Here is a 57,671-nt window from a genome sequence, read left to right on the forward strand (position 1 = left end):
GGGCGCACCCCGCTGGGGCCGTGCCGAGGTCGCGCTGACCATCGACAACAGCGACGGCGCGCTGCCGATCGAGTACAGCGAAGTCACCATCTCCCGGACCATGTTCCGCAACGGCGGCAGTGAGTACGCCATCAACGGGGCGACCTGTCGACTCCTCGACATCCAGGAAGCTGCTCTCGGACTCCGGCATCGGCCGGGAGATGCACGTCATCGTCGGTCAGGGCCAGCTCGACTCGGTGCTGCACGCGGACCCGATGGGCCGCCGGGCCTTCATCGAGGAGGCGGCCGGCGTCCTCAAGCACCGCAAGCGCAAGGAGAAGGCGCTCCGCAAGCTGGACGCCATGCAGGCCAATCTGACCAGGGTTCAGGACCTGGTCAACGAGCTGCGGCGGCAGCTGAAGCCGCTGGGACGGCAGGCCCAGATCGCCCGCCGCGCGCCGCGACCATCCAGGCCGATCTGCGCGACGCCCGACTGCGGCTGCTCGCCGACGACCTGGTGACGCTGCGTCGCGCGGTCGAGGAGGAGGTCGCCGACGAGATGGCGCTGCGGCTGCGCCGGTCCGGGGTCGAGCAGGAGCTGACCGCGCTGCAGCAGCGCGAGGCGGTGCTGGAGGCGCAGGTCGCCCAACTCGGGCCGAGGGTGGAACAGGCGGGCACGACCTGGTTCGCGCTGTCCTCGCTGGCCGAGCGGGTCCGCGGCACGATCGGCCTCGCCGAGGCCAGGGTCCGGCACGCGCAGAACCCGGGCACGGAGGAGCGGCGGGGCCGCGACCCGGAGGAGATGGAGCGCGAGGCCGCCCGGATCCGCGAGGAGGAGGCCGAGCTCAAGGAGGCCCTCGAGGAGGCGCAGTACGCCCTCGCCGAGACCGTGGAGCTGCGGGCCGAGCTGGAGCAGCGGCTCGCCGCCGAGGAGCAGGCGCTGCGGGCCGCCGCCCGGGCGCTCGCCGACCGGAGGGAGGGATTGGCCCGGCTCCAGGGCAAGGTCGCGGCGGCGCGTTCCCGCGCAGTGGGGGCGGGCGAGGAGATCGGACGGCTCGCGGAGGCACGGGACGGCGCACGGGAGCGCGCGGCGGCCGCGACCGAGGAGTACGAGCTGCTCAAGGAGCAGGTCGACGGGCTCGAAGCGGGCGACGAGCAGGCCGAGGCGCAGCTCCGCGAGGTACGGGCGGAGCTGGCCGGCGCCGAGGAGGCGCAGTCCCGGGCCCGCGAGGAACTGGCCGCAGTGGAACGGGAACGGGCCGGCCTCACCGCCCGCCGGGAGGCGCTGGCGCTGGGGCTGCGCCGCAAGGACGGCACCGGCGCGGTGCTCGCGGCGGGGGAGGACGGCAGCCTCGGCGGGGTGCTGGGGCCTGCGGCCTCGCTGCTCCGGGTCCGCCCCGGCGCGGAGGCGGCTGTCGCCGCTGCGCTCGGCCACGCGGCCGACGCGGTCGCGGTCGCCGACCTCCCCACCGCCGTCGCCGCCCTCCACCTCCTCCGCAGCACCGACGCGGGCCGCGCGGGCCTCCTGATCACCCCAGCGGAGCCCGCCGCGGCGGGCAAGGGCCCAGCCGCACCACCGCACGCCGCAGGCGCCTCCGGCGAAGCTGCGCACAACACCGCCGCGGCAGCCGACGCGCCGCGCTCCGCCGCAGGCGCGCAGCCCCTCGCCTCCGCCGCCGCGCAGCCCGCCTCCGCAGGCACCCCCGCCCCCGCAGGCGCGCAGCCCGCCGCCGCCCCCGGCACCCCCGCAACGGACGTGGTGGACGGGCCGGCCGGGCTGGTGGGGGTGGTGCGGGGCCTGCTGGAGGGATACGTGCTGGTGGGGACGTTGGCCGAGGCTCAGGCGCTGGTCGCAGACCATCCCTCGCTGATCGCGGTCACCGCTGACGGCGACCTGCTCGGCTGCGGGTTCGGCTATGGCGGGTCCGCCGCCGCGCCGAGCCTGTTGGAGACCCAGGCGGCCGTGGACGAGGCGACCACCGCGCTGGAAGCGCTGGTCGGACGGCGGGAAGGGCTGGCCGCAGGCCTGGAGCAGGCCACCGCGCGGCGCAAGGAGCTGGCCGTGACCGCCGAGGCGCTGAGCGCGAAACGCCGGGCCGCCGACAAGGAGAAGTCCGCCGTGGCCCAGCAGCTCGGCCGCCTCGGCGGCCAGGCCCGTGGCGCGACCGGCGAGGCCGACCGGCTCACCGCCGCCGCGGCCAAGGCGGAAGCGGCACAGCAGCAGGCCGAGGCCGACCTCGCCGAGCTCTCCGAACGCCTGCTCACCGCCGAGGAGATCCCCGCCGACGAGGAGCCGGACACCGGCGTCCGGGACCGGCTGAACGAGGAGGCCGCCCGCTCCCGGCAGACCGAGATGGAGGCACGGCTCTCGGTCCGCACCCATGAGGAGCGGGTCCGGGGGCTGGCCGGGCGCGCGGACTCGTTGGACCGGGGCGCCCGCGCCGAGCGCGAGGCCAGGGCCCGCGCCGCGGTCCGGCAGCAGCGGCTGCGGCAGGAGGCGCAGGTGGCCTCCGCCGTCGTCGACGGCAGTCGGCAGCTGCTGGCCTTTGTCGACTCCTCGCTGCAGGCCGCCGCCGCCGAGAAGCTGCAGGCGGAGCAGGACCGTGCGGTCCGGGAGGCCGAACTGACCCGTGAACGCGGACGCAACCGCGAGCTGAAGGCCGAGTTGGACCAGCTGACCGACTCGGTGCACCGGGACGAGGTGCTCCGCGCCGAGAAGCGGCTGCGGATCGAGCAGTTGGAGGCCAGGGCACTGGAGGAGCACGGGATCGAGGCGGACGGGCTGCTCGCCGAGTACGGTCCGGACCAGCTGGTCCCGCCGTCGCTCCCGGCCGAGGGGGAGGAGGCGGAGGCAGACCACCGTCCCTACGACCGCGCCGAGCAGGAGAAGCGGCTGCGGGCCGCCGAGAAGGCCTACACCCAGCTCGGCAAGGTCAACCCGCTGGCGCTGGAGGAGTTCGCGGCGCTGGAGGAGCGGCACCAGTTCCTCAGCGAGCAGTTGGAGGACCTCAAGAACACCCGCCGCGATCTGCTGACCGTGGTCAAGGACGTGGACGAGCGGGTGGAGCAGGTGTTCACCGCCGCGTACCACGACACCGCCGCCCAGTTCGAGGGCGTCTTCTCCCGGCTGTTCCCGGGCGGCGAGGGCCGGCTGGTGCTGACCGACCCGGACAACATGCTGACCACCGGCATCGACGTGGAGGCCAGGCCACCGGGCAAGAAGGTGAAGCGGCTGTCGCTGCTCTCGGGTGGTGAGCGCTCACTCACCGCGGTTGCCCTGCTGGTGTCCATCTTCAAGGCCCGCCCCAGCCCCTTCTACGTCATGGACGAGGTCGAGGCGGCCCTGGACGAGACCAACCTGCGGCGGCTGATCGGGATCATGGAGGAGCTGCGGGACAGCTCCCAGCTGATTGTGATCACCCATCAGAAACTCACCATGGAGTGCGCCGACGCGCTCTACGGCGTCTCCATGCGCGGGGACGGCATCTCCCAGGTGATCAGCCAGCGGCTGCGCGACGAACCCCGCCGCCCCCGCGCCGCATCCTGCCCGCCCAACCCACCGGCCCCACCGACCCGACCCCGCCCACCGAGCCCCCGCCCACCGACCCGCCCGCTCAGCCCTCCAGCGCATAGGCCGTCGCCTGGATGCCGTACAACTCGGCATAGCGGCCGTTCAGCGCCAGCAGCTCGCCGTGGCTGCCGGACTCCACCAGCCGCCCCTGGTGCAGCACCAGGATCAGATCCGCGCCGGTCACCGTCGAGAAGCGGTGCGAGACGATCACGGTCACCGCGCCGGTGCGGGCCGCGAGTTCGCCGGCCCTGGCCATGTAGCGCTCGAAGATGGCCTGCTCGCTGACCGCGTCCAGGGAGGCCGTGGGCTCGTCCAGGACGAAGAGCAGCGGGTCGGGGCGCATCGAGGCGCGGGCCAGGGCGGCGCGCTGCCACTGGCCCTCGGACAGCTCCACCCCGCCCAGCTCGCGTCCCAGTTGGGTGTCCAGGCCGTCCGGGAGCCCGGCCACGATGCCCTCGGCATCGGCCGCCCGGACCGCGGCGGCGATTCGCTCGCGGTCGTCCAGGTGCTCTACGTCGCCCAGGCCCACGGTGTCGGCGAAGGTCGTCTTGAACCGGCCGAAGTCCTGGAAGGCGGCGCTGGAACGGGCCCGCCAGGCGCCGGTGTCGAGATCTGCCAGCGGGACGCCGTCCACCAGCACCGAGCCGCTGTCCTGCTGGTAGAACTTCGCCAGCAGCTTCACCAGGGTGGTCTTGCCGGAGCCGTACTCGCCGACCACCGCGACCACGGATCCGGCCGGGAGCCTGGCGCTGAACCGGTCCAGGGCGGGCCGGTCGGTGCCGGGGTAGGTGTAGCTGACGTCGGTGAAGACGATGCCGTCCCGCAGTACCGCCGGAGGAGCCGCGCGGCCGGCGCTGCGGGCCCGGGCCTCGGCCGCGTAGTCGCGCAGCCACAGATAGGGCTCGATCACCTGGGCCGAACCCGCCGTCTGCGCCGTCGCGCTGACCACCGTCTGCAGGCTGTCCCGGACGGTCGCCGCCACCGTCACGGTGAGCACCAGATCGCCGACCGAGCCCTGCCCGTGCGCGGTCAGATAGGCCACCAGGGCCAGCGCGCCGACGAACCCGGCCGAGAACAGGGTCCAGCCGCCCATCTTCCACACCGCCGCGCGGGCCCTGGCCCCGGCCCTGAGCGCGACGGCCCGGTCCCACTCCGCCGCCTGGCGCTCGATCAGCTCCTCGGTGAAGCCGGTGGTGAGCACCTCCTTGGCGCTGGCCGGCTGCACCGCGAGGTCCAGCAGGTGCTGCTGCAGCCGGTAGCCCTCGGTCGAGGCGGTCTCCACCGCCCGGACGATGCGCTGTCCCCGGTGGTCCGCCCAGGTCAGCCCGGCGGCGAGGGGCAGCAGCAGAAGCAGCCAGGGGCTGACCGTCCCCAGCAGCACCAGCGTCAGCGCCAGCCGGAGCACCCCGGCCGCGGTCATCAGCGCGCCCCACGGCGACTGCGCCAGCTGGCTGGTGGAGGCACGGACCAGGGCGACCCGGTCCAGGTAGTCGCTGCGCTCCAGATGCTCCATCCCTTCGAGCGCGGCGATCTCGTGCAGCACCTGCGGTTCGAGCACCAGCCGTCCCAGCCGGTCGGCGGTGGTGCTGACCAGCTGCACGCTGAGCTCCTCGAGCACCGAGTTCGCCGCGTACGCGAGACCCGCGCCCGCCGCGCAGGCCACGGCCGTCCCCACCGCGCCCTGCACGGTGGCGTCCACCGCGGCCCGCAGGGTCAGCCCGGTCGCGGCCACCACCAGCACCGATGCCGCGATCGCGACCAGCGAGGCAGCGGTGAGGCCGGGCAGCCGCCGCCGGCACAGCCGCAGCAATTCACGCCACAGCGCCGGATACCGCAGCGCCCTCCGCAAGGCCTGAGAAGCCGTCCGGCTCATTCCGACACCCCCGCCGCGGCGAAGCGCTCCGCCTGGATCGTGAACAGACCGGCGTAGCCGGCGTCCAGCGCCATCAACTCGTCATGGGTGCCGGACTCACTGATCCTGCCCTGCTCCAGCAGCACGATCCGGTCCGCCTGACGCACCGTCGAAAGCCGGTGCGAGATCAGCACCACACTGGTCCGGCCCCGGTGCTCGGCCAGCCGCCGGAACACCTCGAACTCGGTGCGGACGTCCAGGTGCGCCGTGGGCTCGTCCAGCACCAGCAGTTGCGCCCCGGTACGCACGGCGTACAGGGCGCGGGTCAGCACCAACTGCTGCCACTGGCCGCCGGACAGGTCCACTCCGCCGGTGCGGGAGCGGGCCAGCGGGGTGTCCCAGCCGTCCGGCAGCCGTTCCAGCACCGGGGTGAACCCCGCGTCGGCAGCCGCCGCGTCCAGCATCGCGCGGTCGGGGCGACGCAGCGACACATTCTCCGCGGCGGTGAGCTGGTAGCGGACGAAGTCCTGGAACACCACTGAGATCCGGGAGCGCCAGGACGCGGTGTCCGCCGAGGTCAGCGCCGTTCCGTCGACGGTGATCCGCCCGGAGGTCGGTTGGTACAGCCCGGAGAGCAGCTTGATCAGCGTGGACTTGCCCGCGCCGTTGAGGCCCACCACGGCCAGCAGTTCGCCGGGGCGGATCTCCAGGTCCAGGCCGTCCAGCACGGTGCGGTCGGTGCCGGGGTAGCGGAAGCCCACCTGTTCGAAGCGCACCGAGGGCGGCCGGTCCTGTGCGACAACAGCGGCAGGGCCCGCAGCGACCGCCCGCGGCTGCCCCAGTACCGCGCTGACCTGATCGAAGGCCCGTACCGCGTTCATCGCGCCGGTCATCTGCAGCAGCGAGCGGCTCGACCCCAGCGCCTGGTACAGCGCGTATCCGGCGGCCAGGACCGCGGTCTGCAGGGCGACCGAGGTGTGGCCGTGCACCGCGCTCAGGGTGACCGCGACATACGTGGGCACCAGACCGGCCGAGACCAGCAGCAGCGGGATCCAGTCGGTGCGGAACATCCGCACCAGGCTCGACCACAGCGGTTCATTGGCCACGTCGATATGGTGGTCGAGGCGCCGCACCAGCCAGTCGGCGAGCCCGAAGACCCGGATGTCCTTCCCCTCGCTGGGCGACACCACCGCCTTCCGCCAGACGTCGGCGTGCAGTTCCTCCTTGTCGGCGAAGCGCCAGGCGTCGTTCATCTCCTGACCGGTGCGGTAGTGCCGGTAGCCGCAGCCGGCCGCGGTCAGCACCAGCAGCGGCAGCGGCCACCAGGCGTAGCGGGCCAGCACCAGACCCGCCGCCAGGGCTCCCACCAGCTGCGAAGCCTGCCGCATCGCCGCCAGGGCGCCGACCCCGACGGTACGGTCCGGGCCGTGGTCGGGGTCGCTGATCGCGCCCCGCAGCAGCGCCTGCACCTCGGGGGTCTCCAGACCGCCCACGGTCGGCCCGGCCAGGGCGAGCCGGGCGATCCGGGTGCGCTGCGCCCCGTCGACCCGCCAGCGCACCAGGTACTCCAGCGGCGCGGTCGCCGACTGGGCCAGGTAGCCGAGCAGCAGCACCGCCGCGAACAGGGCCAGCGGCAGCACCGCGGCGGCGAACACCCGGGTCCCCGCCGTCCCGTCCAACCGGCTCACCAGCAGGCCCAGGACCGCGGCGGTCGCCGCCGGGGCGACCGCCGTCAGCAGTTGCGCCAGCGCCAGCGAGACGACCGCGGGAGCCCCGGCCCCACTCAGCGAGCGCAGCAGCAGAATCCGGTGGTGCAGTGTGCGACGCGGGGATCCGAGCATGTGGGAGATGATGCCCGATCCCCACCCACTGGTTCCATGGATTTGTCCGTCCACGATCCAGAGGCCTCAGCCGCGTCCAATCAGTGACAAAAACTCCCCGGTTCCGCCTGCTTCTCCCGTACTCGCACACCCGTCCCTGATACTGGGAGGCGTCATGGAATACATCATCATTGCCGTAGTCATCGCAGTCGCACTCATCGGAGTGGCCACCGGTCTTGTCGTCACCGGAAAGCGCCGCAAGGAGCTGCCGCCGCCGCAGTCAGCCCCGCCACAGGTCACGCCCCCGGCGACCAAGCCGGCGGCCGAGCCCACGGCCGAGCCGTCGGTCGAACCGGAGGCCGAGGCGCCGGTCGCCGAGCCGTCCGCCCTGGACGTCCCCGAGCCCACCGCGGGACGCCTGGTCCGGCTCCGCTCGCGGCTGTCGCGTTCGCAGAACTCCATGGGCAAGGGCCTGCTCGCGCTGCTCTCCCGGGACCACCTCGACGAGGACACCTGGGAGGAGATCGAGGAGGTCCTGCTGGTCGCGGACGTCGGCGTCGTGCCGACCCAGGAGCTGGTGGAGCGGCTGCGCTCCCGGGTGAAGGTGCTGGGCACGCGCTCCCCGGAGGAGCTGCGCACCCTGCTCCGCGAGGAGCTGACCACGCTGGTCGACCCGACCATGGACCGCACCCTGCACACCGCGAAGCACACCGAGGAGGAGCCGCCGCGGCCCGCCGTGGTGCTGGTGGTCGGCGTCAACGGCGTCGGCAAGACCACCACCAGCGGCAAGCTGGCCCGGGTGCTGGTGGCCGACGGCCGGACCGTGCTGCTCGGCGCGGCCGACACCTTCCGCGCCGCCGCCGCCGACCAGCTGCAGACCTGGGGCGAGCGGGTCGGCGCCCGTACCGTCCGCGGCCCCGAGGGCGGCGACCCGGCGTCGGTGGCCTTCGACGCGGTCAAGCAGGGCATCGCCGAGGGCGCGGACACCGTGCTGGTGGACACCGCCGGGCGGCTGCACACCAAGACCGGCCTGATGGACGAGCTGGGCAAGGTCAAGCGGGTGGTCGAGAAGCACGGCCCGGTGGACGAGGTGCTGCTGGTCCTGGACGCCACCACCGGCCAGAACGGCCTGGTGCAGGCGAAGGTCTTCGCCGAGGTGGTGGACATCACCGGGATCGTGCTGACCAAGCTGGACGGCACCGCCAAGGGCGGCATCGTGGTCGCGGTGCAGCGTCAGCTGGGCGTCCCGGTGAAGCTGATCGGCCTGGGCGAGGGCGCGGACGACCTGGCGCCGTTCGACCCGGCGGCCTTCGTGGACGCGCTCATCGGCTGAGCGGCCCGGTCACGCACCGAGGAGCCGCCGCCCCCGGACCGGGGACGGCGGCTCCTTTCTCTGCCCTCTGCACAAGGAGGTCAGTGCCGGCCGACCAGCTCGGCCACGCCGCGGTGGCAGGCGTAGGCCAGGGGCCCCAGCAGCAGCCGGGCCTCCGGCGGCTGGGCCGCGGTCTCCGGGGTGGGGCGGCGCAGCCAGCGGGTCAGCGGCGTGGGCGGCGCGGGGACGGACGAGCCCGCGCCGTGGCAGGTGAGGTCGAGGTGGGCGTCGTCCCAGCCGGTCTTGTAGAGCAGGTCCGGCAGTGTCTCGGCGGTGTGCGGGGCGACCAGGAACAGGGCCCGGCCGCCGGGCCCGGCCAGCACCGGGCCCGGCCTGACCCCGATCCGTTCCAGCCGTACCAGCGCCTGGCAGCCGACCGCCTCCGGCACGTCGAGCACGTCGAAGCCCAGCCCGGTCACCAGCCGCAGCTCCGGGCCGGCCAGGTCCACGGTCCAGCCCCAGCGCTGGGTGTACTCGTCGGCCGACCGCGCTGATCGTTGCCGACCCCGGGTGGCGCGGGCACGACCGCGCGGGCCGGGCGACCGGCCGCTGAAGATCGGGTTGCCGAACAGGATGTCCAAGTCCACTCACCACCAACCGAAATCGAGTACCGATAGTTACGCCGTGGAGCGCGGCAAGGCGCGCAGTAGTTTTGTCGGGCGCGTGGTTGACCTCTCCGCGCCCCCTGATCTGATGGGAATTCCGGAACCCGTTGCCGGGACGTTGTGCATGGGGGAAGGTCTTATCCAGATCCAGTGAAGCGCGCTCAACAAGACTCACGTTCACTCGCAGGGGTGGCGAAGGGTGGCGTTTCCGGGGGCGGACTCCCTCGGACGGCCCAAAGCACGCTACGTTCGGTCGGCAGGCTGGCGAGTTGACGCCCTGGCGGATATGCCGGGGGCAACCGTCCTGCAGGCAGCGATCTCTGACGGACCGAAAGATCGGCACGATCGATCTGCAGGACCGCGGTGCGGCAGACGATCACCACGCAGGAGTAGGACAAGCTCGGGATGGGGGCGTTCCGGTGGGCGAGAAGCAACCCAACGAGCAACTGACGGCCTGGTTCGTCAGAAGCGGTTGGTCCAAGGGCGAGTTGGCACGCCAGGTGAACCGGCGGGCCCGGCAGATCGGTGCCAGCCACATCAGTACGGACACCTCACGGGTGCGCCGCTGGCTGGACGGCGAGAGCCCGCGCGAGCCGATTCCGAAGATCCTCTCCGACCTGCTGTCGGAGCGCTTCGGCTCCCTGGTCACGATCGAGGACCTCGGTCTCAAGGCCGTGCCCAACCTCGCGCCGGGGTCGGGCGTCGACCTGCCCTGGAACGGCAGCCAGACCGTCCAGCTGATCTCGGACTACTCCCGCAGCGACCTGATGCTCAACCGGCGGGGCTTCCTCGGCACCTCGCTCGCGCTGACCGCCGGGTCCGCCCTGATCGAGCCGATGCAGCGCTGGCTCGCCCCGGCCCCCGGCGGAATGCCGACCCCGGCCCTGGCCGCGGTCCGCGGCGGCCGGCCGCCCACCGGCCGGATCTCCGGGCCCGAGCTGTCCCTGCTCGAGTCCACCGTGCGGATGTTCCGCCAGTGGGACGCCCAGAACGGCGGCGGTCTGCGCCGCAAGGCCGTGGTGGGCCAGCTGCACGAGGTCTGCGACCTGCTGCAGGAGACCTATCCGGCCGACGTCACCAGGCGGCTGTTCCAGACCACCGCGCAGCTGGCGCACCTGGCCGGCTGGATGTCCTACGACATAGGGATGCACCCCAGCGCGCAGAAGTACTACGTGCTGGCGCTGCACGCCGCCAAGGAGGCCGGGGACCGGCCCTTCGGTGCGCTGATCCTCGCCGACATGTGCCGGCAGATGATCCACCTGAACCGCAGCAACGACGCCCTGGAGCTGGTGCACCTGGCCCAGTACGGCAGCCGGGACACCGCCACCGCCAGGACCGCCTCGCTGATGCACGCGCTGGAGGCCCGCGCCTACGCCAACCTCGGCGAGGTCAACAAGTGCTACCGGGCGGCCCGGCTGGCCGAGGACTCGTTCCAGGACATCACCGTTCCGCTGGACCAGGAGCCGGACTGGATCACCTTCTTCTCCGAGGCCGAGCTCAACGCCGAGAACGCCCACTCCTACCGCGATCTGAGCTACCACGCGGGCCGCAGCGAGGTGTACGCGCTGCAGGCGCAGCCGGTGATGGAGCGGGCGGTGGAGCTGTTCGCCCAGGATCCGGACCACCAGCGCTCCTACGCGCTCAACCTGATCGGCATGGCCAGCGTCCACCTGCTGCAGAAGCAGCCGGAGGAGGCGGCGGCGTCCGCCCAGCAGGCCGTGGACATCGCGATCAGGATCCGCTCGGAACGGGTCAACACCCGGGTCAGGAAGACCACCGCCGCGGCGATGGGCGAGTTCCGCGACGTGGGCGAGGTGGTCCGACTGCGCGAGCGGGTCGACCAGGAGCTCCCCGAGTACACCAAGAACCAGGCGGTCTGAATCACCGCACCCGCCCAGCGACAGCCCAAACAGCGACTTTCGGCCATCGGCGGCAGCCGCTTCCCCCACTCCGACCGCGGAAACCCTCCACACTCGGCTCCCCCATGCCAGGTCTGCGGGACAGTTTCCGCGGTCGGTCACTGTTCGCGGCATTCGGTATCGCTTCGGTATCGCAGGGCGTCAGGGTAGCGATACGTATGCGCTCCGGTTCCAGTGTTCACCAGCGCGTAACACTGCTGTCAGCTTCGTCACGGGCGCGAAACACGGTCAGGCATCGGCCGAAACCGCCCTCCGTCAATCTCCTCATCAATAGCTGACGCCTCCGGGGGCACGGGACGGATACCCGGAGGACGGAGCAGCTCAACACTCGAGGAGACGCCGAATGCCTAGCGGCTTCAGCGGCGGGGACACCGCTTTTGTACTCATAAGCGCGGCACTGGTCATGTTGATGACGCCGGGCCTTGCGTTCTTCTACGGCGGCATGGTCAGGGTCAAGAGCGCCCTCAACATGCTGATCATGAGCTTCATCGCACTCGGGATCGTCACGGTCCTGTGGGTGCTGTACGGCTACTCGCTGAGCTTCGGAACGGACTCGTTCCACGGTCTCATCGGTAATCTGCACATGTTCGGCATGCGCAACATCGGAATGAATCAGCTGAGCGGGACCATCCCGGTCTTCGCTTTCGCGGCCTTCCAGCTGATGTTCGCGGTCATCACCCCGGCCCTGATCAGCGGCGCGATCGCCGACCGGGCCAAGTTCTCGGCCTGGGCGCTCTTCCTCGCGCTCTGGGTCACCATCGTGTACTTCCCGGTCGCGCACTGGGTGTTCATGTTCGATGACGGCAGTGGCACCCCCAAGGGTGGCTGGCTCGGCGACCGGATGCACGTGCTCGACTTCGCCGGTGGTACCGCGGTCCACCTCAACGCCGGTATGGCGGGCCTGGCCCTGTGCCTGGTCCTCGGCAAGCGGATCGGGTTCAAGAAGGACCCGATGCGTCCGCACAGCCTCCCGCTGGTGATGCTGGGCTCCGGTCTGCTGTGGTTCGGCTGGTTCGGCTTCAACGCCGGCTCCGCCCTGGCGGCGAACGGCCTGGCCGGCATCGCCTTCATGAACACCCAGATCGCCACGGCGGCGGGCATGCTCGGCTGGCTGGCCTACGAGAAGATTAGGCACGGCTCGTTCACCACGCTCGGCGCCGCCTCCGGCGCCGTCACCGGCCTGGTCGCGATCACCCCCGCCTGTGCCTACATCAGCCCGCTCGGCTCGATCGGCCTGGGCCTGGTCTGTGGCGCGCTCTGCGCCTGGGCCGTCAGCCTGAAGTACCGCTTCGGTTTCGACGACTCGCTCGACGTGGTCGGCGTGCACGCGGTCGGCGGTGCCTCCGGCGCCCTGCTGATCGGCCTGCTCTCCACCGGCCACGCCGGCTCCTCCTACGCCGGCCTGTTCTACGGCGGCGGCTTCACCCAGCTCGGCCGTCAGGCCCTGGGCGTCGCGGTGGTCGGTGTCTACTCCTTCGTCCTCGCCTACATCATCGGCAAGGCGATCGACAAGACCATGGGCTTCCGGGTCTCCGAGGACGTCGAGGTCGCCGGGATCGACCAGGCGGAGCACGCCGAGTCGGCCTACGACTTCAGCGCGGTGGGCGCCGCCCTGTCGAAGGCTCTGGTGCCGTCAGGTGCGGTGGCCCAGGATGAGGCGGAGGCCGACGCGGCCGACGCGGGAACGAAGGTCGAGGCATGAAGCTCATCACCGCAGTCATCAAGCCCCACCGCCTGGACGACGTGAAGGAGGCCCTGCAGGCCTTCGGAGTCCACGGACTCACGGTCACCGAGGCCAGCGGCTACGGTCGGCAGCGCGGGCACACCGAGGTCTACCGGGGCGCGGAGTACACCGTCGACCTGGTGCCGAAGGTCCGGGTTGAGATCCTGGTCGAGGACGACGACGCGGAAGGCCTGATCGATGTCCTGGTCAAGGCCGCCCGTACTGGCAAGATCGGTGACGGCAAGGTCTGGAGCGTCCCGGTGGAGACCACCGTCCGGGTGCGCACCGGCGAACGCGGACCCGACGCTCTGTAGCAGGTCGGGCCTGTGACAACAGGCAACAATGGCATCTCGCAAGGGGCGGGGGAGTCGGGCGGAAGCCCGACTCCCCCTTCCGGCGTTCTTCATTCATCGGGAGCACCGTTGACGGATCGGCAGCAGGCATCGCCCGGCCAGGAGTCCACCGACCCGGCCTCGACGGGTAGCAGTCCAGGCGGGAGCGGCTACGCCGCCCAGCGGCTGCACCTGCTGCGTGAGGACGGCCGGGTCGGTGCGGCCCGCCGTACCGCCCTGTCCGAGCTGACCGACCGCTGGCTCTCCGGCCTCTTCTCCACCGCAGCGGACGGGCTCACCGGGGTCGCCCTGGTGGCGGTCGGCGGCTACGGCCGCGGTGAGCTCTCCCCGCGCAGCGACCTCGACCTGCTCCTCCTGCACGACGGCAGCGTCGGCGGCAGCAAGGGCCGCGCCGTCCCCGCGCTGGCCGAGCAGCTCTGGTACCCGGTCTGGGACAACGGCATCGCCCTGGACCACTCGGTCCGCGACCTCTCCACCGCCCGCAAGGTCGCCGCCGAGGACCTCAAGGTCCAGCTCGGCCTGCTGGACGCCCGCCACATCGCCGGCGATCCCGGCCTCACCGCGGGGCTGCGCTCGGCGATCCTCGCCGACTGGCGCTCCGACGCCGTCAAACGCCTGCCCGAGCTGCACGAGATGTGCCGGGAGCGCGCCGAGCGCCACGGCGAGCTGGGCTTCCTGCTGGAACCCGACCTCAAGGAGGCCAGGGGCGGGCTGCGCGACCTCACCGCGCTGGACGCGGTGGCCGCCTCCTGGATCGCCGACGCCCCGCGCACCGGCCTGGCCGAGGCCGCGGCCAAACTGCGCGACGTCCGGGACACCCTGCACCTGGTCACCGGGCGGGCCACCGACCGGCTCAGCCTGCAGGAGCAGGACCAGGTCGCGCTGGAGCTGGGCGTGCTCGACGCCGACATCCTGCTGCGCCAGGTGTACGAGGCGGCCCGCACCATCGCCTACGCCTCGGACGTCACCTGGCGCGAGGTGGACCGGGTGCTGCGGGCCCGCAGCGGCGGCCGGGTGCGCCGTACCGTCCGATTCGGTTTCGGGTCGAGCACCGCCACCCGCAACACCGCGGCCAAGGGCGGGGTGGAACGCAGCCCGCTGGCCGAGGGCGTGGTGGAGCAGGACGGCGAGGCCGTGCTGGCCCACGCCGCCCGTCCCGCCGCCGACCCGGTGCTGCCGCTGCGCGCGGCCGCGGCCGCCGCCCAGGCGGATCTGCCGCTGGCGCCGGCCACCGTACGCCGGCTGGCCGCGGAGACCCGGCCGCTGCCGGTGCCCTGGCCGGACGAGGCCAGGGACCAGCTGATCACCCTGCTCGGCGCCGGGGAGAGCGCGATCACGGTGTGGGAGGCGCTGGAGGCCGAGGGCCTGATCGCCCGGATGCTGCCGGACTGGGACCGGGTCCGCTGCCGTCCGCAGCGCAACGCGGTGCACCGCTGGACGGTGGACCGGCACCTGGTCGAGACGGCGGTGCGGGCCGCCGCGATGACCCGCCGGGTGGCCCGTCCCGACCTGCTCCTGATCGCCGCGCTGCTGCACGACATCGGCAAGGGCTGGCCGGGGGACCACTCCGAGGCCGGCGAGGTGATCACCCGCGACGTCGCGGTCAGGATCGGCTTCTCCAAGCCGGACGTGGACACCCTGGCGCTGCTGGTGCGGCACCACCTGCTGCTGGTGGAGACGGCGACCAGGCGCGACCTGGACGACCCGGCCACCGTCGCCGCGATCACCTCCGTGGTCGGCAGCACCGGTGTGCTCGAACTCCTGCACGCCCTCACCGAGGCCGACGCGCTGGCCACCGGTCCGGCCGCCTGGAGCAGCTGGCGGGCCGCCCTGGTCGCGGACCTGGCCGAGCGCGCCGCCGCCGCCCTGGCCGGCGAGGACGCGGCCCATGACACCGCCGCGCCCGAGCCCTCGGCGGAGGAGGAGCGGCTGGCCGTGGAGGCGGCCAGGACCAGCGGCCCGGTGCTCTCGGTCCATGCCGAGGCGGAGCATCCCGCGGATCTCGGCACCGAGCCGATGGGGGTCACCCTCACCCTGGCCCTGCCGGACCGCCCGGGCGTGCTGCCCACCGTCGCCGGGGTGCTCGCGCTGCACCGGCTGACGGTCAGATCGGCCGCGATCCGCGAGCTCGACCCGATAGGAGCAGGGCCGGTACTGGCCCTGACCTGGCAGGTCGCCGCCGAGTACGGCGAGGTCCCGGAGGCGGCCAGGCTCCGCGCCGACATCCGCCGGGCGCTGGACGGCGGTATGGACGTCACCCGCCGCCTCGCCGAGCGCGACGCCGCCGCGCCGCGCCGCCGGGGCATCGCCGCCCCGCCGCCCCGGGTCACCGTCGCCCCCGGCGGTTCGGCCAGCGCGACCGTGCTGGAGGTGCGCGCCCATGACGCGCCCGGTCTGCTGCACCGGATCGGCCGGGCCCTGGAGGACACCGGCGTCCGGGTCCGCACGGCCAGGATCTCCACCCTGGGCGCCGACGCGGTCGACGCCTTCTACGTCACCGGTCGGACGACCTGCCGCTGGCGCCGTCCCACGCGGTCGAGGTCGCCCGCAGCGTCGAGCGCGCCCTCTCCTGAGCGTCGAGCAGAGCCTGAGGGCCGGGGGCCTGAGGCATCCCCAGAGGGGCCGGGGGCGTCCGCTCGCCGACCTTGCGGGCCGGCGCCCCGGCCCAGATCTCGTAGGGCCCGGTGGAGCGGGTGAGCACGGCGTTGGCGCCGACCACGGTGCCCCGTCCCACGGTCAGCACGCCCTGCTTGCAGACCACCTTGGCGCCGGTGCACAGCACCGCGCCGTCCTCGACCACCACCCGCTCCATCAGGCTCTGCTCCTGCGGCACCCAGGGGTCGGCGCGGCCGATGCTGACCCCGTTGTAGAGGACCACGTCCGCGCCGAGCGTGGTCCAGGGGTGCAGCACCAGGCCGAAGCCGCGGTGGAACACCTGCAGCCCCGGGCCGATCTCGGCGGCGGCGGGCACCTCCACCCCGTAGAGGGCGAGGGCTTCCTGGACGGCGCGGCGCAGCAGCGGGTGGCGGCGGCGGTAGATCAGTGCGGCGACGAGTGACATGGCTCCCATCGTGCTGACACTGGTGCCGCGGTCGCCGCAGCCACGCCGCCGCCGACCGATCCAGGAGGCGCGCGGGGCCCGGCGAGCGCCGGTCCAGCAGTCGGTCCGGCAGTCGGTCCGACCGGGTGGAGACCGCACTGGGCGGGGGCGGATACCCTGGGGGGCGACGACCCATCCGTTCCCGAGCCACGAGGACCCGCGACCGACGTGTTCGATACCCTTTCCGACCGCCTCGCAGCGACGTTCAAGAACCTCCGTGGCAAGGGACGCCTGTCCGAGGCGGACATCGACGCCACCTGCCGCGAGATCCGCATCGCCCTGCTGGAAGCGGATGTCGCGCTGCCGGCCGTGCGCGCGTTCATCGCGAAGATCAAGGAGCGGGCGCTCGGCGCCGAGGTCTCCGGTGCGCTGAACCCGGCCCAGCAGGTCATCAAGATCGTCAACGACGAGCTGGTGAACATCCTCGGCGGGGAGACCCGACGGCTGCGCTACGCCAAGACCGGCCCGACCGTGATCATGCTGGCCGGCCTCCAGGGCGCGGGCAAGACCACCCTGGCCGGAAAGCTGGGCCACTGGCTCAAGGAGCAGAAGCACACCCCGCTGCTGGTCGCCTGCGACCTCCAGCGCCCCAACGCGGTCACCCAGCTGGGCGTCGTCGCCGAGCGGGCCGGGGTGGCGTTCTTCGCCCCCGAGCCGGGCAACGGCGTCGGCGACCCGGTCAAGGTCGCCCGTGACTCGATCGAGTTCGCCAAGCAGAAGCAGTACGACGTCGTCATCGTCGACACCGCCGGACGCCTCGGCATCGACGCCGAGCTGATGCAGCAGGCCGCGGACATCCGCGCCGCGGTCAACCCGGACGAGGTCCTCTTCGTCGTCGACGCCATGATCGGCCAGGACGCGGTCACCACCGCGCAGGCCTTCCTCGAGGGCGTCGACTTCACCGGTGTCGTCCTCTCCAAGCTGGACGGCGACGCCCGAGGCGGCGCGGCCCTCTCGGTGGCGCACCTCACCGGCCGTCAGATCATGTTCGCCTCCAACGGCGAGAAGCTGACCGACTTCGACGCCTTCCACCCGGACCGGATGGCCTCGCGCATCCTCGGCATGGGCGACATCCTCAGCCTGATCGAGACGGCCGAGAAGACCTTCACCCAGGACGAGGCCGCCAAGATGGCCTCCAAGCTGGCCAGCAAGGGCGGCAAGGAGTTCGGCCTCGGCGACTTCCTGTCCCAGCTGGAGCAGGTCTCCAAGATGGGCTCGCTGTCCAAGCTGCTCGGGATGATGCCCGGCATGGGGCAGATGCGCGAGCAGATCGCCAACATCGACGACAAGGACGTGGCCCGGGTCGGCGCGATCATCAAGTCGATGACCGTGGCCGAGCGCGAGGACCCGAAGATCATCAACGGCTCGCGCCGGGCCCGCATCGCCAAGGGCTCGGGGGTGCACGTCTCCGAGGTCAGCAGCCTGGTCGAGCGCTTCTTCGAGGCCCGCAAGATGATGTCGGCGATGGCCGGCGGCCGCGGCATCCCGGGGATGCCGGGCATGCCCGGGATGGGCGGCGGCGGTGCCCGCAAGGGCAAGCAGCAGAAGCAGGCCAAGGGCAAGCAGAAGTCCGGCAACCCGCTGAAGCGCGCCGCCGACCAGAAGGCCGCGCTGGAGCGCAAGGTCGAGGGCCCGCAGGACTCCAACCCGTTCGGCCCCGGCGCCGCGAAGATCCCGGAGAACTTCGAACTCCCCAAGGAGTTCAAGGACCTCCTCTGAGGAGCCGTCCGGCGCGTGCGCGATGATGTTGCGCATGCGAGTGGAGATCCGTGCCCCCAGACTGTCCGACGCCACCCTGTACGCGGCAGCCGTCCGCCGTTCCGCCGAGCACGTCGGCCGCTGGAACCCGGTGGAGCCGGACGGCCTGGTGGATCTGGTGCGCCGTCAGGGCGAGACCCTGCGCACCTATCTCTTCGTCGACACCGAGGACGGCGGCCTGGTCGGCAGCTGCAATGTGGCCAACATCGTCAAGGGCCGCTTCTGCAACGGCAGCCTGGGCTACAACTCCTACCTCCCCTACAACGGCACCGGCCGGATGACCGAGGGGATGCGGCTGCTGGTGGACCGCTGCTTCGGGGTGGAGAGCGGCGGCGGCCTCGGGCTGCACCGGCTGGAGATCAACGTCCAGCCGGAGAACCACCCCTCGATCGCGATGGCCAAGCGGCTCGGCTTCCGGCACGAGGGCTACACCCCCCGTATGCTCTTCCTCCAGGGCGCCTGGCGCGACCATGAGCGCTTCGCCCTGACCGCCGAGGAGTGGCCGGGCCTCTAGAGGAACGGCCGGGCCTGTAGAGCCGGGCCTCTAAAGGCCTACCGCCGGGCGCGCACGGTGGATTGATGATCCATATGTCCGTATTGTCACAAAGGTGACTACTCCTGTGCCGCCCCGCGAGAACCCGGACCAGCTGTGGCGGTCGGAGGGCACCCCGCCCCCGCCGCCGCCCACTCCGCCGCGGCGGAACCCCCGCGGCGGCTGGATCAGGATGGTGCTCACCGCCCTGGTGGTGTTCCTGCTGGTCGACACCCTGCTCAATGTCTTCGGCAGCGGCGGCAGCACCAGCATCACCTACACCGAGTTCAGCAAGCAGCTGAACGCCGGTCAGGTCTCCGAGATCTACGCCAAGGGCGACAGCATCCAGGGCAAGCTCAAGGAGGCCCAGCCCAAGCCGGACGACGGCAAGGGCAAGTACACCGAGTTCCGCACCCAGCGGCCGGTCTTCGCCGACGACAAGCTCTGGACCACGCTGACCGACAAGGGCGTCACCGTGGACGCCCAGCCGGTGGTCCAGGAGCGCAGCTTCCTGGTCAACCTGCTGATCTCGCTCGCGCCGATGCTGCTCCTTGTGCTGCTCTGGATCGTCATCGCCCGCAGGATGAGCGGCGGCGGCATGGGCGGCCTGGCCAAGAAGGGGCCGCCGAAGCCGGTCGCCCTGGACGCGCCGGGCACCAGGCGCACCAGCTTCGCCGACGTGGCCGGCATCGACGAGGTCAAGGCCGAGCTGACCGAGGTGGTCGACTTCCTGAAGCGCCCGGAGGAGTACCGGAAGATGGGCGCCAAGATGCCCAGGGGCGTGCTGCTGGCGGGCCCTCCGGGGACCGGCAAGACCTTGCTCGCCCGGGCCGTGGCCGGCGAGGCCGGGGTGCCCTTCTTCTCGGCCTCCGCCTCCGAGTTCATCGAGATGATCGTCGGCGTCGGCGCCTCCCGGGTCCGCGAGCTCTTCGCGGAGGCCCGCAAGGTCGCCCCCGCGATCATCTTCATCGACGAGATCGACACCATCGGCCGGGCCCGCGGCGGCAACGCCATGGGCGGCCACGACGAGCGCGAGCAGACCCTCAATCAGATCCTCACCGAGATGGACGGCTTCTCCGGCTCCGAGGGCGTGGTCGTGCTGGCCGCGACCAACCGGGCCGAGGTGCTGGACAAGGCGCTGCTCCGCCCCGGACGCTTCGACCGCACGGTCACCGTCAGCCCGCCGGACCGGGCCGGCCGCGAGGCCATCCTGCGGATCCACACCCGCGACGTGCCGCTGGCCGAGGACGTCGACCTGGAGCAGGTCGCCAGGACCACTCCGGGCATGACCGGCGCCGAACTGGCCAACCTCGCCAATGAGGCGGCCCTGCTCGCGGTGAAGCACGGGCTGAACGCGGTCGGCCCGCGCGAGTTCTCCGGCGCTCTGGAGAAGGTCCAGCTCGGCGCGGTCCGCTCGCTGGTGATGCCGGAGGAGGAGCGCCGCCGCACCGCGTACCACGAGTCGGGACACGCCCTGCTGGGGATGCTCCAGCCCGGCGCCGACCCGGTCCGCAAGATCACCATCGTGCCGCGCGGCCGGGCCCTCGGGGTCACCCTCTCCACCCCGGACGCCGACCGCTACGCCTACACCGAGGAGTACCTGCGCGGCCGGATCATCGGCGCCCTCGGCGGGATGGCCGCCGAGCAGGTGGTCTACGGGGTGATCACCACCGGCGCCGAGAGCGATCTGGAGCAGGTCACCAACATCGCCCGGGGCATGGCCGGACGCTGGGGCATGAGCAGCCTGGTCGGCCGCCTCACCGCGATCCCCAACGACACCCAGGGCGCCTACGGCCTCTCCGCGGCCCCGGCCACCCTGGACGCCGTCGACGGCGAGGCCCGCCGCATCGTCGCCGAGTGCTACGAGGAGGCCTGCCGGAAGCTCACCGAGTACCGCCCCAAGCTGGACGCCCTCGCCGACGCGCTGATGGAGCACGAGACCCTCGACGAGGAGCACGCCTACCGTGCGGCAGGCATGCCCCGCGCCGCCAAGATCCTCTAACCGCCCCAGCCGGGGCCGCTCACCGGCAGGGGCCGCTCGGCGAGGGTGTAGCGGAAGACATTGATCATCCGGACCGAGCCGTCCGCCCGGAGGTACGGGTGCAGCGCCTCGGTGACCTCCTTCTCCACCTGGTGCTGCCCGGAGTAGTCCGCCGCCGCGTCGAAGACGCCCATCGACAGCAGGCCGCGCAGCGCGCTCTCCAGGTCGGGGTAGGCGAACGGGCAGAGCACCCGGCCCCCGCCGCCGAGCCGCAGCCCGGCCCTGGCCACCATCTGCTCCACCGCGCCGGGCTCGCTCAGCGCGAACGGCGCGTACGGGCCGCGCCTGAGCGGATCCGCGAGCCGGCGGGCGACCCCGAGCACCGCCGCGCTCTCGCAGCGCTCGGGCGGGCCCCAGGTCGCCAGCGCGACATGGCCTCCGGGCGCGGTCAGCCGGGCCGCGTCCCGGACCAGGGCCTGCGGATCGGCGGTGCAGGAGAGGTGCTCGAACGCGGTCACCAGCGAGTGCGCCGCCGGATGCGGCTGGGATCCGCCATCGTGGGAGTCGGGGGAGAACTCCCGGTAGACGTCGCCCATCACCCGCAGCGAGCGGTCCTGCGCCAGTGAGCGGAGCTCCGCCTCCGGCTCCAGGCCGACCACCTCCGCGCCGCGCCCCGCGGCGAGTAACAGCGCCAGCCCGGAACGGCAGCCCAGGCCGAGCACACTGGTCGCCGGCCCGACCTCCAGCCGTTCGTAGACCGCCTCGTAGAGGGGGACCAGCATCCGTTCCTGGATCTCGGCCCAGTCCCTGGCCCTTTGCCGCGCCCGCCTGCGTTCTGTCGTACCACTGTCCGTGCCCATGGTGACACTCAGCGTAGTGTCCGCCATCGATGCGGAAGCCATCACCCGGGGCTCCTTCGATCCGGTCCCGCCGCGGACGTGAGGGCGCCCGCGCTGAGTCACGCCGGGTGGTGGAGCGATCGCGCTCCGTCCCGGACTGCCTCCAGCCAACTCCGCCCACGGCCCGGAGTCCAGAGCCCGAAGGTATTGATTACGGTTCGCACCCGTGCGCCCCGTACCATCGGCGCATGGCAAAAGCTCCCGTTCTCACCCCCCAGGCGGACGATTTCCCGCGCTGGTACCAGGATCTGATCAGCAAGGCCGAACTGGCCGACAACGGTCCGGTGCGCGGCACCATGGTCATCCGACCGTACGGCTACGCGCTGTGGGAGCGGATGCAGCAGGAGATGGACGCGCGTATCAAGAAGGCAGGCGCGCAGAACGCCTACTTCCCGATGTTCATCCCGCAGTCCTACCTGACCCGCGAGGCCGAGCACGTCGAGGGCTTCGCGCCCGAGCTCGCGGTGGTCACCCACGGCGGCGGCAAGGAACTGGACGAGCCCATCGTGGTCCGCCCCACCTCCGAGACCATCATCAACGAGTACTTCTCCAAGTGGGTGCAGAGTCACCGCGACCTTCCCCTGCTGATCAACCAGTGGGCCAATGTGGTCCGCTGGGAGCTGCGTCCGCGGATCTTCCTGCGCACCACCGAGTTCCTCTGGCAGGAGGGGCACACCGCCCACGCCAGCTACGAGGAGGCCCGGGACTACGCCTCCAACATCCACACCGCCGTCTACGGCGACTTCATGACCAACTTCCTCGGCATCGACGTGGTGCTGGGCCGGAAGACCGCCAAGGAGCGGTTCGCCGGCGCCATCAACACCCTCACCCTCGAAGCGATGATGGGCGACGGCAAGGCGCTGCAGATGGGCACCAGCCATGAGCTGGGCCAGAACTTCGCCAAGGCCTTCAACACCCAGTACCTGTCCAACGGCAGCGAGCGCGAGTACGTCTGGCAGACCTCCTGGGGCGTCTCCACCCGCATGGTCGGCGGCCTGATCATGTCGCACGGCGACGACAACGGCCTCCGGGTGCCGCCGCGGCTCGCGGCCACCCAGGTCGTGGTGCTCGCGATCAAGGGCGACGACCCGGTCATCGCCAAGGTCCGCGAGATCGGCGCCGCGCTGGAGGCCGCCGGGGTCCGGGTGGTCGTGGACGACCGCACCGACACCCCGTTCGGCCGCCGCGCGGTGGACTGGGAGCTCAAGGGCGTGCCGCTGCGGATCGAGGTCGGCCCGCGCGACCTGGAGGCCGGCACCGCGATGCTGGTCCGCCGCATCGCCGGCGGCAAGGAGCCGGTCCCGGTCGACTCGCTGGCGGCGGTCGTCCCCGGCCTGCTGGAGGAGGACCAGGCGCTGCTGCTGCGCCAGTCCCGCGAGCGCCGGGAGTCCCGGACCGTGGAGGTCACCGACCTCAACGAGGCCGTCGAGGCCGCGGCGACCGGCTGGGGCCGGATCTCCTGGGCCGAGCTCGGCCCGGAGGGCGAGCGCAAGCTCGCCGAGCAGGGCGTCTCGGTGCGCTGCATCGTCGCCGAGGACGGCTCGGTCCCGCTGACGGACGACCAGCCCGGCAACGTCGCCATCGTCGCCCGGGCCTACTGAGCCGGGGCCCACTGAGCCCGCTCATCTCACCGGCTGAGACCGGAGGCAGACAAGTTGCGTAGGAAAACCGGTTCACCATTCCTTCACAGAATTGGCGGACCGGTTTTCCCGCTCCCGGGCCTTTATGCCAAACTCCTTTACTGACCAGCAAGATGACTGCCCGTCAGAGACTCGCTCCGGATCGTCGCCGATTCGGCGGGTACGGACCCCCGCTATGCGCGTCCACGACAACCCCTGGATCCCGGAACAACCGGGAGCGCTCCCTCGTTGGCGTAGCGTGAGCACGACACAACAACCACTGGTCCTCGCGGCCGAGCTGGCCCTCGCCTGGGGCGACATCCAGCGCCACCACTCCGACCTGCCCAGTCTCGCGGCCCCGGAATCGCTGATCGGCGAATCCTCTTCGGCCTGCGGTACCGAGCTGGGCTTTGAGCGCCTGCTGCACGAGGCTGCCCACGGGCTTGCCGCCGCACGCGGCATCCGTGACACCTCGCGTGCAGGGCGCTACCACAATCGCCGCTTCCTGGCCCTCGCCGACGAACTCGGCCTGGACCACTCCGCCGATCCGCATCCGAGCAGCGGCTTCTCGCTGGTCACGATGCGTACGGAGACCCGCGAGCGCTACTCCGACACCATCACCAGGCTGCAGCTCGCCCTCGGCGCGCACACAGCTGCCACCAGCGGACCGGTCCAGGACCGGGCGCACAACTTCCGGGGTCCTGCCACCAGGCACGGCTCCTCCGGCGGAGGCGTGCGGGTCAAGGCCGTCTGCGACTGCGGCCGCAACGTCCGGGTCGTCCCCTCGGTGCTGGCCCAGGCCGCCATCGTCTGCGGCAACTGCGGGCAGCCCTTCCGTATCGCCGAGGTCCCTCCCCGCAGCTAGGCGGGGACCTGCTATGGGGAGGCAGTGGCGGTGATCCGCCCTGCCGTCCTATGGCACAATGGACAGCTGAGTACTCGGCAGCCGAGCAGGACCCCTCTCTCCTCCGGCTGACGTGTCCGTCGAGCAGCCTGCAGCCGCAACCCCACGTGGAATGCGCGGCTGCTCACCCACGTCAAATCCAGGAGAACCACTCCCGTGGCAGTCAAGATCAAGCTTAAGCGTCTCGGTAAGATTCGCGCCCCGCACTACCGCATCGTCGTCGCCGACGCCCGCACCAAGCGTGACGGTCGTGCGATCGAGGAGATCGGCATCTACCAGCCGACCTACGACCCCTCGATCATCAAGGTCGACAACGAGCGCGCGCAGTACTGGCTGAGTGTCGGCGCCCAGCCGACCGAGGCCGTCCTCGCGATCCTCAAGCTCACCGGTGACTGGCAGCAGTTCAAGGGCCTGCCGGCCCCGGCGCCGCTCAAGGTCGCCGAGCCCAAGGTCACGGACTTCTCGCACCTGTTCGCGAAGGCCGTCGCCGGCTTCGAGGACTCCACCACCGGTGTCGCGATCACCCCGAAGGCCAAGAAGTCCGACAAGAAGGACGAGGCCGAAGCCGCTCCGGCGGCCGACGCTGCCGCGTCCACCGAGTCCTGATCATGCTCGAGGAAGCCCTCGAGCACCTGGTGAAGGGCATCGTCGAGAATCCGGACGAGGTCCAGGTGCGTTCGCGAGAACTGCGCCGGGGCCGCATCCTCGAGGTGCGTGTGCACCCCGAGGACCTCGGCAAGGTCATCGGCCGGGGCGGTCGTACGGCGCGCGCTCTGCGCACCGTCGTCACCGCTCTCGGCGGGCGCAGTGTCCGGGTCGACCTGGTCGACGTGGACGGCGTGCGCTAGCCACAGGTACAGAGCCTTGGGCACCACCTCGGGGCCGGTCGGGACATTCGTGTCCGGACCGGCCCCGAGTCTTTTCCGAACTGATTTCCCGAACTTCGTACGTCACAGACTTCCCTAGGAGAGCGATCACCGTGCAGCTCGTCGTGGCCAGGATCGGCCGTGCCCACGGCATCAGGGGCCAGGTAACGGTGGAGGTGCGCACCGACGAGCCGGAGACCCGGCTCGCCCCCGGCGCCGTGCTGACCACCGACCCGGCCACGGCCGGCCCGCAGCTGACCGTCGCCGACGCGCGCTGGCACAGCGGCCGGCTGCTGCTGAGCTTCAAGGGCGTCGCCGACCGCACCCGCGCCGAGGGCCTGCGCGGCACCCTGCTGATCGCCGAGGTCGACCCGGAGCAGACGCCCGAGGACCCGGCGGAGTACTACGACCACCAGCTGCTCGGCCTGGCCGTGGTCCTCGCCGACGGCACCGAGGTCGGCGAACTGACCTCGATCGCCCACCTCCCGGCGCAGGACCTGCTGACGGTCACCCGCCCGGACGGCTCCGAGGTGCTGGTGCCCTTCGTCACCGAGATCGTCCCCGAGGTCGACCTCAAGCAGCGGCGCGCGGTGCTCACCCCGCCGCCGGGTCTGCTGGACCCCGCCGCGGCGATCGTGGCCTCGGCCGACGACAGCGCCGCCGCTGACGACAGTGCTGTCGCTGACGACAGCGCCGCCGACGACGACGCGTCCGCGTAGGGGCGCCCGCCGTGCGCATCGACGTCGTCACGATCTTCCCCGAGTACCTGGAGCCGCTGAACGTCTCCCTGGTCGGCAAGGCCCGCGCCAGGGGCCAGCTGGACGTCCGGCTGCACGGACTGCGCGAGCACACCAGCGATGTGCACCGCACCGTGGACGACTCCCCGTACGGGGGCGGCCCCGGCATGGTGATGAAGCCCGAGCCCTGGGCCGCCGCCCTGGACGGCGTGGTCGACTCCGCGGGTCCGGCGGACGGCGCGGTGCCGACGCTGGTGGTGCCCACCCCCAGCGGCCGCCCGTTCACCCAGGAGCTGGCCCAGGAGTTGGCCGGACGCCCCTGGCTGGCCTTCGCCCCGGCCCGCTACGAGGGCATCGACCGGCGGGTGATCGAGGCCGCGGCCGAGCGGATGCCGGTGGTCGAGGTCTCCATCGGCGACTACGTGCTGGCCGGCGGCGAGGTCGCGGTGCTGGTGATCGTGGAGGCGGTGGCCCGGCTGCTGCCGGGGGTGCTCGGCAACGCCGAGTCGCACCAGGACGACTCCTTCGCGCCGGGCCGGATGACCGACCTGCTGGAGGGCCCGGTCTACACCAAGCCGGCCGAGTGGCGCGGCCGTACCGTGCCCGAGGTCCTGCTCAGCGGCAACCACGGGAAGATCGCCCGCTGGCGCCGCGAGCAGGCCTTCGCCCGTACCCTCGCCATGCGTCCGGACCTGGTGGAGCGCTGGGAGCGGGGCGCGATGGACAAGCACGACCTGCGCGCGCTGGGGGAGTTGGGCCTCTCCTGGGACGAGGCCGACGGACGATTTCGGTCCGCAGCGGTTGATGTGGAAGAATAGCTACTTGCTGCCTGTCCTCGGCCCCCTTTCCACCTCGCGGTGGGGCGGGTGGGCCCGGTGCCCCTGCCACGGGGGAGACATCGCCAACCGAGCGGCACACAGCGCACCCCTTTCAGACAACATTCCGTGGGTGGCCCGTGGCGCCTGCGATGGAGACAATCATGAGCAACCTGCTCAGTGCCGTCGACGCGGCTTCGCTGCGTTCCGACATCCCCGCGTTCCGCGCCGGTGACACCGTCAACGTGCACGTCCGCGTCATCGAGGGCAACCGCTCCCGTGTCCAGCAGTTCAAGGGCGTCGTCATCCGTCGCCAGGGCGACGGCCTGCGCGAGACCTTCACGGTCCGCAAGGTCAGCTTCAACGTCGGCGTGGAGCGCACCTTCCCGGTGCACACCCCGATCGTCGAGAAGATCGAGGTCGTCACCCGCGGCGCCGTCCGTCGCGCCAAGCTGTACTACCTCCGTGAGCTGCGCGGCAAGGCCGCCAAGATCAAGGAGAAGCGCGACCGCTGACCCCATTCCCGCAGCGGTGACTTAAGCTGCTGCGGCGATGGATACACAGCAGGCGCCCGAGGACCGCGACTCCGCCACCGACCCTGACGGTCGGGAGGCGGAGCCGCGGTCCTCTGCTGTCCCCCGACTGGTGCGTGACACCGTCGTGCTGGGCGGGGTGTGCGTGCTGGTGCTGGTCCTGGTGAACGCCTTTGTGGCCCAGCCCTTCGGCATCCCGAGCGGATCCATGCAGGGCGCCCTGCGGATCGGTGACCGGGTCGTTGTCGACAAACTGGCGTATCGATTCGGCAGCGGTCCGCAGCGCGGTGATGTGGTGGTCTTCGACGGGCGGGGCTCCTTCCTCGACCAGAGCGGGACGGAGCAGGGCGGGACCGGCCAACGGGACGGCTCGGGGAACGACTTCGTGAAGCGGGTGATCGGCGTCGGCGGGGACACCGTGGTCTGCTGCGACCCCCAGGGGCGGTTGAGCGTCGACGGTGTGCCGCTGGACGAGAGCGGGTATCTGTATCCCGGTGACGCCCCCTCGACCGTGCCCTTCTCGATCAAGGTCCCGGCAGGCCGCCTGTTCGTCCTGGGCGACCACCGCTCCGACTCCCGTGACTCCCGCGACCACCTGGGCGACCCCGGTGGCGGCTTCGTCCCGGTCGACAAAGTGACCGGGCGGGTCGACTGGGTGGTCTACCCGCTCGGTCACTGGCGCTCGTTGGACCGCCCGCAGGCGTTCGCGCTGCTGGCGTCGGAGCTGCGGAAGGGCGCCGGCCGTGGGCAGCAGGGGTAAGCCCAGGCACGCCGCCCCCGAGACCGCCGCCGGCACCGACAGCGCCGAGGGCGGCGGCCGGTCCGACCGCGGTCGCGCGGACCGCCGCCGTGCCGCCAAGCGCGCGGACCGCCGCCGCAAGCGCTCGCCGCTGCGCGAGATACCACTGATCATCGTGGTCGCCCTGGCGATCACGCTGATGCTGCAGACCTTCCTGGTCCAGGTGTTCTCCATCCCCTCGGGCTCGATGCAGACCACCATCGCGATCGGCGACCGAGTGGTGGTGAACAAGCTCTCGCCCTGGTTCGGCTCCAAGCCGCAGCGCGGGGACGTGGTGGTCTTCAACGACCCCGACGACTGGCTCAAGGGCGATCCGGTGCCGACCAGCGGCCCGGTGCTCGGAGCGATCAAGAGCGCCTTCACCTTCGTCGGCCTGCTGCCCTCGGACCGGGACCTGATCAAGCGGGTGATCGGGGTGCCCGGCGACACCGTCGCCTGCTGCGACAGCAAGGGACGGCTGCTGCTCAACGGCAAGCCCCTGGACGAGCCGTACGTCTTCGCGGGCAATCCGCCGTCCCGGATCCCCTTCAACGTCACCGTGCCGCCGGGGAAGCTCTGGGTGATGGGCGACCACCGCGACGTCTCGGCCGACTCGCGCTACCACATGGGCGACGCGACCGGCGGGTTCGTCCCGGAGAAGGACGTGGTCGGCCGGGCGGTGGCGGTCATCTGGCCGGTGTCGCACTGGAGCACCCTGCCGTCGCAGTCCACCCCGGCCGCCGCGGCCGGGACCGGTGCCGCCCCGCCGTCAGGTCAAAGTCTTCGTCAAGTATCGTCCGCAGCAGCCCTGGGACCGCTTCCAGGGGAACTTCCGCTCGTTATGGGTTTGGCTGCGACTGTGTCCCGCCTTCTGGGACGTCGGCGCACGCGAAGATCTGAGCGGACGTGAACCGTCCGCATGGCGACAGAGGGAGACGAAGTGGGGGATCTGGTGATCGGGCCCAACTCGGGTGTCGGTGAGCCCGAGGACTCGGCGGACCGTACCGTGGAGTCCGTGGACGACACCGGGCGCGGAGACGCAGGCAGTGACCGGAACGCACGATCGGCGGCGGACCCCCACGGGGACGACGTGGACGATCTGCTGGACCAGGAGCCCCCCGGCGGAGCCGGCCCGCTGAAGGCGGGAAAGCAGAAGAAGCCGCGCTCCTTCTGGAAGGAGCTGCCGATCCTGATCGTGGTCGCGCTGGTCCTGGCCCTGCTGATCAAGACCTTCCTGGTGCAGGCCTTCTCGATCCCGTCCGGATCGATGGAGAACACCCTGCAGATCGGCGACCGGGTGCTGGTGGACAAGCTCACCCCGCACTTCGGCGACAAGCCCTCGCGCGGCCAGGTCGTCGTCTTCCACGACCCCGGCAACTGGCTGTCGGACGAGCCCAGTGCGGCGCCCAGCAGCAACTCGGTGATCCGGGGCCTGCAGGACGTGCTCAGCTGGATCGGCCTGATGCCGTCCGCCAATGAGAAGGACCTGATCAAGCGGGTCATCGCGGTCGGCGGAGACACCGTCAGCTGCAACGGCACCGGACCGGTCTACGTCAACGGCAAGGCGCTGACCGAGCCGTACATCTACCCCGGTGCGACGCCCTGCGGCGACAAGCCCTTCGGCCCCTTCAAGGTCCCCGCCAACTCGATCTGGGTGATGGGCGACCACCGCAACGACTCGCTGGACTCCCGCTACCACATGGACGAGCCCGGTGGCGGCTCGGTGCCCGACAGCGACGTGATCGGTCGGGCGATCGTGGTGGCCTGGCCGTTCTCGCACGCGTCCACCCTGCCGATCCCGGACACCTTCACCCAGCCGGGCATCACCACCCAGGCCGGCGGCCCGATCGCCGCTGCCCTGGTCAATGAGCCCGGGGTGGCCGGGCTGATCGGCGCCGTCCCGCTGACCTGGCTCTACCGCAGGGGGCGGCTGCGCCGGCTGCGCCGCGACTCCCGAGCGGAGTCCTGAGCCGAGCGGAGTCCTGAGCCGACCGAGTCCTGAGCCGGAATCTTGACCCGCAGGCCCTTGCGAAGGCCGCAGTACCGACCAGTAATCTGCTGGGACGTCCTGCGGCCTTCGGTCTGCCCAGGTTCAACGTCCGAGCAAGACCGACGGGAAGAGGCGACATGTCGGTACGGCGACTGCGGCTGGGCGGGATCCTGCAGGGAGCGGGCATCACGATCGGGCTGATCGGGCTGATCGGCGGGTTCGTCCTGCTGGCGTTCCAGTACCGGCCGTACACGGTGCCGACCGACTCGATGGTGCCGACCGTGCAGCCCGGGGACGTGCTGCTGGCGCACCCGGTCAAGGGCACCCAGGTCGGACGCGGCGACGTCATCATCTTCAAGGACCCGGTCTGGGGCACCTCGGCCGAGGTCAAGCGGGTGATCGGGGTCGCCGGTGACACCGTCGCCTGCTGCGACAGCAAGGGCAGGACCACGGTCGACGGCACTCCGGTCACCGAGCCCTACCTGGAGCCGGCCGGCACCGCCCCGGCGTCGGCCGGCTCGGCGTCCTCCGCCACCGGCCTGACGATCGGCGGCACCGGCCCGACCATCGGCGACGCCACCCGCTTCAGCTCCACCGTCCCGGCCGGCCGGCTGTTCCTGATGGGCGACAACCGCGACGTCTCGCTCGACTCCCGGGTGCACCTGGACTCCTTCGACGGGACGATCCCGGTCTCCGGGGTCATCGCCAGGGTCGAGGGCAAGGCCTGGCCGCTCGGCGACGCCGGAACCATCGACCGCACCAGCGCCTTCGACGCGCTCCCCGGCCCCCGCGCCACCGCCCACGGCCCGCTGGCCGCCCTGACCTACGCGATCATCGCTGGCGCGGCCCTGGTGTTGCTGACCGCGGCGGCGGGTACGGTCGGGGGATGGATGCGGAAACGCCGCAGGTCCTGACTGTGAGGGAGTGCGGATGACGGTGCCGCGCCGCAGGGCCGCACGGGTCCTGCTGCTGGACCCGGCCGATCGGATCCTGCTGCTGCACGGATTCGACCCGCTGGTGCCCGGACGCGACTGGTGGTTCACCCCCGGCGGGGGAGTGGAACCGGGCGAGGAACTGGTCGAGGCCGCCCTGCGCGAGGTCGCCGAGGAGACCGGGATCAGGGACGTCGAGCTGGGTCCGCTGGTGGCCCGCCGCTCCAGCGCCTTCAGCTTCGACGGCCGGGACTTCGACCAGGACGAGTGGTACTACCTGGCCAGGACCCGGACCACCGAGCTCGACCCGTCCGGCCAGACTGAGCTGGAACTGCGCACCGTGGACGAGCTGCGGTGGTGGTCGCCGGCGCAGCTGGCCGCCACCGCAGAGACCGTCTACCCGGAGGGCCTGGGGTCGCTGCTGGCCGCCCTGCTCGACGGGGGAGCGCCGGACCCTCCGGTACGGCTTCCGAGCCCCACCCAGTGGTCCACAATGGACGAACGTACGCACAGCTGAGGGGAACGTGGGGATGAGTGCCGAGGACCTCGAAAAGTACGAGACCGAGATGGAGCTCAAGCTCTACCGGGAGTACCGCGACGTCGTCGGGCTGTTCAAGTTCGTGATCGAGACCGAGCGCCGCTTCTACCTCACCAATGACTATGAGCTGCAGGTGCACTCGGTCCAGGGCGAGGTGTTCTTTGAGGTGTCCATGGCTGACGCCTGGGTCTGGGACATGTACCGACCGGCTCGCTTCGTCCGCAAGGTCAGGGTGCTGACCTTCAAGGACGTCAATGTGGAGGAGCTTGCCAAGAGCGACCTGGAACTCCCCGCCGACGAGGTCGGCTTCGGTCCCTGATCGGGGGTCGGCCGCTCGTCCGGCTGGAAGCCCTACGGGAAGTCCGACGGGAAGCCCGTCAACACTCCGCCGCCCGGATCACTCCTCCGGGCGGCGGAGTTTTGCACACCCCCCGAGCTGTCCACAGCGTGCACCGAGCCGCTGGCCCGACGCCCCCGAACCCGGCAGATTGCCGGGCGGAGGTGATCGCGATGACCGCACGCACACAGGCCCTCGGCCGCTACGGCGAGAACGCCGCAGCCCGCCATCTCAGCGCAGCCGGACTCACCGTCCTGGACCGCAACTGGCGCTGCCGCGAGGGCGAGCTCGACATCGTCGCCATGGACAGACAGGATGAATTGCATCTAATGCAACATTGCGCACGGTGACGAAGGTGCTGTTCTTCCTGGTCGAAGGGGGCGTCCAGCGCTGTCGGCGATAGATGGATCTTCCCTGTGACCAGCACCTTAGCATGTTAATTCAACATTGATGCATCTGATACAACAGGGCTGTGAGCACTCAAGCACCTGGTTCGGCGCATCTCGTCCTCGCCCGTAACGTCGTCCATCTCGACCCCGCGCCAGCGGTCTTCGAGGCGATGAAGGAGGGCTGGGCGAGGCAGCAGTCGGCACGGTTCTTGAGAGCGACGACCATCGCCCCGAGAGTGCGTGTGATCGAGCGCTTCATGGAGTTCACCGGCCAGTACCCCTGGCAGTGGACGCCAGCTGAGGGCGAGGCGTTCATCGCCCATCTGCGAAGCGGCACCAAGCCGATCCAGATGTCGACCGCGCGGACCTACGAGGTAACGATCGGCCTGTTCCTGGAGTATCTCTTGGACGGCCGCTACAGCTGGCTGGGGACGTGCGAGGAGCGCTTCGGCGAGGTGCCCCAAGAGGTCTTCCATGAGGGCAACTCGGTTCTGCATACGGTGGAGTACGAGGGCGACCCGCGGCGTCGACCGTTGACCTACGACGAGATCCAGGCGCTGTTCGACGCCGCCGACGCCCGCGTCGGCAAGATCCGCGAGCAGGGACGCAAGGGCGCCCTGTGCGCCCTGCGGGATGCCGCGGTGCTCAAGAGCGTCTACGCATACGGGACGCGCCGCACCGAGTCGTCCCGCCTGGACCTTGTAGATCTTCGGCGGAGCCGCAAGGCGCCGCAATTCGGCAACTGCGGCAGCCTCATGGTGCGCTACGGCAAGGCGTCCAAGGGTTCTCCGCCCAAGCGCCGCACGGTGCTGACAGTCCCGGAGATGGACTGGGTTGTCGACGTTCTCGTGGAGTGGCAGACCGAGATACGCCCGCACTTCTCCCCTGGGCGGCATCCGGCGCTCTGGGTGACCGAGCGGGGCGGGCGACTGTCCCCGAGGTCGATCAACGAGGCGTTCGTCGCCGCACGTGAAGATGCCGGCCTCGACGAGGACCTGGACCTGCACTGCCTCCGGCACAGTTATATAACACATTTGACCGAATTTGGATATCCTGCCCGGTTTGTCCAGGAGCAAGTAGGACATTCCCATGCGGCCACTACCGCCGTTTATATGGGGGTCTCGAACGAGTACCGCAACACTCTGTTGGAAGCTTCCATGAGGAACCGGCTGGGCGAGGACTGGGACGAGACGGCATGATCAAGAAAATGGGCTACCAGTGGCAGCTCCGGCAGCTCATGGCCGAGCACCAGATGTTCCAGACCTCGGATCTGGTGCCACTGCTCGCCGAACGCGGCGTAGTCCTGTCGCGAGAGCAGGTCTACCGGCTCGTCACCCAGCCTCCGCAGCGGATGAGCATGGACACCCTCGTTGCCCTGTGCGACATCCTGGGCTGCACTCCGAACGACCTGATCAAACCCGAGGTCGTCAACGCCCAACTCCGCAAGACCGCAGGCGGTGAGACGGGCCCCACAACGATCACTCCCCGGCGCACCGTCGTCCGGCGCCCCGGGCAGCCGTGAGAGCTGAGGACCATCGCCGGGAAGCCCGCCGCCGTGAGGTCGCCGAGACCAGACGCCGCCTGGCAGCGCATCTCCAGTCGGCGATAGGCCCGGCGATGACTCCGGAACGCGCTGAGTCCATCCTTCAACTGGCCAAGGCCTGGGCCCCGGCCAGGGCATGCGAGCTCGACGAGCACATCGCTCAGCACCCCGACGCCCTGACCGTCCCGTCCCCGCACTGCCCGGCCTCCCTGGTCCGCCTGCTGCAGCAACTCGACGCGGCCGGCCACGGGGAGGCGGTCACCCAGCTCGGGTGCGCGAGCTGCGGCAGCACCGGCCGGCCTCTCGGCCGCATCAGTGCACAGGGCCGGTGCTGCGACTGGTGCGTCCAGCGCACCGAACTTCGCCGATGCGCGCGCTGTCAACAGGACGGCCACATAGTCACCCACCGAGATGAGGGCCCGATCTGCCGCCGCTGCTACCGCAAAGACGCCCTCTTCCTGAAGGAATGCGCCAGCTGCGGGCGGCAGCGCGCTCCCGCCAACCGGCGCGAGGACGGCAGCTTCCTGTGTGGTCCCTGCGCTCCCGGGCCCCAGTACCAGTGCGTCCGCTGCGGAAACCACGGAAAGGCACACCAGCACAGCGAGGATGGCCCTCTGTGCGCATCGTGCTACCAGTCGCCGCCGCGGCTCTGCGGCATCTGCGGGGAGGTCCGCCAGATCTGGGCCCGTGCGGACGACAGCCGTCCGGACACCTGCGTCGGCTGCTATCGCGGCCGGCTCGGCGAATGCAGCGTCTGCGGTCGCCTTCGACACGGGCACCGCGTGGGTGGAAAAGCCTTCCACTGCAACTCCTGCCAGCCCAAATCCGTCAGGCGATGCGACGACTGCGGGAAATCCCGGCAAGTGCAGGTCGTATGGCCGATCGGCACCGTCTGCAATTCCTGCTACGAGCGCCGCAGGAGCAATCCGATGCCGTGCTCAGCCTGCGGCACCACCCGCGTCCTGGTCGGCCGCGCGCCGGCGGGCGGAGACCTCTGCGGGCCGTGCTCCGGCGAGGACACCCTCGACTTCGCCTGCCGCCGCTGTGCTTTCCCCGGGGACATCTACAAGGACGGCAACTGCGCGCGATGCGTCCTCAGCGACCGTGTCCATGACCTCCTCGGCCACGAGGACGGGGCGATCCCGCACCAGCTCAGCCCACTGGCAGAGAGGCTCATCGCGGCCGTGAAGCCGAAATCGGTGCTGGGTTGGCTCCGCCGGAGCCCCTCCGCCAGGTTGCTGATCGACCTGGCGGCCCAGCGGGCCGAAATCACCCACGAGCTACTGGACGGACTGCCCCAGGACCCCAGCACGCGCTACATCCGTGAAGTCCTGGTGGCCGCAAAGATCCTTCCAACCCGTCAGGAGAACCTTGCTCGCCTGGAACTGTGGCTCGACAGCGTGCTCGCTGCACTCCCACGGCACCAGCTCGTCATCATCCGCCCCTTCGCCGAATGGAGCGTGGTCCGCGACGCACGCCGGCGAGCGGCTCGCGGCCGCTACACAGCCGGAGCCGCCACTGCCGACCGCGTCGACATCCGAGTCGCTATCGAGTTCCTGAACTGGCTCGATACACAGGACCTCAACCTGGGCACACTCACCCAATCCCACGTGGACCTGTGGATCGTCGAGCATCCCACCCGGTTTCGTGGATTCGGCTCGTTCATCCGTTGGACCTCCCGCCGCCGACTGACCAGCAAGATCAATATTCCGACACGGAAGCACACCCTCGCCGCGCAGTTCCACAGCAGCGACGAGCACCACGAACAGCTCCGCCGCTGCCTCAACGACGACGCCATCCCGCTTGAACTGCGCGTCTCGGGCGCCCTCGTTCGCCTCTACGCACTCCCCGTCACCCGGATCGTCGAACTCACCACTGACAAGTTCCACCGCGACGACACCGGTGCCTACCTCACCTTCGACCGTCACCCCGTCCTGTTGCCGCCCAAGCTGGCCCGTCTCGTCGAACAGCAGATCGCCCGGCCAAGTCGCACATCGACCCTGCAGACGCCCTCGGCCAGAAGCGGTTTCCTGCTACCAGGAAAGCCTCCCAGTCGCCCCCGAAACGCGGCAGGCCTCCAAAAGCAGATGAGGCAGCATGGGCTGCCGGTCATCGCCGCCCGCAACACGGCCATGATCGAAGCAGCGACCGACCTTCCGCCCATCGTGATCAGCGACCTCTTTGGCCTCCACCCCAGCACCGCCCACGCCTGGGCCCAGTACGCCAACGACAGCTGGGCTGACTACCTCGCTGCCTGCCAGGACGCTGAATAGCGCAGGGTCAGAACACTGCCTCTTCCCCAGTCGGCGACACCCTCGCCGTCTGCGAGGTCAAGACCCGCACCGAGCACGGCTTCCAGAGCCCGGCCGAGGCCGTCGACAGCGTCAAGGCCGCTCGGCTGGCGCTGCTCGCCGAACGCTGGCTCAGCGAGCGCTGGCAGGCCCCGCCACCGCCCGGCGGGGTCCGGATCGACCTGGTCAGCGTGGTGCACCGGCCGCGCGGCGCGGCCCGGGTCGAGCACCTCCCCGGGGCGGTGGGCTGAGGTGGCCTTCGCCCACACCGGCTCGGTGGCCCTGCTCGGGGTCGACGGCGTGGTGGTCGAGGTCCAGGCCGACCTGGAGCCGGGCGTCGCCGCCTTCACCATCGTCGGTCTGCCCGACAAGGCCCTCAGCGAGGCCAGGGACCGGGTCAGGGCGGCCGTGGTCAACTCCGGCGAGAAGTGGCCCCAGCGCAAGCTCACGGTGGGCCTCTCGCCCGCCTCGGTGCCCAAGAGCGGCAGCGGGTTCGACCTCGCCATCGCCTGCGCGGTGCTCGCCGCCGCCGAGCGGCTGGATCCGGCGGCCATCGCGAAACTGCTGCTGATCGGCGAGCTGGGTCTGGACGGCCGGGTCCGCCCGGTGCGCGGGGTGCTGCCCGCGGTCCTGGCCGCCGCCGACGCCGGATACGACCAGGTCGTCGTCCCCCGGCAGACCGCCGCCGAGGCGGCGCTGGTGCCCGGCGTCACCGTGCACGGCGTGCAGACGCTCCGTCAGCTGATCGCCCTGCTGACCGGTCAGCCGCTGCCCGAGGACGAACCGGGCCCCGAGACCCGCGGCCTGCCCGACAACGCCCTGGCGGGGCTCTCACTGCCCGGCCTGGGCGTGCGCAGCCGCGCCGACGAGGCCGACCTTCGCGACCTGTCCGACGTCGCCGGGCAGGACCAGGCCCGGCACGCCCTGGAGATCGCCGCCGCCGGCGGGCACCACCTGTTCCTCAAGGGGCCGCCAGGAGCAGGAAAAACCATGCTGGCCGAACGCTTCCCCGGCATCCTGCCGCCGCTCACCGAGCAGGAGGCGCTGGAGGTCACCGCCGTGCACTCGATCGCCGGGCTGCTCCCGGCCGGGCGCCCGCTGCTCCGGGCGGCCCCCTACTGCGCCCCGCACCACTCCACCACGATGCCGGCCATCGTCGGCGGCGGCAGCGGCCTGCCGCGCCCCGGCGCGGTCTCGCTGGCCCACCGCGGCGTGCTGTTCCTGGACGAGGCCCCGGAGTTCCCGGTCCGGGTGCTGGACGCGCTGCGGCAGCCGCTGGAGTCGGGCGAGGTGGTGGTGGCCCGCTCGGCGGGGTCGCTGCGGCTGCCCGCCAGATTCCTGCTGCTGCTCGCGGCCAACCCCTGCCCCTGCGGCCGCTGGTCCCGGCGCGGCGAGGGCTGCGACTGCTCGGCGGCCACGGTCAGCCGCTACCAGAACCGGCTCTCCGGGCCGCTGCTCGACCGGGTCGACCTCCGGGTCGAGGTGGACGCCGTCACCCGGCTGGAACTCATGGACCGGGACGCCGTCGCCGAGAGCACCGCGGTCGTCGCCGCCCGGGTCCTGGCCGCCAGGGAACGGGCCGCGGCCCGGCTCAGGGACACGCCCTGGCGCACCAACGGCGAGGTCCCCGGCCATGAGCTGCGGACCAGGTGGCGGCTCGCCCCAGGGGCGCTCCAGGACGCCGAACGGGACATGGAGCGCGGGTTCCTCACCGCCCGGGGCCTGGACCGGGTGCTGCGCGTCGCCTGGACCACCGCCGACCTCGCCGGGATCGACCGCCCCGGCCGCGACGAGGTCCGCACCGCGCTCACCCTCCGCACCGGCTTCCAGCGCGGGGTGCCGGCCCCGGGCCGCTGAGCGCCACCCCGGTCGACCCTCGTCGCCTTGGTCGACCCCCGGCACCTCCGGTCGACCCGCGTCACCTCCGGTCGACCCGCGTCACCCACGTCAACCCTCGTCACCCCCCGTCCCGAGGCAGGTTTCCTTGCTGACCCAACCCCCGACCCAGCCGCTGTCGGAGGCCCATCTCCTGTCGGAGGCCCGAACCCTTCCGGACGCCGAGCGCCTCGCCAGAGCCCTGCTCTGCCGGATCGTCGAGCCCGGCGACGAGGGCGCCGGGGTGCTGCTCCAGCGCCACGGGGCGGTGGAGACCGCCGAGCGGCTGGCCCGCGGCCGCGACCTCCCGGAGCAGCTGCACCGTAGGGCCGAGGGCTACCGCGCCCGCGCCGCGGCGGCGGACCCGGCGGCCGACCTGGAGCGGGCCGGGCAGCTCGGCACCCGGCTGGTCTGCCCCGGCGACCAGGACTGGCCGACCCAGCTGGACGACCTCGGCCCGACCCGGCCGACCGCCCTCTGGGTCCGCGGCGACGCCTCGCTGCGGCTGCTGGCGCTGCGATCCGTCGCCATGGTCGGGGCCAGGGCGTGCACTGCCTACGGCGCCCGTGTCGCCGCCGAGTTGAGCGCCGAACTCGCCGACGCCGCCTGGGTGGTGGTGTCCGGCGGGGCCTATGGCATCGACGCCGCCGCGCACCGCGGCGCGCTCTCCGCCACCGGGGTCACCATGGGGGTGCTCGCCTGCGGCGTCGACGAGGTCTATCCGCGCGGCCACACCACCCTGCTCGGACGGATCGCCGAACAGGGGCTGCTGATCAGCGAACTCCCGTTGGGCGCCCACCCCACCAGGCCCAGGTTCCTGCTCCGCAACCGGGTCATCGCCGCGCTCACCAGGGGCACCGTCGTGGTCGAAGCCGCCCGCCGCAGCGGCGCGTTGAGCACGGCGCGCCGGGCCAGGGACCTGAACCGGCTGGTGATGGGGGTGCCTGGGCCGGTCACCAGCGAACTCTCGACCGGGGTCCACGCGTTGCTGCGCTCCGGAGCGGCTCTGGTCACCGATGCCGCCGAGATCATCGAGCTGGTCGGCGGGATCGGCGCGGATCTGGCCCCGACGCGCCGAGGGCCGATGCTTCCTCGCGACGCCCTGCACGGCGATGCGCTGCAGGTGCTGGAGGCGCTGCCGGCACGCCCGCTCGGCGCCCCGCTGACCGGCCTGGTCCGGGAGTCCGGTCTGCCGCCGGACGCTGTGCTGCAACGCCTCTACGAGCTCGGCTCGCTGGGCCTGGTGGAACGCTGCGGCTCGCACTGGAGGCTCGTCTGAACGTTCCCACGCCGTCACCGCGACCCAACCGCGACCCACCTGATCGAGCGAGCGCCCGTTGTGCATAGCTCTCGGAGAGCACTCGGTCACGCTACGCTCACAACCGCTCGGCCGAACGCGGCCGGTGGATCAGCAGAACGGCACTAGACGACGAATGCCCATGTACTCCAGCTTCCCCGGGGAAGAGCCCCGCGCCGCCGGCGAGCGCCCCCGACCGGCGCGCGCCCGGCGGGTGGCAACCCAGGGCGAAGCCCAGTACATCCCCGGCGCCCGCACCCGTACCCAACCCGCCCTCACCACGACCGTCCCGCACCCGGCCCCCCAGACCGCGCCGGCGACCGCGCCCGCTGTCGCCGCCGCACCGGCTGTGGTCGAGTCCGCTGTCGCCGAGCCCATTGCGGCCGAGCCCGTTGTGCCCGAGCCCGCCGGCGGACCCTGCGCGGCCGAGCCCGCCGCTGTCGCGAAGGTGTCCCCGCCGTCCCGGCGCGCTCTGGACGACCTCTGGCGCGCCTACAAGGCCCACGGCGACCCGCGGCTGCGGGAGCAGCTGATCCTCCACTACTCGCCGCTGGTCAAGTACGTCGCGGGCCGGGTCGGGGTGGGCCTGCCCGCCAACGTCGAGCAGGCGGACTTCGTCTCCTCCGGGGTGTTCGGACTGATCGACGCGATCGAGAAGTTCGATCCGGAGCGCGCGATCAAGTTCGAGACCTATGCCATCAGCCGCATCCGCGGCGCGATCATCGACGAACTGCGGGCGCTCGACTGGATCCCGCGCTCGGTCCGGCAGAAGGCCCGCGCCGTCGAACGCGCCTACGCCACCCTTGAGGTCACTCTCAAGCGGACCCCCAACGACCCCGAGGTCGCCGCCGAGATGGGGATCGCCCTCGACGATCTGCACACCATCTTCAGTCAGCTCTCCCTCGCCAATGTCGTCGCCCTGGACGAACTGCTGCACCCCGGAGGGGAGAGCGGCGACCGGGTCAGCCTGGTGGACACCCTGGTGGACAACGCCGCGGACAACCCGGTGGAGGTGGCCGAGGGCCGTGAGCTGCGCCGACTGCTGGCCCGGGCCATCAACACCCTCCCGGACCGGGAGAAGACCGTGGTCAGCCTCTACTACTACGAGGGCCTGACCCTGGCCGAGATCGGGCAGGTGCTGGGCGTCACCGAGAGCCGGGTCAGCCAGATCCACACCAAGGCCGTGCTCCAGCTCCGCGCCAAGCTCTCCGACGCCCGCTGACCGCGCCCGGTCCGTCCCGCCGAGGTCCCTCCCGCCGAGGTCCCGTCCACCGCGCCGGGTCCGTCCACCGCCCTGTGTCTATGCTGGTGCCGTGCCGAAGATCCGAGCCGCCACCCTGGCCGAGCATCGCCGGCTCCAGCGCGACGCCCTGCTGGAGGCGGCCCGTGGGCTGCTCGCCGAGGACGGGATGGAGGCGCTGACCTTCCCCGCGCTGGCCGCCCGGACCGGTCTGGCCCGCTCCTCCGTCTATGAGTACTTCCGCTCCCGTGCCGCCGTGGTCGAGGAACTGTGCGCGGTGGACTTCCCGGCCTGGGCCGCCGAGATCGTGGAGGCCGTCGCCGTCGCCGAGACCCCGCAGCAGCGGGTGGAGGCGTACGTACGGACCCAGTTGACCTTGGCCGGAGACCCCCGCCACCGCGCTCTGGCCGCCATCTCCGCAGGTGAGCTGGACGATGCTGCCCGCGAGCGGATCCGCGCCTCGCACGGCCGGTTCGTCGGCCTGGTGGTCAGCGCCCTGGCCGAACTGGGCCACCAGCAGCCGGGACTGACCGCGGTGCTGGTGCAGGGCATCGTCCAGGCCGCGGTCAAGCGGCTGGAACTGGGCGCGGCCGAGGACCCCGCGGTCATCACCGAGGCCACCGTCGCCCTGGTCCTCCGCGGTGTGGTGGACCCGCCCGCGCTCTGACTCCGCGGCTGACTCCTCAGCCGGCCCTGCGACTGCCCTCGCAGCGGAAGCAGCCGGGCCCGTCCCGGCCCCAGCAGGGCCAGCGGATCCAGATAGCGGTGCGCCCGCAGCAGCCCCCAGTGCAGACAGCTCGCCGGACAGTGCCCCGCTCCGGCCCCACCCGCTCCGGCCCCGCCCGTGCCGACCTCCGCGACCGTGCCGATCACCTGTCCGGGGGCCGCCGCCGCCCCCTGCTTCAGCAGCGCCCGCACCGGTTGGTAGGTGGTCCGCAACGGCGGCTCCCCGGTGCCGGGATGGGTGACCGCGACCACCCCCACCCCCGCGATCACCCCGGCGAAGGTCACCGTCCCGCCCCGCACCGCCCGGACCGGGGTGCCGGCCGGGGCGGCCAGATCCACCCCGCGGTGCCCGGCGACCCAGGGCTGCGGCGGCGGGTCGAACCGCCTCAGTACGTCCGCCATGGACCCACCGGTCGGCAGCGGCAGCACCAGCGCGGGCAGCGGCAGCAGCGAGGCCGGCCCCGGCGAGGGCGGAAGCGACCCGTGCCCGGAGGCGTGGGCGCGCTGCCCCGGCGGGCCGAGGGCGGTCATGGCGACCCCGAGCAGCAGGCCCAGGACCAGCAGCAGGATCCGCCGCCCGTCGGGCATCGGCGGTCGGGACGGCGGGCCGAGCGAGTGCGGGTCCAGCGAATCGAGTGTGTTCATGGGGCGACTCTCCTCGCCCCGGCAGCCCCACCCGCCCTCTCCCGCACGGCCTGTGGACAACCCGGGGGCTGTGCATAACTTCCTCACCCGCAGGGGTGAGCACGGGCAGGGGGAACTGCCCCGAACGCTGGTCGTCCGCCGTCCGGCGATTCCCGTACACTTCAGTGGCGACCCGGCGTGCTGGGTCGACTTCGCACGCCCTGCCACCGGTGTTTCGGCTTGTTCCCACCCCGGTGAAGTGCCACTCGGTCCGTCAAGGCCCGGCACGGTCAGAGCGTCAGGCGTGGCGGCCCACCGGCCGCCACGGACAACCGAGAAACCTAGGAGCACGGCCATGGCCGTCGTCACGATGCGGGAGCTGCTTGAGAGCGGCGTCCACTTCGGTCACCAGACCCGTCGTTGGAACCCGAAGATGAAGCGCTTCATCTTCACGGAGCGCAACGGCATCTACATCATCGACCTGCTGCAGTCGCTGAACTACATCGACCGCGCCTTCGAGTTCGTCAAGGAGACGGTCGCCCACGGCGGCAGCGTCCTCTTCGTCGGCACCAAGAAGCAGGCGCAGGAAGCCATCGCCGAGCAGGCCACCCGCGTGGGCATGCCCTACGTCAACCAGCGCTGGCTCGGTGGCATGCTCACCAACTTCCAGACCGTCTACAAGCGCCTTCAGCGGATGAAGGAGCTCGGCGAGATCGACTTCACGGATGTGCCGGCCTCCGGTCTCACCAAGAAGGAGCTCCTGGTCCTCGAGCGCGAGCACACCAAGCTCGAGAAGACCCTCGGCGGTATCCGCGACATGCAGCGCGTGCCGTCCGCCGTGTGGATCGTCGACACCAAGAAGGAGCACATCGCCGTCGGCGAGGCTCGCAAGCTGAAGATCCCGGTCGTCGCGATCCTGGACACCAACTGCGACCCCGACGAGGTCGACTACAAGATCCCCGGCAACGACGACGCCATCCGCTCGGTCACCCTGCTGACCCGCGTGATCGCCGACGCCGTGGCCGAGGGCCTGATGGCCCGCTCGGGTGCCGCCAAGGGCGACGCCAAGGTCGACTCGGCCGCCGACCAGCCGCTCGCCGACTGGGAGCGCGAGCTGCTCGTCGAGGGCGAGAAGAAGGCCGACGAGGCCCCCGCCGCCGACGCTGCCGCTGAGGCCGTCGTCGCCGACGCCCCCGTGGCCGAGCCCGTCGCCGAGGTCGAGGCCCCCGCCGCGGAGGCCGTCGAGGCTCCCGCCGAGGCCGCTGCCCCCGAGGCCGAGGTCGAGGCGCCTGCCGCCGAGGCCCCCGCCGCCGAGGCCGACCAGGCCTGACGACTTCAGGGCGAGGGGTACGGCGGCACCCGCCGGCGTACCCCTCGCATCGTGTCCGGTGTCCGAGCCCCAGACCGGGGTCCGGACACCGGGCCACCTCAGACCGACACACGCGAGAAGGACTGAAGAAGAATGGCGAACACCACCGCCGCGGACGTCAAGAAGCTCCGTGAGCTCACCGGTGCCGGAATGATGGACTGCAAGAAGGCGCTGGACGAGGCCGAGGGCAACGTCGACAAGGCCGTCGAGCTGCTCCGCATCAAGGGCCAGAAGGGCGTCGCCAAGCGCGAGGGCCGTGACGCCTCCAACGGCGCCGTCGTCTCCCTGCTCGAGGGCGGCAACTCCGGCGTCCTGGTCGAGCTCAACTGCGAGACCGACTTCGTCGCCAAGGGCGGCCGCTTCGTGGAGGTCGCCAACGCGCTGGCCGCCCACGTCGCCGCCACCTCCCCGGCCGACCTCGAGGCCGCGCTGGCCAGCGAGATCCAGCCCGGCAAGACCGTCCAGGAGTTCGTGGACGAGGCCAACGCGGGCCTGGGCGAGAAGATCGTCTTCCGTCGCTTCGCCCAGTTCACCGGTGGCGCGTACGTCGCGGCGTACATGCACCGCACCGACCCCGACCTGCCGCCGGCCATCGGCGTGCTGGTCGAGCTCGACCAGGAGAACGCGGAGATCGCCAAGGACGTCGCGCAGCACATCGCCGCCTTCGCCCCCAAGTTCCTCTCCCGCGAGGACATCCCGGCCGAGGCGCTGGAGAGCGAGCGCCGCATCGCCGAGGCGACCGCGCGCGAGGAGGGCAAGCCCGAGGCCGCCCTGCCCCGCATCGTCGAGGGCCGGGTCACCGGCTTCGTCAAGGAGAACTCGGTTCTCGAGCAGGCGTTCGCCAAGGACAGCAAGAAGACCGTCCAGAAGGTCCTGGACGAGGCCGGCGTCAAGCTGGTCCGTTTCGCCCGCTTCCGCGTCGGCGCCTGACCTTCCGAGGTCTGCGGAGGACGCCCGATCGGGGTGTCCGCCCATACGATGTGAGGCGTGAAAGACGACGAGGAGGCCATTGCCGTGCAGGGACCCGTTCCGGTGCCTGCGGTGGTGGCCTCCTCTCGTACGCGTGCTCGCACCAGTTCATGCACCAGCAGGAGGAGTCGATGCCCATGACCGCCGAAGCCGCCGAAGAGAGTCCGCGTCGCCGCGTGCTGCTCAAGCTTTCCGGTGAGGCGTTCGCCGGCGGAGGCGGCCTGGGCGTGGACCCCGACGTCGTCCATGCCATCGCCCGGGAGATCGCCACCGTGGTCCGCGGCGGTACCGAGGTCGCCATCGTGATCGGCGGCGGCAACTTCTTCCGCGGCGCCGAACTGCAGGTACGCGGGATGGACCGGGCCCGCTCGGACTACATGGGCATGCTCGGCACGGTGATGAACTGCCTGGCGCTGCAGGACTTCCTGATGAAGGAAGGCATCGAGACCAGGGTCCAGACCGCCATCACCATGGGCCAGGTCGCGGAGCCGTACCTGCCGCTGCGAGCGGTGCGGCACCTGGAGAAGGGCCGCGTCGTGATCTTTGGCGCCGGCATGGGCATGCCCTACTTCTCCACCGACACCACCGCTGTGCAGCGCGCTCTCGAGGTCCACGCCGAGGTGCTGCTGATGGGGAAGAACGGGGTCGACGGGGTCTACGACTCCGACCCCAAGTCCAACCCGGACGCGGTCAAGTTCGACACCCTGGAATACTCCGAGGTGATTGCTCGGGATCTCAAGGTCGCGGACCTCACCGCGATCACGCTCTGCAAGGACAACAACCTTCCCATCCTGGTCTTCGAACTGCTCGCCGAGGGCAACATCGCCCGCGCCGTCCGCAGTGAGAAGATCGGCACGTTGATCTCCGGGGAGTCGGCCCAGCGCTGACCCGCCCCGGTACACGCGTACGTAGTGCCCGCACCGCAGGAGTCGAGACCGGGTAGCACCGGACAGGAGCACATTGTGATCGAAGAGACCCTCCTTGAGGCCGAGGAGAAGATGGAGAAGGCCGTCGCCGTCGCCAAGGACGACTTCGCCGCGATCCGTACCGGCCGTGCGCACCCGGCGATGTTCAGCAAGATCGTCGCTGAGTACTACGGCGCGGTGACCCCGATCAACCAGCTGGCGTCGTTCTCGGTGCCGGAGCCCCGGATGGCGATCGTCTCGCCGTTCGACAAGACCTCGCTCCGGGTCATCGAGGAAGCCATCCGCAACTCGGACCTGGGCGTCAACCCGTCCAATGACGGGTCGATCATCCGGGTGAACTTCCCGCAGCTCACCGAGGAGCGCCGGCGCGACTACATCAAGGTCGCCCGCACCAAGGGCGAGGACGCCAAGATCTCCATCCGCGCGGTGCGCCGCAAGGCCAAGGAGATCCTGGACAAGCTCAACAAGGACGGCGAGGCCGGCGAGGACGAGGTGCGCCGCGCCGAGAAGGAGCTCGAAGACGTCACCGCGCGCTATGTGACGCAGGTCGACGAACTCCTCAAGCACAAGGAAGCCGAGCTCCTCGAGGTCTGATGAACGACGACTCCTTCTGGGGGCCCGCTTCTGGCAACAGTGGCGCCGCGGCCCGAGCGCAGGGCCACGGGATACCCCCTGAGGGAGAACCTCCGGCAGGCCCCGCCCCTATGGATGCCACCACGGTGATGCCGCCGGTGGTCGACGGACCGGTTCCTCCCCACTGGGGGGACCGGCCCTCGGCCACTCGCAGCAGTCCCCGCTGCACCCCGGCCCGGGTATGGCGCAGACTCACCCCATGGCCAGCCAGTATCCAGCACCGGAACGTTTCTCCGGGCCGGCGCCCGGTTCCGCACCGGGTGCCCAGCCGGGCGTGCAGCCTGGTGTCCAGGAGCCGGCCGCCACCCGCCTCAGCGGGCCGCTGTTCCGCGACGACCCCGAGGCGCCGCCGATGTCCCCGCAAGCACCGCTCCCCGACCCCGCGACCGGCCCTGTGCCCGGCCACGCGCCCGCGCCCCCCGCCCCCAAGGGCGGTCGTGATCTGCGCGCCGCGATCGGTGTCGGCCTCGGCCTCGGCGTGGTCGTGGTGGCCTCCCTCTTCGTGGTGAAGTGGCTGTTCGTCGGGGTGGTCGCCGCTGTCGTGGTGATCGGCATGTGGGAGCTGACCAGCCGGCTCGCGGAGAGCAAGGGCATCAGCGTGCCCCGCCCGCCGCTGGCCGTCGGCGGTATCGGGATGCTGGTCGCCGCCTATCTCGGCGGACCGCAGGCGGCCCTGGTCGCCCTCGCGCTCACTTGTCTCGCGGTGCTGGTCTGGCGGATGAGCGAACCGCCGGAGGACTACCTGCGGGATGTCACCGCGGGCATCTTCACCGCCTTCTACGTCCCCTTCCTGGCCACTTTCGTGATGCTGCTGCTGGCAGCGGACGACGGCCCGCGCCGGGTGGTGCTGTACCTGGTGCTGACCGTCTGCAGCGACACCGGCGCGTACGCGGCGGGCTCGCGCTTCGGCAAGACCAAGCTCGCCCCCCGGATCAGCCCCGGCAAGACCCGCGAGGGCCTGGTCGGCGCGGTCCTGCTGTGCATGCTGGTCGGCGCCCTCGGGATGGACCTGATGATCGATCAGGGCAGCTGGTGGCAGGGCCTGATCCTGGGCGCCTGCGTCGCGGTCAGCGCCACCCTGGGCGACCTCGGCGAGTCGATGATCAAACGTGACCTGGGCATCAAGGACATGGGCACCCTGCTCCCCGGCCACGGCGGCCTGATGGACCGGCTGGACTCGCTGCTGCCCACCGCCCCGGTGGTCTGGCTGGTCCTGGTCGGCTTCGTCGGCGCCGGCTGACCGCGCGCTCCGGCGCCCCGCTCATCCAGGACGCTCCCGCCCCACCGGGCCCGGCCCCCGCAAGGGCGCCGGGCCCGCTGCTTTCCCCCGCTCTCCCGTCCCTTTCCCGCCGCTTTTCGAGTCACCGCCGCCGACCTGCGACACTGGGGGAATCATGCCTACACCCATTCCCGGTGAACTCACCTTTGTCGCGCCGCGTGGCGCCAAGCCCCCGCGCCACCTTGCCGACCTCACTGCGCTGGAGCGCCGTGAGGTGGTCGCCGAGCTGGGCGAGAAGCCCTTCCGTGCCGACCAGCTCTCGCGCCAGTACTTCTCCCGCCTCGCCGCGACCCCGGACGAGTGGACGGACATTCCCGCCGCCTCCCGGGCCAAGCTCGGCGAGGCGCTGCTGCCCGAGCTGATGTCGGTGGTGCGCAATGTCTCCTGCGACGACGACGCCACCCGCAAGACGCTGTGGAAGCTCTTCGACGGCGTGCTCGTCGAGTCCGTGCTGATGCGCTACCCCGACCGGGTGACCATGTGCATCAGCTCGCAGGCCGGCTGCGGGATGAACTGCCCGTTCTGCGCCACCGGCCAGGCCGGGCTGACCCGGAACCTCTCCACCGGCGAGATCGTCGAGCAGATCGCCGCCGGAATGCGGTCGATCAAGAACGGCGAGTTCGGCGCGGACGGCTCCGGCGAGGCCGGTGCGGTGCGGCTGAGCAATGTGGTCTTCATGGGCATGGGCGAGCCGCTGGCCAACTACAAGCGGGTCATCGCCGCGATCCGCCGGCTCACCGACCCGGCCCCCGGCGGCTTCGGCCTCTCCCAGCGCGGCATCACCGTCTCCACGGTCGGCCTGGTCCCGGCGATCAACCGGCTCGCCGACGAGGAGATGAGCGTCCGGCTCGCGGTCTCGCTGCACGCGCCGGACGACGAGCTGCGCGACACCCTGGTCCCGGTGAACACCCGCTGGCGGGTGGCCGAGGTCCTGGACGCGGCCTGGGCCTACGCCGAGCGCTCCGGGCGCCGGGTCTCCATCGAGTACGCGCTGATCAAGGACATCAACGACCAGGCCTGGCGCGCCGACCTGCTGGGACGGATGCTCAAGAACCACCGGGCGCACGTCAACCTGATCCCGCTCAATCCCACCCCCGGCTCCAAGTGGACGGCCTCCCGCCCCGAGGACGAGCGGGAGTTCGTCCGGCAGCTCAAGCTGCACGGCGTCCCGGTCACCGTGCGCGACACCCGGGGCCAGGAGATCGACGGCGCCTGCGGCCAGCTGGCCGCGGCCGGCTAGTAGCCGCCAGGAAGGCAGCCGGCGCGGAACGGAACCCGGGTCATGAGTTGAGCGCGGCGGCTGCCAGGGCCGCCGCGCCGGCCCCGGCGCCCAGCACCACCACGGCCGCCGCGGTCGTCCGCAGCGCGGCCGTGCGCAGGAAGACCCCGCCGGCGGCTCCTATCCGCCGCAGCGAGGCGTGGGCCGACCGCCGGTCGACCACCAGCTCGGCCAGCCGGGTCAGCAGCGCCGCCAGGACGCAGACAGCCAGCAGCCCGGCCTCGATCCAGGTGACCGGCCCGGCCGAGTCGTGCCCGTGGGAGGACCGGACCAGCGCGACCACGCCCAGTGCGCCGCTGACCGCGAGCACCGCCAGCGGTGTGCCCAGCCGCCAGGACTCCGCCTGCAGTCCGCGTCCGGCCAGCAGCCGCACCGCCTGCGGACGTCCGGCGGCGAGCAGCCACCCCGCCGCGTAGAGCAGGGCCGGGACGGCGACCGCGATGCCGACGATGCCCAGCAGCCAGCCGGCCCTGACCGCCAGGTCGCCTCCGGCCCGCAGCCCGGCGGCCTCCATCGCCGCCCCGGCCAGCGGCAGCGCCAGGGCCACCGCCAGGTAGGGGGTGGAGGGCCGGGGCAGGTCCCGGTCCGCGTCGTCGCCGGGCAGCAGGTCGACCGAGCGCACCGCGGCGGCCGCGGCGAGGCCGCCGAGCAGCGGGACGATCGCCAGCAGCGTGGTGGTGCCGGCCGCGGGCAGCGCGAACCGGGTGCCGAGCGCCGGATCCAGCTGGGTGCCGGGCAGCAGCTCCAGCCAGTGGGCTCGCAGCACCAGGAATCCGCCGAGCGCCAGCAGCGCGCCGAACGCGCAGGCCAGCGCGGTCTCGCCGGCCAGCAGCAGCCGCATCCGGACCGGTCCCGCGCCCGCGGCGACCAGTCCGGCCACCCGTTCCCGGCGTTGCCGCGGCAGCGCGCGGGCCCAGCTGGCGGCGAGGTAACCGAGGCCGGCGAGCGCGGGCAGGCACCAGAGCAGCCGGTCGACGGACCCGTCGGCGCCGGTGGAATGAGTGGAAGGAGCGGTCAGCGCCCGGCCGAGGGCCCGCAGCAGCAGGGCGGTGACGGTGGCCGCGGTGATCGCGGTGACCAGCCAGCGGAGCAGGTCGAGGGTGCGGTACCCGCGGGCTAGACGGAGGTAGGGGAACACTGCTCCATCCCCTCCTCATGCGTGTCGAGAGGCGTGTCGAGAGGCGTGCCGAGCACCTGGTCGAGAGCCTGGTCCGAGAGCGTGTCCGGGATCCGCCCGGAGTCGGGACCGGAGTCGGGTCCGGAGGGTCCGGTGGCCCGCGGCGGACGCGCGGCCATCGCCTGGCGGGCCAGGACCGGGGCGGAGACCCGGCCGTCGGACATGGTCGTGACCCGGTCGGCGTAGCGGGCCAGGGTCGGGTCGTTGGTGGCCAGGACCAGGGTGATCCGGTGCGAGCGGGAGGCGGTGACCAGTATCCGCAGGATCTGGTCCCGGTCCTCGCGGTGCAGCGGCGCGGTGGGCTCGTCGGCGAAGACCACGGTCGGACGGTGCGCCAGGGCGCGGGCCACGGCGATCCGCTGCCGCTGGTCCTGGCGCAGGTCGGCGGGCCGGAGCCGGGCGCAGTCGGCGACGTCGAGGCGTTCCAGCCACTCGGCGGCGGCGGTGGCGGCCTCCTTGCGCGGCGCCCCGGACAGCAGCAGCGGCAGGGCCACGTTCTCACGTGCCGTCAGCTCCGGGACCAGCTGGGGCGCGGGGCCGACGTAGCCGAAGCGCTCGCGCCGCAGCCGCTCCCTGGCGGCGCGGCCGAGGGTGTGCACCGGGGCGCTGTTGAACCAGACCTCCCCCTCGTCGGCCGGGGTGAGTCCGCTGAGGCAGTCGAGCAGGGTGCTCTTGCCGCAGCCCCTGGGCCCGGTGACGGCCAGCACCTCGCCCTCCCGCACGCCCAGCGACACTCCCCGCAGCGCGGGCGTGCCGCGGTGCGTCTTCACCAGGGCCCGTGCCCACAGCACGTCGTTGTCCGGCGGGGCGAGGGTCACTGCCGTCCTCCAGGTCGTGATGATGGCTCACAGACTAGAACGAGTGATCAGCGTACGGGACACCACTGGGCGGCCCCGACATGTTGGTGTCGGGACCGCCCAGTGGCGAAATACGTGTCGCGGGGTCTGCGCGCCGGTGGTTACATCCGGTTCCAGGCCTCGGTGAGCACGGTGCGCAGGATGCCCTCGATCTCGTCGAAGGTGCCCTGGTCGGAGATCAGCGGCGGGGAGAGCTGGATGACCGGGTCGCCGCGGTCGTCGGCCCGGCAGTACAGGCCGTTCTCGTACAGCGCCTTGGAGACGTAGCCGTAGAGGATGCGCTCGCACTCGTCGTCGCTGAAGGTCTCCTTGGTGACCTTGTCCTTGACCAGCTCGATGCCGTAGAAGAACCCGTTGCCGCGGACGTCGCCGACGATCGGCAGGTCGAGCAGCTTCTCCAGGGTGGCCCGGAAGGCGTCCTCGTTGGCGAGGACGTGCTTGTTCAGGCCCTCGCGCTCGAAGATGTCCAGGTTGGTCAGCGCCACCGCGGAGGAGACCGGGTGGCCGCCGAAGGTGTAGCCGTGCAGGAAGGTGTTGTCGCCCTTGTAGAACGGCTCGGCGATCCTGTCCGAGATGATCGCCGCACCGATCGGGGAGTACCCGGAGGTCATGCCCTTGGCGCAGGTGATGATGTCGGGGATGTAGTCGAACTTGTCGCAGGCGAACATGGTGCCGAGCCGGCCGAAGGCGCAGATGGTCTCGTCCGACACCAGCAGCACGTTGTACTGGTCGCAGATCTCACGGACCCGCTGGAAGTATCCGGGCGGCGGCGGGAAACAGCCGCCGGCGTTCTGCACCGGCTCCAGGAACACCGCGCAGACCGTCTCCGGGCCCTCGAACAGGATCTCCTGCTCGATCTGGTCGGCGCACCAGCGGCCGTAGGCCTCGGGGTCGTCGCCGTAGATCGGGGCGCGGTAGATGTTGGTGTTGACGACCTTGTGGGCGCCCGGAACCAGCGGCTCGAACGGGGCCTTCAGAGCGGGCAGGCCGGTGATCGACAGGGCGCCCTGCGGGGTGCCGTGGTAGGCCACCGCGCGGGAGATCACCTTGTACTTGGTGTGCTCGCCGGTCAGCTTGAAGTACTGCTTGGCCAGCTTCCAGGCGGTCTCGACGGCCTCGCCGCCACCGGTGGTGAAGAAGACCTTGTTGAGGTCGCCGGGGGCGTAGTTCGCCAGCCGCTCGGCGAGCTCGACCGCGGAGGGGTGCGCGTAGCTCCAGATCGGGAAGAAGGCCAGCTTCTCGGCCTGCTTGCGCGCGGTCTCGGCCAGCTCGACGCGGCCGTGGCCGGCCTGGACCACGAACAGGCCGGAGAGGCCGTCCAGGTACTTGCGGCCGTTGGAGTCCCAGATGTAGGCGCCCTCACCGCGGACGATGGTGGGAACCGGGTTGTTCTCGTACGAGGACATCCTGGTGAAGTGCATCCAGAGATGGTCGTAGGCGGTCTTCGAAAGGTCCTTGGTTGCCGGGTCGGCGCTCATCGGGTACCCCAGGTGTAGGTCTGTTTCCGTAGCTTCAGGTAAACGAAGCTTTCGGTTCTCCGCACGCCGGGAAGCGCGCGGATACGCTTGTTGATCAGTTCGAGAAGGTGTTCGTCGTCCTCGCAGACCAGCTCGGCCAGCAGGTCGAACGAGCCTGCGGTCACGACGACGTAGTCCACCTCGTCCATGGCGGCCAGCGCGTCGGCGACCGGCTCCATGTCGCCCTCGACGTTGATGCCGACCATCGCCTGCCGGGTGAAGCCCACGGTCAGCGGGTCGGTCACGGCGACGATCTGCATGACGCCCTGGTCGAGGAGCTTCTGGACCCGCTGGCGTACCGCCGCCTCGGACAGGCCCACGGCCTTGCCGATGCTTGCGTACGGCCGTCGGCCGTCCTCCTGGAGCTGCTCGATGATCGCCTTGGAGACGGCGTCGAGGGGAACACTGCCGTTCCGTTCACGGTTGGCCACGTCCGCCACCCTGCCCTATCGGGCGCTGGTTCGCAAGGGAATCCGTCGCGATCGGATGAAAAACGTGCTGATTCCATTGTTCTTACGGCGCGGACCTGCCGATAACCACCGCGACGGGGCTAGGCTGGGCAGCGCCGGGTACGCCGGCGAGCTGGAAACCGAGGAGAGGTCCCCGTGAGCGAGCTTCAGACGCTGCGCAACTACATCAACGGCGCGTTCACCGACGCCGCCGACGGCCGCACCACCGAGATCGTCGACCCGACGACCGGTACGGCGTACGCCACCGCGCCGCTCTCCGCCGAGGCCGACGTGGACGCGGCGATGAGCGCCGCCGCCGCCGCGTTCGAGTCCTGGCGGGACACCACCCCCTCGGTCCGCCAGCTGGCCCTGCTGAAGATCGCCGACGCGGTCGAGGCCCGGGCGGAGGAGCTGGTCGCCACCGAGTCGAAGAACACCGGCAAGCCGCTGGGGATCACCGCCTCGGAGGAGATCCCGCCGATGGTCGACCAGATCCGCTTCTTCGCGGGCGCGGCCCGGCTGCTCGAGGGCAAGTCCGGCGGCGAGTACATGGAGGGGCTGACCTCCTTCGTCCGCCGCGAGCCGGTGGGCGTCTGCGCCCAGGTCGCGCCGTGGAACTACCCGATGATGATGGCCGTGTGGAAGTTCGCCCCGGCCATTGCCGCGGGCAACACGGTGGTGCTCAAGCCCTCCGACACCACCCCGGCCTCCACCGTGCTGCTGGCCCAGATCATGGGCGAGATCCTCCCGGCCGGCGTCTTCAACGTGGTCTGCGGCGACCGCGAGACCGGTCGGCTGATGGTCGAGCACCCGACCCCGGCGATGGCCTCCATCACCGGCTCGGTCCGGGCCGGCATCCAGGTCGCGGCCTCCGCCGCCAAGGACGTCAAGCGGGTGCACCTGGAGCTGGGCGGCAAGGCCCCGGTCGTGGTCTTCGAGGACGCCGACATCGCCTCCGCCGTCGAGGGCATCTCGGTGGCCGGCTACTTCAACGCCGGCCAGGACTGTACCGCCGCCACCCGGGTGCTGGTGCACGAGGACATCCACGACGAGTTCGTCACCGCGCTGGCCAAGGCCGCCGCCGACACCAAGACCGGGCAGCCCGACGACGAGGACGTGCTCTACGGGCCGCTCAACAACGCCAACCAGCTGGCCCAGGTCACCGGCTTCATCGACCGCCTCCCGGCCCACGCCAAGGTGGAGGCGGGCGGCCACCGGGTCGGCGACGTCGGCTACTTCTACGCCCCGACCGTGGTGTCAGGGCTGAACCAGGACGACGAGATCATCCAGAACGAGGTCTTCGGCCCGGTCATCACCGTGCAGAAGTTCTCCACCGAGGCGGAGGCGATCGCCAACGCCAACGGTGTCGACTACGCCCTGGCGTCCTCGGTCTGGACCAAGGACCACTCCCGGGCTATGCGGCTGGCCAAGCGGCTCGACTTCGGCTGCGTGTGGATCAACACCCACATCCCGCTGGTCGCCGAGATGCCGCACGGCGGCTTCAAGAAGTCCGGCTACGGCAAGGACCTCTCCGCCTACGGCTTCGAGGACTACACCCGGATCAAGCACGTCATGACCTCCATCGAGGACTGACGCTCCGGTACGGGGGAGGGCCCGGACGCTTGCTGCGTCCGGGCCCTCGCTCCGTTCAGACGTCCCAGAGGAACCGGTGCGTGTGGATGCCGAAGTAGGGGAAGTTCTCCACCCGGGTCACCCCGTCGATCGGCCGCACCACGTCGTTGATGAAGTCCAGCAGCTCGCGCGGCTGATGGCAGACCACCTCGGCGAACAGGTCGAAGCCGCCCGAGGTCAGCACGCTGTAGACGACCTCCTCGCGCTGCCCGAGCAGATCCGCCACCGCCCGTGCGTCCCCGTCCACGGCGATGCCGAGCAGCGCCATGGCCTGGCCGCCCATCGCCATCGGGTCGGTGACCCCGACCACCTGCACCACCCGGGTGTCGACCAGCCGCTGCAGCCGTTGCCGCGCGGCGGAGGGGGAGAGGCCGACCTTGGGCCCGAGCTCGGCGTAGGGGATCCGGCCGTCGGTCTGGAGTTCGCGCAGGATGGCCCGGTCGATGTCGTCCACGGGCCCTAGCCTGCCAGCTCGGCCAGGGCCTCGGCGAAGCGGGCGGTGTGGGCGTCCACGTCGGCCTCGGTGGTGGCCGGGCAGATCAGCGCCATGTTGTGGAACGGCGTGAGCAGGATGCCGCGGTTGGCCAGGAAGATGTGCAGGAAGTCCTCAAGCTCGGCGTCGGCGCTCGCCGCCGACTCGGTGCCGTTGCGCGGCGCGGGGTCGGCGAAGCGGTACTCGCTGCGTGCGCCGAGCCGGCTGACCGACCAGGGCAGGTCGTGCTTGGTGATGCCGTCCCGCACCCCGGCCTCGAAGCGCTCGGACAGGGCGCACATCGCGGCGAAGGCGTCGTCGGTGAGCACCTGCTCCAGCGTGGCCCGCATCGCCGCGACCGACAGCGCGTTGCCGGCCAGGGTGCCGCCGACGCCGCCCATGTCGACCAGGTCCAGGTCGGCGCGGCCGAGCAGCCGGTCGGCCAGCTCCGCCGACAGGCCGTAGCCCCCGGCCGGGATGCCGCCGCCGATGGCCTTGCCGATGGTCAGGATGTCGGGGCTGAGCCCGTACGCGGCGGTGGCGCCGCCGGGTCCGGCCGAGAAGGTGTGGGTCTCGTCGTTGATCAGCAGGGTTCCGTAACGCTTCGTCAGTTCCCGTACCCCGTTCAGGTAGCCGGGCTCGGGCAGGACGATGCCGATGTTGGTCAGCGCCGGCTCCATCAGCACGGCCGCGACGTCCCCGTAGGCCAGCTCGCGCTCAAGACCGGCCAGGTCGTTGAACTCGGCGACCCGGCTGGTCAGCGTGACGTCGCAGGGGGCGCCGACATTGCCGGGACGGCTGGCGCCGTTGCCGTCCGGGCCGACCACGATCAGCGACTCGTCGACACTGCCGTGGTAGCTGTAGCTGTTCACCAGGATCTTCGGCCGCCCGGTCACCGCGCGGGCCAGCCGGATCGCCCAGCGGTTGGCGTCCGTCGCGGTCAGCGAGAAGGACCAGCGCGGCAGCCCGAAGCGGCGGGTCAGCTCGGCGCCGACCCACTCCGCGTCCTCGGTCGGCAGCATCGCGGTCGCCCCGCCGCGGACCCGGTACCGCTGCTCGATCGCGTCCGCGACCGCCTCGGGGGAGTGCCCGGCCATCGCGCCGGTGTCGCCGAGGCAGAAGTCGATGTACTCGTGCCCGTCGATATCGCTGACCCGGGCGCCCCGGGCGCCGTCCAGATAGAGCGGGAAGGCGCCGGCGCTCTTGTTCATCCAGGTCATCGGCACCCGCCCGAACAGGTGCTCGGCCCGGGCGTAGGCCTCCCGCGAGCGCGGGTTCCGCGCGGCGCTCGCCGCGGTCTCCCGGGCGAGCAGGTGCTGGAGCCGGGCGCGGTCGACGGATGCGGGCATGGGGAACCTCCTGTAGGGCCGATGGTCCGACCGTACAGCTGATTCGATCGTGGAAACAGGCAGAGGCAATCGAATCGCGTGCGAAAGGTGCGGGATCTACCGCCGCACCGCGTCCAGGGCCAGCAGCGCGACATGCAGCGACAGACAGGACTCCACCTGGTCCAGATCCACGCCGAGGACCCGCTCCACCTTGTGCAGCCGGTCGTAGAACGAAGGCCGGGACAGATGCGCGGCGTCCGCAGCCGCGGACTTGTTGCGGCCCTGCTCCAGGTAGACCCGGAGCATCTGGATCAGCTGGCTGCCGTGCTCGGCGTCGTACGCCAGCAGCGGGCCCAGTTCGCGCTCCACGTAGGTCTGCAGCCGGGCGTCGTCCCGCAGCAGGTGCAGCAGTCCGCGCAGCCGGACGTCCGGCAGCCGGTAGTAGGAGGCGGAGCGGGCGCCCGAGGCGGGGGCGTCGTGCAGGGCGGCGTCGGCGACCTGGGTGGCCTCGACCAGGGTGCGCCGGGCGTCGCGGACCGCGCCGACGGACGAGCCCACCGCGATCACCGGCTCCGGCTCCTCGGCCTCCAGCAGCAGCCGCCGCAGCGAGGAGGCGAAGCCGTCCAGGGCGTTGTGCTCGTCGTCGCGCGGACCGAGCGACACCAGCAGCCCCACCGCCTCGTCGTCCAGGGCGCCGACCAGCGCGGTCAGCCGCTTCTCCCGCACCGCGGCGGCCGCAGTCTCGGTGAAGTCCCGCAGCCGGGCCTGCGCCTCCAGCGCCGCCGGGGCGCTGCCGCGGCGCAGCCGCAGCACCACGCCGACCAGCCGCCGCCCCTCCAGTGGGACGCCCAGCGCTGAGGCCCGCAGCGCCACGTCGGAGACGGTCAGCGCATGGGTCAGGATGCCGGACAGCAGCGTGCGGTGGGTCTGCCGCTCCAGGCTCTCCCGGTCGCGGACCAGCAGCCGGTTCAGCGCCAGAGTGGCCGCGGCCCGCTCCAGCAGCATGGTGTGCCGGTGCGAGGCCTTCTCGGGTGCCACGTCCTCCTGGGCCGAACTGGGCGTGCCGAGCAGCAGCAGCCGCCCCCAGTCGTGCCCGCGCGCCCCCACCGCGGTGACCAGCCAGCCGGTCCGCGGATCGTGCCCGGTGCGGCCCTTCGGCCGGACCCCGCGCGAGCGCGACTCCCAGCCGGCCAGCAGTACCTGGGCGTTCTGCCCGCCGGTGTCGTACGCCAGCACCTGGTGCGACAGGTTCTCCAGCACCACCGGGGCGCCGGCCATCCGGGACACCTGCTGCACCACCTCGACCGGTTCCGCGCCCTCGACCGCCAGCTCGTTGAAGGTCTGGTGGATCTCCTCCGACGAGCGCAGCTCCTCCAGCTGGGCGTTCACCACCAGCGCGTGCACCGCCTCGGTCACCGCGACGAAGCGCAGCTCCCGGCGCAGCACGATCAGCGGCAGCCCGCGCTGCTCCGCCGCGTGCACCAGGGCCCGCGGCAGATTGTCGAAGTAGCGCCGGCCGAACTCCACCACCAGGCCGGCCACCCCCACGTCGGCCAGCTCCCGGACGTACCTGGCCAGGCTCTCCCGGTCCTCGGGCAGGGCGATCCCGGTGGTCAGGATCAGCTCGCCGCCCTGGAGCGTCCCGGCGATGTCGGCGAGCTCACTGACGTGCACCCAGCGCACCGGGCGCTCCAGGTGCTCCTTGCCCGCCACGACCTCGGGCAGGCCGCGGCTGACCACGTCCAGATCGAGGACGCGAGCGACGGTGGGGAACAACGGGGCCTCCAGAAACAGCGGTGGGATCCCCTTCATAGTGTCAGCCTGATCCGACATGCGGGCAACGAGGTGTCGGGTTTCCGGCTGTTGGCACGGTGTAATGCCAGTAACGATCTGCCTTGCGGACTGTTGCTTGCCGGGCCCACCCGAACCGGGGCATCGTACGCAGAGTGGGCACCCCCGCCCTGTACGGGCGTCGCTGGAGGAACCCATGGACCAGTCCATCGTCGGCACCCGCTTCGAGGCCGGGGCCCAGTACCTCGGCGGAGCGCTGCGCGAGGGCACCGGCGAGGCGACCTTCGACGTCACCAACCCCGCCGACGGCAGTGTCGTCCAGCGGGTGCGCCTCGCCTCCACCGCGGACGTGGACGAGGCGGTGGCCGCCGCCCGCGCCGCCTTCCCGGAGTGGTCGCGGTCGACCCCCGGCGCCCGGTCCGACGCGCTGACCCGGCTCTCCGGCATCCTCGCCGAGCGGGCCGAGGACTTCGCCCGGGTCGAGAGCGCCCAGAC

At 71.5% G+C, this 57,671-nt stretch carries 49 protein-coding genes and 4 pseudogenes (2 of these 53 only partly in view); 41 read left to right on the plus strand and 12 right to left on the minus strand.

From position 1 onward, the window contains the following. A protein-coding gene (locus ACXKR8_RS33735) for an AAA family ATPase (RefSeq protein ID WP_462099944.1) crosses the window boundary here: on the plus strand, positions 1–123 show its end. 210 nt of this gene lie to the left of the window's left edge; the window shows 123 of its 333 coding nt (coding positions 211–333); the start codon falls outside the window, past its left edge; it ends in the stop codon at positions 121–123. After that, positions 68–3,409, plus strand: a pseudogene (locus ACXKR8_RS33740) (AAA family ATPase); the annotation flags it as partial. The gene ACXKR8_RS33735 and the pseudogene ACXKR8_RS33740, both read left to right, overlap by 56 nt. A 184-nt stretch (positions 3,410–3,593) precedes the next feature. Here ACXKR8_RS33740 and ACXKR8_RS33745 read toward each other — a convergent pair. Both ACXKR8_RS33745 and ACXKR8_RS33750 read right to left on the minus strand, forming a co-directional pair. Further along, complete coding sequence (locus ACXKR8_RS33745) at positions 3,594–5,423, minus strand: ATP-binding cassette domain-containing protein (protein ID WP_458268356.1); 1,830 nt, start codon at positions 5,421–5,423, stop codon at positions 3,594–3,596. Beyond that, positions 5,420–7,243 (minus strand): ABC transporter ATP-binding protein, encoded by a 1,824-nt coding sequence (locus ACXKR8_RS33750; RefSeq protein WP_458268357.1) that lies wholly within the window; start codon positions 7,241–7,243, stop codon positions 5,420–5,422. Before ACXKR8_RS33750 ends, ACXKR8_RS33745 begins: the two co-directional genes overlap by 4 nt. Positions 7,244–7,397: 154 nt before the next feature. Here ACXKR8_RS33750 and ftsY point away from each other — a divergent pair, with 154 nt between their 5' ends. Next, positions 7,398–8,555 carry a signal recognition particle-docking protein FtsY gene (ftsY, locus tag ACXKR8_RS33755; RefSeq protein ID WP_458268358.1) on the plus strand — a complete coding sequence of 386 codons (1,158 nt, stop codon included), beginning with the start codon at positions 7,398–7,400 and terminating at the stop codon, positions 8,553–8,555. An 80-nt stretch (positions 8,556–8,635) separates the two neighbouring features. On the opposite strand, the gene ACXKR8_RS33760 is transcribed toward ftsY, so the two are convergent. Then, positions 8,636–9,175: a bifunctional DNA primase/polymerase gene (locus tag ACXKR8_RS33760; RefSeq protein ID WP_458268359.1), complete on the minus strand. Its 540-nt coding sequence runs from the start codon at positions 9,173–9,175 to the stop codon at positions 8,636–8,638. Between the two features lie 43 nt (positions 9,176–9,218). On the opposite strand from ACXKR8_RS33760, the gene ACXKR8_RS33765 reads away from it, so the two are divergent. From ACXKR8_RS33765 to ftsH, 8 genes and pseudogenes are all read left to right on the plus strand, one after another. After that, positions 9,219–9,353, plus strand: a complete 135-nt coding sequence (locus ACXKR8_RS33765; protein ID WP_458268360.1) for a hypothetical protein — start codon at positions 9,219–9,221, stop codon at positions 9,351–9,353. A 265-nt stretch (positions 9,354–9,618) separates the two neighbouring features. Then, on the plus strand, positions 9,619–11,079 hold the full coding sequence (nsdA, locus tag ACXKR8_RS33770) for a transcriptional repressor NsdA (RefSeq protein ID WP_458268361.1): 1,461 nt from the start codon (positions 9,619–9,621) through the stop codon (positions 11,077–11,079). Between the two features lie 382 nt (positions 11,080–11,461). After that, entirely contained in the window at positions 11,462–12,820 is a 1,359-nt protein-coding gene (locus tag ACXKR8_RS33775) for an ammonium transporter (protein ID WP_458268362.1), read from the plus strand. Further along, the gene (locus tag ACXKR8_RS33780; protein WP_380518281.1) at positions 12,817–13,155 is read left to right on the plus strand and encodes a P-II family nitrogen regulator; all 339 of its coding nucleotides are present in this window, start codon (positions 12,817–12,819) and stop codon (positions 13,153–13,155) included. Before ACXKR8_RS33775 ends, ACXKR8_RS33780 begins: the two co-directional genes overlap by 4 nt. 108 nt (positions 13,156–13,263) lie before the next feature. Next, positions 13,264–15,767 (plus strand): annotated as a pseudogene (locus ACXKR8_RS33785) ([protein-PII] uridylyltransferase). Positions 15,768–16,462: 695 nt separating this feature from the next. Next, positions 16,463–18,013 (plus strand): signal recognition particle protein, encoded by a 1,551-nt coding sequence (ffh, locus tag ACXKR8_RS33790; RefSeq protein ID WP_458268365.1) that lies wholly within the window; start codon positions 16,463–16,465, stop codon positions 18,011–18,013. A gap of 34 nt (positions 18,014–18,047) precedes the next feature. Beyond that, entirely contained in the window at positions 18,048–18,566 is a 519-nt protein-coding gene (locus ACXKR8_RS33795) for a GNAT family N-acetyltransferase (protein ID WP_458268366.1), read from the plus strand. Positions 18,567–18,660: 94 nt separating this feature from the next. Beyond that, positions 18,661–20,586: an ATP-dependent zinc metalloprotease FtsH gene (gene ftsH, locus ACXKR8_RS33800; RefSeq protein ID WP_458268367.1), complete on the plus strand. Its 1,926-nt coding sequence runs from the start codon at positions 18,661–18,663 to the stop codon at positions 20,584–20,586. Here the strand turns inward: ftsH and ACXKR8_RS33805 are convergent. Beyond that, positions 20,583–21,425: a class I SAM-dependent methyltransferase gene (locus tag ACXKR8_RS33805; RefSeq protein ID WP_462099945.1), complete on the minus strand. Its 843-nt coding sequence runs from the start codon at positions 21,423–21,425 to the stop codon at positions 20,583–20,585. The two genes, ftsH and ACXKR8_RS33805, sit on opposite strands and share 4 nt — an antisense overlap. 227 nt (positions 21,426–21,652) lie before the next feature. Between ACXKR8_RS33805 and proS the strand changes: the two genes are divergently transcribed. The 22 genes and pseudogenes from proS (at position 21,653) to ACXKR8_RS33915 (ending at position 40,815) form a co-directional block, all read left to right on the plus strand. After that, positions 21,653–23,065 carry a proline--tRNA ligase gene (gene proS / locus ACXKR8_RS33810; RefSeq protein ID WP_458268369.1) on the plus strand — a complete coding sequence of 471 codons (1,413 nt, stop codon included), beginning with the start codon at positions 21,653–21,655 and terminating at the stop codon, positions 23,063–23,065. A gap of 277 nt (positions 23,066–23,342) precedes the next feature. Further along, positions 23,343–23,948 (plus strand): hypothetical protein, encoded by a 606-nt coding sequence (locus ACXKR8_RS33815; RefSeq protein ID WP_458268370.1) that lies wholly within the window; start codon positions 23,343–23,345, stop codon positions 23,946–23,948. Between the two features lie 195 nt (positions 23,949–24,143). Continuing rightward, entirely contained in the window at positions 24,144–24,593 is a 450-nt protein-coding gene (rpsP, locus tag ACXKR8_RS33820) for a 30S ribosomal protein S16 (protein ID WP_458268371.1), read from the plus strand. 2 nt (positions 24,594–24,595) lie between these two features. After that, positions 24,596–24,835, plus strand: a complete 240-nt coding sequence (locus tag ACXKR8_RS33825; protein WP_030263860.1) for an RNA-binding protein — start codon at positions 24,596–24,598, stop codon at positions 24,833–24,835. A 131-nt stretch (positions 24,836–24,966) separates the two neighbouring features. Continuing rightward, positions 24,967–25,572 carry a ribosome maturation factor RimM gene (gene rimM, locus ACXKR8_RS33830; protein ID WP_458268372.1) on the plus strand — a complete coding sequence of 202 codons (606 nt, stop codon included), beginning with the start codon at positions 24,967–24,969 and terminating at the stop codon, positions 25,570–25,572. 11 nt (positions 25,573–25,583) lie between these two features. Continuing rightward, positions 25,584–26,408: a tRNA (guanosine(37)-N1)-methyltransferase TrmD gene (trmD, locus tag ACXKR8_RS33835; protein ID WP_458268373.1), complete on the plus strand. Its 825-nt coding sequence runs from the start codon at positions 25,584–25,586 to the stop codon at positions 26,406–26,408. Between the two features lie 161 nt (positions 26,409–26,569). Then, entirely contained in the window at positions 26,570–26,920 is a 351-nt protein-coding gene (rplS, locus tag ACXKR8_RS33840) for a 50S ribosomal protein L19 (RefSeq protein WP_123500320.1), read from the plus strand. Positions 26,921–26,957: 37 nt separating this feature from the next. Further along, on the plus strand, positions 26,958–27,698 hold the full coding sequence (gene lepB, locus ACXKR8_RS33845) for a signal peptidase I (protein ID WP_458268374.1): 741 nt from the start codon (positions 26,958–26,960) through the stop codon (positions 27,696–27,698). Next, positions 27,682–28,626, plus strand: coding sequence for a signal peptidase I (gene lepB / locus ACXKR8_RS33850; RefSeq protein ID WP_458268375.1), 945 nt, complete (start codon positions 27,682–27,684; stop codon positions 28,624–28,626). Before lepB (ACXKR8_RS33845) ends, lepB (ACXKR8_RS33850) begins: the two co-directional genes overlap by 17 nt. A gap of 30 nt (positions 28,627–28,656) precedes the next feature. Next, a complete protein-coding gene (lepB, locus tag ACXKR8_RS33855) occupies positions 28,657–29,685 on the plus strand; it encodes a signal peptidase I (protein WP_458275149.1) in 1,029 nt (342 codons plus the stop codon). Between the two features lie 158 nt (positions 29,686–29,843). Further along, positions 29,844–30,620, plus strand: coding sequence for a signal peptidase I (gene lepB / locus ACXKR8_RS33860; RefSeq protein ID WP_458268376.1), 777 nt, complete (start codon positions 29,844–29,846; stop codon positions 30,618–30,620). Between the two features lie 16 nt (positions 30,621–30,636). Continuing rightward, positions 30,637–31,155 (plus strand): NUDIX hydrolase, encoded by a 519-nt coding sequence (locus tag ACXKR8_RS33865; protein ID WP_458268377.1) that lies wholly within the window; start codon positions 30,637–30,639, stop codon positions 31,153–31,155. A gap of 13 nt (positions 31,156–31,168) precedes the next feature. Further along, positions 31,169–31,495, plus strand: coding sequence for a DUF2469 domain-containing protein (locus tag ACXKR8_RS33870; RefSeq protein WP_458268378.1), 327 nt, complete (start codon positions 31,169–31,171; stop codon positions 31,493–31,495). Between the two features lie 191 nt (positions 31,496–31,686). Continuing rightward, positions 31,687–31,821, plus strand: a pseudogene (locus tag ACXKR8_RS33875) (YraN family protein); the annotation flags it as partial. 251 nt (positions 31,822–32,072) lie between these two features. Then, positions 32,073–33,101, plus strand: coding sequence for a tyrosine-type recombinase/integrase (locus ACXKR8_RS33880; protein WP_458275150.1), 1,029 nt, complete (start codon positions 32,073–32,075; stop codon positions 33,099–33,101). Beyond that, entirely contained in the window at positions 33,098–33,424 is a 327-nt protein-coding gene (locus ACXKR8_RS33885) for a helix-turn-helix domain-containing protein (RefSeq protein ID WP_458268379.1), read from the plus strand. Before ACXKR8_RS33880 ends, ACXKR8_RS33885 begins: the two co-directional genes overlap by 4 nt. A gap of 884 nt (positions 33,425–34,308) precedes the next feature. Further along, on the plus strand, positions 34,309–35,718 hold the full coding sequence (locus tag ACXKR8_RS33890) for a hypothetical protein (RefSeq protein WP_462099946.1): 1,410 nt from the start codon (positions 34,309–34,311) through the stop codon (positions 35,716–35,718). Next, positions 35,715–35,987 carry a YraN family protein gene (locus ACXKR8_RS33895; protein WP_458275151.1) on the plus strand — a complete coding sequence of 91 codons (273 nt, stop codon included), beginning with the start codon at positions 35,715–35,717 and terminating at the stop codon, positions 35,985–35,987. Before ACXKR8_RS33890 ends, ACXKR8_RS33895 begins: the two co-directional genes overlap by 4 nt. Before the next feature lies 1 nt (position 35,988). Further along, complete coding sequence (locus ACXKR8_RS33900; protein ID WP_458268381.1) at positions 35,989–37,593, plus strand: YifB family Mg chelatase-like AAA ATPase; 1,605 nt, start codon at positions 35,989–35,991, stop codon at positions 37,591–37,593. A 130-nt stretch (positions 37,594–37,723) separates the two neighbouring features. Then, complete coding sequence (gene dprA, locus ACXKR8_RS33905; protein ID WP_458275152.1) at positions 37,724–38,890, plus strand: DNA-processing protein DprA; 1,167 nt, start codon at positions 37,724–37,726, stop codon at positions 38,888–38,890. Between the two features lie 412 nt (positions 38,891–39,302). Next, positions 39,303–40,130, plus strand: coding sequence for an RNA polymerase sigma factor WhiG (gene whiG, locus ACXKR8_RS33910; protein WP_458275153.1), 828 nt, complete (start codon positions 39,303–39,305; stop codon positions 40,128–40,130). Positions 40,131–40,245: 115 nt separating this feature from the next. Then, a complete protein-coding gene (locus tag ACXKR8_RS33915; protein ID WP_458275154.1) occupies positions 40,246–40,815 on the plus strand; it encodes a TetR/AcrR family transcriptional regulator in 570 nt (189 codons plus the stop codon). A gap of 143 nt (positions 40,816–40,958) precedes the next feature. Here ACXKR8_RS33915 and ACXKR8_RS33920 read toward each other — a convergent pair. Next, positions 40,959–41,855, minus strand: a pseudogene (locus ACXKR8_RS33920) (M23 family metallopeptidase); the annotation flags it as partial. Between ACXKR8_RS33920 and rpsB the strand changes: the two are divergent. The 6 genes from rpsB (at position 41,854) to rlmN (ending at position 47,914) form a co-directional block, all read left to right on the plus strand. After that, positions 41,854–42,828 (plus strand): 30S ribosomal protein S2, encoded by a 975-nt coding sequence (gene rpsB, locus ACXKR8_RS33925; RefSeq protein WP_458268382.1) that lies wholly within the window; start codon positions 41,854–41,856, stop codon positions 42,826–42,828. The pseudogene ACXKR8_RS33920 and the gene rpsB sit on opposite strands and share 2 nt — an antisense overlap. Positions 42,829–42,960: 132 nt before the next feature. Next, a complete protein-coding gene (tsf, locus tag ACXKR8_RS33930; RefSeq protein WP_458268383.1) occupies positions 42,961–43,797 on the plus strand; it encodes a translation elongation factor Ts in 837 nt (278 codons plus the stop codon). A 170-nt stretch (positions 43,798–43,967) separates the two neighbouring features. Then, the gene (pyrH, locus tag ACXKR8_RS33935) at positions 43,968–44,723 is read left to right on the plus strand and encodes a UMP kinase (protein WP_458268384.1); all 756 of its coding nucleotides are present in this window, start codon (positions 43,968–43,970) and stop codon (positions 44,721–44,723) included. Positions 44,724–44,798: 75 nt separating this feature from the next. After that, entirely contained in the window at positions 44,799–45,356 is a 558-nt protein-coding gene (gene frr, locus ACXKR8_RS33940; RefSeq protein ID WP_458268385.1) for a ribosome recycling factor, read from the plus strand. 313 nt (positions 45,357–45,669) lie between these two features. After that, on the plus strand, positions 45,670–46,635 hold the full coding sequence (locus ACXKR8_RS33945; protein ID WP_462099947.1) for a phosphatidate cytidylyltransferase: 966 nt from the start codon (positions 45,670–45,672) through the stop codon (positions 46,633–46,635). A gap of 154 nt (positions 46,636–46,789) precedes the next feature. Then, positions 46,790–47,914 (plus strand): dual-specificity RNA methyltransferase RlmN, encoded by a 1,125-nt coding sequence (rlmN, locus tag ACXKR8_RS33950; RefSeq protein WP_458268387.1) that lies wholly within the window; start codon positions 46,790–46,792, stop codon positions 47,912–47,914. A gap of 40 nt (positions 47,915–47,954) precedes the next feature. Here rlmN and ACXKR8_RS33955 read toward each other — a convergent pair whose 3' ends face one another. The 4 genes from ACXKR8_RS33955 to ACXKR8_RS33970 all read right to left on the minus strand — a co-directional run bounded on the left by ACXKR8_RS33955 (position 47,955) and on the right by ACXKR8_RS33970 (position 51,935). After that, a complete protein-coding gene (locus ACXKR8_RS33955) occupies positions 47,955–49,091 on the minus strand; it encodes a hypothetical protein (protein ID WP_458268388.1) in 1,137 nt (378 codons plus the stop codon). Continuing rightward, a complete protein-coding gene (locus ACXKR8_RS33960) occupies positions 49,070–49,948 on the minus strand; it encodes an ABC transporter ATP-binding protein (protein ID WP_458268389.1) in 879 nt (292 codons plus the stop codon). The genes ACXKR8_RS33955 and ACXKR8_RS33960 overlap by 22 nt, the downstream gene beginning before the upstream one ends. A gap of 140 nt (positions 49,949–50,088) precedes the next feature. Further along, on the minus strand, positions 50,089–51,465 hold the full coding sequence (locus ACXKR8_RS33965; protein ID WP_458268390.1) for an aspartate aminotransferase family protein: 1,377 nt from the start codon (positions 51,463–51,465) through the stop codon (positions 50,089–50,091). Beyond that, positions 51,462–51,935, minus strand: a complete 474-nt coding sequence (locus ACXKR8_RS33970; RefSeq protein ID WP_380518410.1) for an Lrp/AsnC family transcriptional regulator — start codon at positions 51,933–51,935, stop codon at positions 51,462–51,464. The genes ACXKR8_RS33965 and ACXKR8_RS33970 overlap by 4 nt, the downstream gene beginning before the upstream one ends. A 174-nt stretch (positions 51,936–52,109) precedes the next feature. Between ACXKR8_RS33970 and ACXKR8_RS33975 the strand changes: the two genes are divergently transcribed. Beyond that, entirely contained in the window at positions 52,110–53,546 is a 1,437-nt protein-coding gene (locus ACXKR8_RS33975; RefSeq protein ID WP_458268391.1) for a gamma-aminobutyraldehyde dehydrogenase, read from the plus strand. Positions 53,547–53,601: 55 nt separating this feature from the next. On the opposite strand, the gene ACXKR8_RS33980 is transcribed toward ACXKR8_RS33975, so the two are convergent. From ACXKR8_RS33980 to ACXKR8_RS33990, 3 genes are all read right to left on the minus strand, one after another. Further along, positions 53,602–54,039, minus strand: coding sequence for an Lrp/AsnC family transcriptional regulator (locus tag ACXKR8_RS33980; RefSeq protein ID WP_458268392.1), 438 nt, complete (start codon positions 54,037–54,039; stop codon positions 53,602–53,604). Positions 54,040–54,044: 5 nt separating this feature from the next. Next, a complete protein-coding gene (locus ACXKR8_RS33985) occupies positions 54,045–55,406 on the minus strand; it encodes a transaminase (RefSeq protein ID WP_458268393.1) in 1,362 nt (453 codons plus the stop codon). Between the two features lie 96 nt (positions 55,407–55,502). Then, positions 55,503–57,161, minus strand: coding sequence for a PucR family transcriptional regulator (locus tag ACXKR8_RS33990; protein WP_458275155.1), 1,659 nt, complete (start codon positions 57,159–57,161; stop codon positions 55,503–55,505). 211 nt (positions 57,162–57,372) lie between these two features. On the opposite strand from ACXKR8_RS33990, the gene ACXKR8_RS33995 reads away from it, so the two are divergent. Continuing rightward, positions 57,373–57,671 carry the start of a gamma-aminobutyraldehyde dehydrogenase gene (locus tag ACXKR8_RS33995; protein ID WP_458268394.1) on the plus strand. Its footprint extends 1,231 nt past the window's final position, so 299 of the gene's 1,530 nt are visible here — the first part of the coding sequence; the start codon lies at positions 57,373–57,375; its stop codon lies beyond the right edge, outside the window.

It is taken from the genome of Streptacidiphilus sp. PAMC 29251 (genome assembly GCF_054208735.2).

Excerpts from the sequence above, each read along its gene's own strand:
- ACXKR8_RS33775 (WP_458268362.1), top strand. The coding sequence starts at position 11,462 with ATGCCTAGCGGCTTCAGCGGCGGGGACACCGCTTTTGTACTCATAAGC.
- ACXKR8_RS33870 (WP_458268378.1), top strand. The coding sequence starts at position 31,169 with ATGAGTGCCGAGGACCTCGAAAAGTACGAGACCGAGATGGAGCTCAAG.
- ACXKR8_RS33880 (WP_458275150.1), top strand. The coding sequence starts at position 32,073 with ATGAAGGAGGGCTGGGCGAGGCAGCAGTCGGCACGGTTCTTGAGAGCG.
- ACXKR8_RS33795 (WP_458268366.1), top strand. The coding sequence starts at position 18,048 with ATGCGAGTGGAGATCCGTGCCCCCAGACTGTCCGACGCCACCCTGTAC.
- ACXKR8_RS33805 (WP_462099945.1), bottom strand. The coding sequence starts at position 21,425 with ATGGGCACGGACAGTGGTACGACAGAACGCAGGCGGGCGCGGCAAAGG.
- lepB (WP_458268374.1), top strand. The coding sequence starts at position 26,958 with ATGGATACACAGCAGGCGCCCGAGGACCGCGACTCCGCCACCGACCCT.
- ACXKR8_RS33865 (WP_458268377.1), top strand. The coding sequence starts at position 30,637 with ATGACGGTGCCGCGCCGCAGGGCCGCACGGGTCCTGCTGCTGGACCCG.
- ACXKR8_RS33780 (WP_380518281.1), top strand. The coding sequence starts at position 12,817 with ATGAAGCTCATCACCGCAGTCATCAAGCCCCACCGCCTGGACGACGTG.
- ACXKR8_RS33985 (WP_458268393.1), bottom strand. The coding sequence starts at position 55,406 with ATGCCCGCATCCGTCGACCGCGCCCGGCTCCAGCACCTGCTCGCCCGG.
- ftsY (WP_458268358.1), top strand. The coding sequence starts at position 7,398 with ATGGAATACATCATCATTGCCGTAGTCATCGCAGTCGCACTCATCGGA.
- rlmN (WP_458268387.1), top strand. The coding sequence starts at position 46,790 with ATGCCTACACCCATTCCCGGTGAACTCACCTTTGTCGCGCCGCGTGGC.
- ACXKR8_RS33825 (WP_030263860.1), top strand. The coding sequence starts at position 24,596 with ATGCTCGAGGAAGCCCTCGAGCACCTGGTGAAGGGCATCGTCGAGAAT.
- rpsB (WP_458268382.1), top strand. The coding sequence starts at position 41,854 with ATGGCCGTCGTCACGATGCGGGAGCTGCTTGAGAGCGGCGTCCACTTC.
- ACXKR8_RS33745 (WP_458268356.1), bottom strand. The coding sequence starts at position 5,423 with ATGAGCCGGACGGCTTCTCAGGCCTTGCGGAGGGCGCTGCGGTATCCG.
- pyrH (WP_458268384.1), top strand. The coding sequence starts at position 43,968 with ATGCCCATGACCGCCGAAGCCGCCGAAGAGAGTCCGCGTCGCCGCGTG.
- rplS (WP_123500320.1), top strand. The coding sequence starts at position 26,570 with ATGAGCAACCTGCTCAGTGCCGTCGACGCGGCTTCGCTGCGTTCCGAC.
- ACXKR8_RS33965 (WP_458268390.1), bottom strand. The coding sequence starts at position 51,465 with ATGAGCGCCGACCCGGCAACCAAGGACCTTTCGAAGACCGCCTACGAC.
- lepB (WP_458268376.1), top strand. The coding sequence starts at position 29,844 with ATGTCGGTACGGCGACTGCGGCTGGGCGGGATCCTGCAGGGAGCGGGC.
- tsf (WP_458268383.1), top strand. The coding sequence starts at position 42,961 with ATGGCGAACACCACCGCCGCGGACGTCAAGAAGCTCCGTGAGCTCACC.
- proS (WP_458268369.1), top strand. The coding sequence starts at position 21,653 with ATGGCAAAAGCTCCCGTTCTCACCCCCCAGGCGGACGATTTCCCGCGC.
- ACXKR8_RS33750 (WP_458268357.1), bottom strand. The coding sequence starts at position 7,243 with ATGCTCGGATCCCCGCGTCGCACACTGCACCACCGGATTCTGCTGCTG.
- ACXKR8_RS33885 (WP_458268379.1), top strand. The coding sequence starts at position 33,098 with ATGATCAAGAAAATGGGCTACCAGTGGCAGCTCCGGCAGCTCATGGCC.